Genomic DNA, 57,671 nt, shown 5'->3' with positions numbered 1-57,671 from the left:
CCGCGGTGGAAGCCGGGCTTGCCGTGGATGAGTTCGCCCCGCGCCTGTCGTTCTTCTTCAACGCCCACAACGACCTCTTCCAGGAGGCCGCCAAGTACCGCGCCGCGAGGAGGATGTGGGCGAAGATAATGAAGGACCGCTTCGGGGCCGAAGATGAACGGAGCCTCAAGCTCCGCTTCCACACCCAGACCGCCGGCTCCTCGCTCACGGCACAGCAGGCCGAAAACAACATCGCCCGCACCACGGTACAGGCCCTCTCCGCCGTGCTTGGTGGAACCCAGAGCCTGCACACCAACGCCTTCGACGAGGCGCTCGCACTCCCCACCGAGCATAGCGCCCGGATCGCGCTGCGCACGCAGCAGATCCTGGCCAGCGAGGCCAGCCTGACCGACACCGCCGACCCCCTCGCCGGCTCTTACTACGTCGAGTCACTGACCGATGCCGTCGAGGAGGAGGCCTGGCGCTACATCGAGCAGATCGACGAGATGGGCGGCTCGGTCGAGGCGGTGGAGAACCGTTTCATGCAGCGCGAGATCGAGGAAGCAGCATTCCGCTACCAGCGTGAGGTCGAGCGGGAGGAGCGGATCATAGTCGGCGTCAACCGCTACACCGGCGGCGGCGAGGACGCCGAGGAGATGGACCTGCACACCGTTGACGAATCCATCCGCGAGCGCCAGGTACAGCGCCTGGCCGAGCTGCGCGAGACCCGGGATAATTCCGCCGTGGAGAAGGCGCTGTCTCGACTCAAAGCTGCTGCGGAGACCGGGGACGAGAATCTCCTGTACCCGATGAAAGAGGCCCTCTCCGAATTCGCAACGGTCGGGGAAGTGTCGGACACTCTGCGCGCGGTGTTCGGCGAGTACAGGCCCTAGCCCCGCCGCACCGTCATCGGGGGCTGTACAAGATTGGTAAGCCAGATTACTTACGCGGCGTCGTTCTAAAGCTATAAAGCTCTCTATCCGATAAGTTTCTCGTAATGAAAGCAATGTTAACGCTGCGAAAAGGCGATCCCGTCGCGAGGCGGGTGCGCAAAGCGACGGGCCTCACGCAGGCAGCCGGGCCATCGAACAGCGGAGGGGCATCTGGCTTCTTCGTTAGAAGGAGACAAGGTGCGGAATTTTTACGTAACGCTTTTAATGTCCTTGATGCTGGCCTCGGGGCTCCTGGTGGCCGTAGCCGGCGACAAGGCTCGGGCACAGCCCGAACCCCGGGAAGGGCCCGTCGCCAAAGCTCCCACGGAGCCGGGGTTTGCAAAGGACGAGATACTGGTGAAGCCCGAAGACGATGCCCCCGGCCGCCGGCTAGGGCAGGTCAACCGCGCAAACAACGCCGAGGTAGAAGAGCGCCTCCCAGAGGCTGATATAACCGTGGTGGAGCTTCCGCGAGATCTTCCCGTGCAGGCGGCGGTCAACGCCTACGAGAACGCCCCCGGGATAGAGTACGCGGAGCCCAACTTCAAGCTCTTTCCGAGCGCCACCGAGCCGGATGACCCGAGGTACGACGACCTCTACGGCCTCAACAACACCGGCCAGACCGGCGGTACTCAGGATTCAGATATAGATGCCCCCGAGGCGTGGGATGTCGGCACCGGGAGCCAGAGAACCGTAACCGCGGTAATAGATACCGGGACGGATATAGACCACCCGGACCTCCGGGGCAACGTCTGGGTCAACCAGGATGAGATCCCGGACAACGGCAAGGACGACGACAACAACGGCTACGTGGACGACCGCAACGGCTGGGACTTTTTCAACGACGACAAGACCGTGTACGACTCCGGGAGCGTGGACGACCACGGCACCCACGTCTCGGGGACCATTGCGGCCCAGGGAGACAACGGCCGGGGCGTAACCGGCGTCAACTGGGATGGCCACATCATGCCACTAAAGTTTATAGGCCCGCGGACCGGGTATACCTCCGACGCGATCAAGGCCATAGACTACGCGGTGGATAACGGCGCCAACATCAGCAACAACAGCTGGGGCGGCGGTGGCCGCTCCCGGGCACTGAAAGACGCGATCACCCGGGCCGGGAATCAGGGGCACCTGCTCGTCGCGGCGGCCGGAAACGGCGGCTCGGACGGCGTGGGAGACGACAACGACCAGGACCCCTTCTACCCAGCCTCCTACGATAACAACAACATAATATCCGTAGCCGCCACCGACAGCTCGGATCGTCTCGCAAGGTTCTCCAACTTCGGCTCGGACACGGTGGACCTCGGCGCTCCAGGAGTAGGAATACTCAGCACGGTGCCCGGAAACGGATACGGCTACAAGAGCGGTACCTCGATGGCGAGCCCCCACGTAGCCGGGGCTGCGGCCCTGCTCGAAAGCCAGAACCCCGGCGCGGGCGCCGCCGAGCTAAAGCGTAGAATCCTCCGAAACGCGGACAGGGCCTCCGACCTCAATGGCAAGACGGTTACGGGTGACCGGCTAAACGCCGCCCGCATGCTCGGCGGTACCGATCTGACGCTCCGCGCCGGGCGCAGGGTGCTGGAGTTCCCGGGTAAAGCGGGATTCGGCGGAAAGTTGACTTCCGGCGGAGAGCCGGTGGCAAACCGAAAGGTGGAGCTTCTGCAGCGTCCGTTCGGCGCAAAGGGCTTCCGGCGCGTCCGGGATGGTGAGGCCACCACCAACCCGAAAGGCAGATTCGTCATCAGAGGGGTAAGACCTCGCAAGCACACCTACTACCGGGCAAGGTTCTCTGGTGAGGGCCAGAGTCTTGAGCGCGCGGTCAGTGGTCCCGAGCGCGTGAACGTGCGGGTAAAGGTGACGATCCGGGCCAAGGAGTCAAACGTGAAGCTGGGACGACGTCGTGGTGTAGTGGGCCGCGTAATACCCAAACATGCCGGTAAGGTCCGGCTCGTCGTCCGGCGCAACGGCAGGCTTATAGACCGGCAGTGGGATAGGCTAGACAGCAGGTCCAAGTACCGCTTCGTGTACAAGCCGCCGAGACCGGGTAACTACGCCGTGTCCGTAGTCCGCTACAAGGACGGGGATCACTTCGGCAATAGGAGTGCGCCCAAGAGATTCCGGGTGGTCCGCTAGCCGCCTCTGAGCCGGCCGGGACTCGGAGGGGCGTATGGTAAGATCCTGCGTGCAAAGAGTGGGATTTTGACGCGCCATTCTCCGTCGTAGGGCGGGGCTCGGAGGAGGTTTTTAAACAGTGGTTGATTGGTTTCGCAGACGCGGCGGTAACAAGGAGACTGGGGGTGAGAATGCCGGCGCGGAGCCCGCGGCCGGGTTCGACGCTTCCTCCGAGACCGCCGACAACCTCGTAGACCGCACGCCCGAGCCGGAGGAGCCTGTAGACGGGTTCTCGGAGGCTGGTGTCCGGGAGGCTCTGCGCGACGTGCGGGACCCCGAGATCGGGCGTGACCTCATCTCGCTGAACATGATCCGCAACGTCGAGATAGAGGGCTCCTCCGTAACCGTCGGCGTCGCGCTGACCACCGCCGGGTGCCCGATGAAGCACCGCATCACCACCGACGTCGAGGACCGTCTAAAGGAGATACACGGCGTCGAGAAGGTAGAGGTGGACTTCGGTGTGATGACCGACGAGGACCGCCAGAACCTCCTCACCTCGCTGCATGGCGGCCCGTCGGAACTCGCTCCCGCCTTCAAGGATGAGTCGGGGACCAGGATCATCGCCGTGGTCTCCGGTAAGGGCGGGGTCGGCAAGTCTACTGTCGCCGTGAACCTGGCCGCCGCGCTGGACCGCGCCGGTCACTCGGTGGAGGTGCTGGACGCCGACGTCCACGGCTCCTCGGTGCCGGTGATGCTCGGCTCCACCGAGAAGCCGAACGTGGTTGAGGGTGTGATCTTCCCGATAGAGTCCGAGTCGGGGCTGAAGTTCATCTCCATGGGCAACTTCGTCGAGGAGGGGCAGGCCATAATCTGGCGCGCCCCGATAGTGAACAAGGCCCTAACCCAGCTCATGCGCGACGTGTACTGGGACGAGCCGGACTTCATCATCGTGGACATGCCGCCCGGTACCGGCGACGTGGCGCTCACGGTGGCGCAGATGATCCCGAAGGCAGAGGCGCTCGTGGTCACCACGCCACAGGCGGACGCCGCCCGCGTCGCGGTCAAGGCGGGTAAGATGGCCGTGCAGGCTCATCTGAAGCTCGCCGGGGTGGTGGAGAACATGAGCTACGCCGAGTGCCCGGACTGCGGCAAGGAGATGAAGATCTTCGGCGGCAACGGCGGCGAGCAGGTCGCCGAAGAGCTCGGCGCGCACCTGATGAGCCGAATTCCCATACTGCCGGACGACTCCGGTGAGCCGGGCAACGCCCTCTATCCCGAGGACTCGGCCCCGACCCGCTCCTTCGACGAGGTCGCAGCCGGAATCGCACAGACAAAGTCCCGCAAGAGGATCAAGGTGGTTTAGAACGTTTTAGGGCGGTCAGTTTTCAGCGGTTAGCCGCTAGCTAGAAGCCCGGGAGCCTCCGTCGTTCACGATGGAGGCTCCCGGGCTTCTACAGGTTTTTCCGAGTGCTGATAGCCGAGCCGCTGATAGCCGCGTTTCGTCGGAGGTAAAACGCGGCTATCCGATCAGCCCGAGCTCCTTGACGGCGTCGCGCTCTTCCTTTAGCTCGTTTACGGTGATGTCGATCTTGGAGCGGGCGAAGTCGTTGATCTCCAGGCCCTCGACGACCTCATATCCGCCGCCGCTGTGCAGCCTGACCGGGAACGAGGAGATGAGCCCCTCCTCTATTCCGTACTGTCCCTCGGAGCGTACGGCCATCGAGTGGAGCCCTTCCGCGCCCAGCGCCCAGTCGTGTACGTGATCTATGGCCGCGTTCGCCGCCGAAGCCGCCGAGGACGCGCCGCGGGCCTCGATAACGGCGGCTCCACGCTTGCCGACTCGGGGCATGTACTCGTTCTCGTACCAGTCCAGATCTACCTGGTCCGCGGCCCGTTCGCCGTTTACCTTTGCATTGAAGAGGTCGGGGAACATCGTCGGAGAGTGGTTGCCCCAAACGACGAGGTCCTCGACGTCCTCCACACTAACGGAGAGCTTGCGGGCCAGCATGGAGACGGCGCGGTTCTCGTCCAGGCGCGTCATGGAGGTGAAGCGGTCGTGCGGCACGTCCGGAGCGTTGCTCATCGCTATGAGGGCGTTGGTATTGGCCGGGTTGCCGACCACGAGGATGCGCACGTCGTCGTCGGCGTGGGAGTTGATCGCCTCGCCCTGGGGCTTGAAGATCGCGCCGTTCGCCTCCAGCAGGTCTGCGCGCTCCATACCCTGCTTGCGCGGCTGCGCCCCGATCAGCATCCCCACGTCACAGCCGTCGAACGCCTCGTTTGCGTCCGAGGTGATGTCTATAGACTCGAGCAGCGGGAACGCGGAGTCCTCGAGCTCCATCGCCGTGCCCTCGGCGGCCTGCAGCGCCGGCTCTATCTCCAGCAGCTTGAGCTTGATCTTCTCGTTCTGTCCCAGCAACTGGCCCGAAGCTATCCTGAACAGGGCCGCGTACCCTATGGCGCCCGCGGCTCCGGTAAGAGTGATGGTCTTCGACATTGGCGAACTCCTTGTAAGATTGCTCTGCGCTACCCTGTGCTGCTCTGTGCTGCTCTGTTTTTCTCTGACTCTGTGGCCAATCATAGTGGAATACACGGCTCTATGCCGTCTTCCGTTACTTTCTGTTACCCCTTTGCGCAGTAAAATATTCGTGGCCGGTACGAGGCGATCATGGAGGTATGGTTGGAGGTTAGCGAGGCTATAGAGACCCGCCGGAGTGTGGGGCGGGTTACCCAGGATGCAGTGTCGGATGAGACTGTGGAGAGGATACTGCAGAGCGCCGTCCACGCCCCGAACCACAAGCTCACCGAGCCCTGGGAGTTCCACGTCTTTTCCGGCAAGGGCCGGGGGGAGCTGGCGAAGGCTCGCGCGGAGCTTGCCCGCATCCAGGCCGGGGAGGAGGGCGACGACGAGGAGATGGTGCCGGGCCGCGTGAGCCGCGAGCGCAAGAAAGCGTTCCGGGCTCCGGTGGTGATAGCGGTGATCTCGAAGGCCGGGCGTGGCGAGGTCGAGACGCTGGAGAACTACGCCGCCTGCTGCTGCGCCGTGCAGAACATGCAGCTGGCCGCCCACGGGATGGGGATAGCCTCGATCTGGCGCACCGGACCCGTGGCCTACCATCCCTACATGCGGGAGTTCTTCGGGCTTGACAAGGGCGATCACGTCGTGGCCTACCTCTACCTCGGACATCCGGACCTGGATCTCAGGCCGCGCCGCCGGGAGTCCGTTTTCCAGAAGACCACCTGGCACGGAGCCTAGCCGCCCGGCGTAGCTCTGTGTGGTTTCTATGTGGCTTCCGTACGGCCTTTGCACAGCCTTTTCGGGGAGGCGCGATGGTATGATCACCGGGATCCTGGAGTTCTCTCTAAAAGAGAGGTTATAGAGCTATGAGATGGCTGCTACGTCGGGCGCTTATCTTCTTGGTCCCGATTATCTGGCGCAAGGTCCGCCAGCGGATGAAAAGGCGCTAGAGAGTCTCGGCCAGAAACCGTACGAGGCTGTACTAGCCTTCGTACGGTGTACCTTCGAAGCCCTGGTCCGTGCGGCTCAGGCTTACCAGAGAGTCGTTGGGCTCGTGGTAGAGGATTACCGGGGCCTCCAGGTCCACGGCCTCTGTGAGCACCTCTATCCGGTTGCGGCGCGCGGCCTCGGGGTCGGTATCCACGCCGCTTATGGTATCCGGGTTGAGGAAGATCTTGCTCGGGGCCAGGTCCCCGGTGAAGAGCGCCGTCTCCCCGGCGCGTCCCGTACCGATCCAGGAGATCTGATGTCCCGCCGCGTGACCGGGCCTGAGCTCGACGCGGATGCCGGGCGCAATCTCACCTTCCCCGCTCACGAGCTCGCACCAGCCCTCCTCGATGCCGCGCTCGACGGCGGGCACGGACTCGCTCCTGCCGGGATGGTCGGGCAGGCTCCGCGCCTCCTCGAGCGCGTCCTCCTGGACGTAGACTCGGGCCCTCGGGAACCGGTCTCCGTTCAGCGCCCAGCCAACGTGGTCCGCGTCCAGGTGCGAGAGCACGACATGGGTGATGTCCTGCGGCGCGTGCCCGAGGTCCGAGAGGCGATCCATCAGCGTCCGCTCCCGCTGTAGCTCGTAGTCTTCCCGCAGGCTCTCCGGCAGCTCGGGGCCGAAGCCGGAGTCGAGCAGGGTTAGGCCGTCCGGCGTCTCCACCAGCGCGGGGTGCATGCCGCCCTTTATCTTCGCCTTGCTCCTGCCGCCGAGGATGCTGGCAGCGTTGGTTATGAATATCCCGTCGTCCAGTATGTGGACCTGCGTGCGGCCCAGGTCTAGGCTCTTTAGCGTCACGGGGCTCCTCCAAGCGTGAGATGTCGTGAGATGTAGGTAGCGGTAAGTTCTTGTAAACAGAGGATACCGGATACTCGCGCGTCGCGACCCGGCGGACGCGGTACGCTCTACCGGATGAGCCTGATACGGCGTGTGTGGAGTTGTGAAGATCGCGGAGGAGGATAGGTGATGGTGGACCGAGACCGGCCGGCGAGATACGAGGTGGGGGACCGGGCGGCGCTGAAGGCGACGCGGCAGCCGGTCGAGATACTGGAGGTGCGCCGCGCCGAGTTTATTCCGGACTTCGTCTACAAGGTGCGGGTGCTCGCCCAGAGACCGGCCCGGCCCTACAACTTATCGGTCCCCGAGCACGATCTCTCCGACCTCCCGGAGTAGGCAACGCCAGATACCAGATTTGGCCAGTGACCGCTTCTACGCGCTTCTACGGCCACTCGCCGGAGGCGACGCTCAGGTAGGCTACGTCCACCAGCGGGACCCCGCTTTCCAGAGCCCGGTCCACGGCGTGGGAGAGCGCCTCGGCCGCCACGCCGGCGTCCGGGAAGTGGCCGTCCAACAGGCGGGCGGCGCGGGCGATCTCGTAGAAGGAGAACCGGAGATGTCCGCCGGTTAGCCGGTGCACGGTTTGCAGCGCCTCCAAGCGCAGTGGGATCAACTGCTCTAGCCGCCAGCGGATCTCGTCCCTCGTAAGGGACATGGTCTGGTACAGACGCGCTATCTCGGCCATCTGCGTTAGCCTCTCGCCCTGCTTGGCGAGCCTGCCGATACAGCCCTCGTCCAAGTATCTCCGGACGGTGATGCGCGCCAGGACGAGCTCGCCTTCTCCGCCCCCCAAGCCTCCCAGAGCCGGTCTTCTACCCTCCTCGCCCGGCAGCCTGGTCTGGGTCCGCCCGATACCCAGCTCCAGACCATCGGCGAATACCCGGGGCAGGTGGCCACCGGCGTAGTAGGCCACGTGCCGGGCCATCACCCCGGCAAGCGGGGAGTCCCGGGCGGCGCGGATCTCGACCCACTTCCGAGCCGTGCCCGAGTACAGCCTTTCGAGCGCTCGCCAGGTGGCGTCTCCCCCGAGATCCAACTTCCCGGGCTCCTCTTCCACTACCGAGATGCCCACCCCCGGAAGCTCCGCTTCGTATGCCCTCCGCACCTCATCCAGAAATAGACCGAACTCCTCATCCACCTCACCGGAGAGGTAACGGCGACGTTCGGCGGGCAGCACGTACATCAGGCGGCTCTTGATCCTGCGCTCCTTGCCCTCCGCCGCCTTGAGGCCGTCTATGGCCTCGTACAGACCCCGCCGCCTCTCGAAGACCAGCGCCGAGAGCCGCTCCACCTCCGGGTCATCCGACGAGCCCTCTACCCAGGCCTCGTCTCGCGCGGCGCAGGCGGCTTCGTGGGCGTTCTCGGCTCTCGTCACGGCCCGCTGCTGAGCCTCGCGCTCTAGCTGAGCCTCTCCGAGCTCCCGTTCTAGCGTCTCGACGGTGGATGACATCGAAAAACCCCTGCGTCCTCCAGAAGCTCGCGTACTACGAGATGTAGACGCCCATATCTTAGCACTCGACCCCTGGACTAGCCCCCACCAAACCCCATGACTCTACCCGTTGCGGCGCCTGTGAATATTGTATAAAATGTTATTAGTCAAGTTCGTATACGGCTAGCAAGGGAGTCGTGATGGAGTTCGATACCGGATCTAGCAGGGAAGAGACCGGAAGCTCGTCACAGGGAGCAAGCCGCGGCGGAAACCCGGGAGGCGGAGGGTACTCACTCTCGGATCCCGTAGACAGCTTCGTCGCCACGGTTCGGGCTCTGATAGTGCAACCGGCGGAATTTTTCAGAGGCGTAGCTCTGCGAGACGGGCTGCTCAACCCCATAGGCTTCGCGGTGATCTGCGCCCTTATCGGGGCGTTTTTGGGTGGGCTCATCACCATCTTCGCGGCCGTGGTGGGCATCGGGGATCAGGGTATTGGCGGGGCCGTCGGGGGCTTCGTGGGTGGTCTTATCTTCACCCCGATACTGACGCCCATCGGGCTCTTTATCTGGGCCGGTATCTCTCACCTGTTCGTCATGCTGTTCGTGCGCCCGGACAACGCGGGCTACTGGTCTACTTTCCGGGTGGTCTCCTACGTGTCCGCGACCTCACTCGTAAGCTGGGTACCCATCCTCGGTGGGCTGGTCGCCCTCGTGTGGGGCGTGATCCTGGCCATCCTCGGTATCCGGGAGGTTCACTCCACCACCACGGGCCGGGCCGTGCTGGTCGTGCTGGTACCCGCCGCCGTGGTTCTCCTGCTTTTCGCGCTCGTGGCGTTCTCCGTACTCGTCGGGCTCCTTATCGGCGGACGCTAGCCCGGCGCGGGTCTCCGTGGGTAGCATGTGGGTAGTATGAGAGTCTGTTTCCTCTGGCCTTTTTGCGCTGCTCGGGCCACCGGCACGTTAGCCACCTTTGCCGACGACCGCTATACTAGGCGAGTTTTCTACGGCGTTTACAGACTTTGAAGGGAGCATCGGATAATGGCTCAGACGGTTACCTTGATACCCGGCGACGGCGTAGGCCCCGACCTCACGGATTCCGTACGGCGGGTGGTAGACGCTCTGGAGGTCGGGATAGAGTGGGAGGTCGCCGAGGCCGGCGAGGCCATGATGGAGAAGGAGGGGACCCCGCTACCGGAGTCCGTGCTGGAGTCCGTCCGGCGTAACAAGGTCGCCATCAAGGGACCGCTTACCACGCCGGTCGGCACGGGTTTCCGCTCGGTAAACGTGGCGCTGCGCAAGGAGCTCGACCTGTACGCAAACGTCCGGCCCTCGCTCTCCCTGCCCGGCATAGACCTGCCGTATAAGGACATAGACATCGTCCTGTACCGGGAGAACACGGAGGACCTGTACGCCGGCATCGAACACACCGTGGGCCGTCACGCCGCCGAGTCCATCAAGATCATTACCCGCGAGGGTACCGAGCGCCTGTGCCGCCTCGCCTTCGAGCGGTCCAAGGAGCAGGGCCGCAAGCGCATAACCGTCGTCCACAAGGCGAACATCATGAAGTACACCGACGGTCTCTTTAGGGACGTGTTCTACGAGGTCGCGGGGGAGTACGAGAACGACTTCGAGGAGATAGACGACCGCATCGTGGACAACATGGCGATGCAGCTCGTCACCAAGCCAAACGAGTACGACGTGCTCGTCTGCCCGAACCTCTACGGCGACATCCTCTCCGACGAGTGCGCCGGGCTTACCGGCGGGCTCGGGGTCGCCCCGGGCGCAAACATCGGCGACGGTCTCGCGCTCTTCGAGCCGGTCCACGGCTCCACCCCGAAGTACGTCGGCCAGAACCGGGTCAACCCGCTGGCGACGCTCCTGTCTGCCAAGAGCATGCTCACCTACCTGAGCATGAACGAGGCCGCCTACCGGATGCAGTCCGGCATCGAGAAGGCGCTCTCAAAGCCCGAGACTCGCACCAAGGACCTCGGCGGCACGGCCGGCACCAGCGAGTTCACGGAGGCCATCGTAGATAATTTGTAGCCCGGCTCCCGGAGTCTGCTGCTTACCCTGGTGGCGATCCGGGCACATATAGCACCCGTAGCGCCTGTAGCGCCTATAATCCCCGGATCGCCGGCGTCGCGCCTGAAAGGGCATGGAGCTGCATGAAGGGTGTGGCGTCCGGCGGATGAGGTCTGGAGTCCGGTGTCGAGGGGGGATGGTCTAGCGCGTTGCGCGTCGCGATCTTTACGGAGACTTTCCTGCCGGCCACGGACGGGGTGGTAACCCGTCTGCGGCACACCATAAGCGGGCTTACCCGGATGGGCGACGAGGTGATGGTCCTGGCTCCCCGTACGAAGGGGATGCCACGGAGCTACGCCGGGGCCGAGGTCGTGGGCTTCCCTGGCGTGGCCTTCCCGCCCTACCCGCAGATACGGCTCGCCCCGCCTCATCCCGGGGTAGGACGGGCGCTGCGGAGGTTCCGGCCGGACGTGATCCACGTCGTCAACCCCATACTCCTCGGGCTTGGAGGCATCTACCACGCCCGTCGTAACCGGATACCGCTGGTGGCCTCTTATCACACCAACGTCGCGGCCTACGCCCGGTACTACAACCTGGGCTTTTTGGAAGGGTTTACCCGCCGGACCACCCGGATGCTGCACAATCAGGCAGACGTCAACCTGTGTACCTCCGAGTCCGTGAGAGAGGATCTCGTCAAAGACGGGATAAAGCGCGTGAGGGTCTGGCCCCACGGGGTAGATTCCGCGCTCTTCCACCCGGACAAGGCCGGCGAGCGTTGGCGGCGGAAGCTCTCCGGGGGCGACCCGGAGAAGATGATCCTCGCCTTCGTCGGACGCGTCGCCCCGGAGAAGAACATCGGACAGGCGCGGGCCATTCTCGAAAGGGTGCCGGACACCAGGATGGCGATCATCGGCGACGGCCCGGCGCGGCGGGCCACCGAGCGCGAGTTCGCCGGGACGCCGACGGTCTTTACCGGGCTTCTCCAGGGAGAGGATCTGGCCGGGGCACTCGCCTCGGTGGACGTTTTCGTGCTGCCCTCCACCACCGAGACCCTCGGCATGGTCACGATAGAGGCCCTGGCCTCCGGCGTACCGGTGCTCGCCGCCCGCAGCGGGGCCTCCGAGGAGATACTGGACGAGGGTCACGACGGCCTGATCTTCGAGCCCGGCTCCGAGGAGAGCCTGGTGGGGCAGGCTCGGAGGCTCCTGGGCGACGCGGGGCTCAGGGAGAAGCTATCCCGCAACGCCCGCGCCACTGCCGAGAAGCGCGACTGGACCGTCGCCACCCGGAGGCTGCGCGATCTCTATGGCGAGGCGCGGGACGTCTCCGGCGGAGCCGGGTGAACCGCGCGAGCCGGGGCGATACGCCCGAGGCCGTCCCCGATAGTCCAAGGCCGGGTGAAGGGCAGCCGGCCAAAGGGCACTCTCTGCAACAGCGCATAAAAAACTTCGGGTTCCGCTTCTCCAAGTTTTCGATCGTCGGGGCAGCCAACGCCGTCGTGGACTTCGCCGTACTCAACCTGCTGCTATGGTTGTATCCGACCGATAGCACCACCAACGTGGTCCTGTATAACCTGATTGCGCTCGTCGCCGCCAACCTCAACAGCTATCTGGGCAACGCGTTCTGGACCTTCCGCGAGCACGCCGAGCCCAGCGGCCGCCAGAGGACGCTGTTCGCGCTCCAGGCTCTGCTCAACATCGGGGTTAGCAGCGGCCTATTCTGGATGTGCATACACCTGTTGTCCTGGTATACGACCCTGCCGCCGTTCGTCGGGGAGAACATCTCGAAAACCATCTCCGTGATAACCGCCTCGGTGATGAGCTTCTTTATAATGCGCTACCTGGTTTTCTCCCGGAAAAGGCGTTTCGGAGGCCGCTTGTAAGAGCCGGAGGGCCGTGCTACATTATCTCCGCTGACAGGCGGAAGTAGCTCAGTTGGTAGAGCATCACCTTGCCATGGTGAGGGTCGCGGGTTCGAATCCCGTCTTCCGCTCTTTCGCCGCTCGGTGATTCAGCGGCAGGGTCAGGCGGCGGGCTTGGCGGCATGGCCGAGTGGTTAGGCAAGGGTCTGCAAAACCCTGTACCCCGGTTCGATTCCGGGTGCCGCCTCTCGGAGCGAGACGATGCGGGGGCGATTAGCTCAGAGGGAGAGCGCTTCCTTGACATGGAAGAAGTCGCTGGTTCGAATCCAGCATCGCCCACTTCGTAAAGTCGGCAAGTAAAACGGGTAAAGGCTTTCTCCGGTTCTCTAAGTTACACCAACCACTCCATGATCTTTGAGCCGCGCCACGTTGCGCCAGGGCATAACAGTCAATTACAGTTATCCCGGCTCCGGTCGCAAGAGTGGTTGGAGCAAGTGCCCATACTGTTTTGGAGGCGTGCCGAGCCACGCGAATATGCGAGAGGCCCGGGTGAGAAGTCCGGGTATACAATCGAGAGGTAACAGAGAGGCAAGCCGGGAAGTTAAAGGCTAAGAGTAGCCGTTGGATCGGGAGGTGGTCTTGACCGAGAGAGTTCTAGAGCCGAAGACGTCGCAGGGGAGTGGGGACGACGATCGCCCGATACTGCACTTCTGGAACTACTTCCCGGAGGAGGACGTCTCCAAGAGCCTGTGTGGCGAGACCCGTCCGGGAAGGGTGGAGAGGACCGGCCGCAGCTTCAACGACGCCGACGTCTGCACGATGTGTGCCGAGATCAGACGTCAGGCCAAGGGCGGCTCCGGTGGTTGATTCCTACGGACGCAAAAGCGCCGCAAGAGATATAGAGAAGATGGCGGAGCATGGCAGAGGTTAGGCTTCCCGACGGCCGGGAGTTGGCCGTGGAGCCCGGTGAGAAAGCCGGGCAGGTCGCGGAGAAGATAGGAAAGCGCCTGGCGCGCGACGCGGTCGTGGCGAAGCTCGACGGCGAGGTGGTGGACCTGGGCTCGCCGGTGGACGGGGCAGGTAGCGGTGACGCGCCGCTATTCGAGGTGGTGACCGCCGACTCGCCCGACGGGCTTTACGTGTTGCGGCACTCCACGGCGCACGCGATGGCACAGGCCATAACCGAGCTGTATCCGGGGAGCAAGCTTTCCATCGGGCCGCCGATACAGGACGGCTTCTACTACGACATAGACGTGGCCGGGAGGCTCACCGACGACGACCTGCCAGGGATAGAGGAGCGGATGCGCGAGATCCTCTCCCGGGACCTGCCCATCGAGCGGCGCGAGACCAGCCGCGAGGAGGCCGAGGAGCTCTTCGGCGACAACCCGTACAAGATGGAGCTCATCCGGGAGCTGCCGGATGGTGGGATCTCCGTGTACAAACAGGGCGACTTCTACGACCTGTGCCGCGGTCCGCACGTGCCCTCGACCGGCCGCTTGGGCTCGTTCAAGCTCCTGAACCTGGCCGGGGCCTACTGGCGTGGCGACGAGAACAACCCGATGCTGACCCGCATCTACGGCACCGCCTGGCCTACCGAGAAGGAGCTCAAAGGGTATCTGAACCGCCTGGAGGAAGCGAGGGCCCGCGACCACCGCCAGATCGGCAAGGACCTCGACCTGTTTACCTTCTCGCCCGAGGTCGGCGCCGGGATACCGCTATTCTTGCCCAAGGGCGAGACTCTGCGGCACGAGATGGAGTCCTACGTGCGAGAGGTGCAGACCCGGCACGGCTACGATCACGTGTGGACCGGACATCTCGTAAACGAGCGGCTGTACGAGCGGTCGGGGCACCTGGAGCACTACCGCGACGCCATGTTCCCGCCCATGACCGACGGTGAGACGAGCTACCGGCTGAAGCCCATGAACTGCCCGTCTCACATGACGCTGTTCAACGCCCGGGCCCACTCCTACCGCGACCTACCGGTGCGCTACGCCGAGTTCGCCACGCTGTACCGCTACGAGAAGAGCGGCGAGCTCAACGGCCTCACGCGGGTACGCAGTCTCACCCAGGACGACGCCCACGTTTTCTGCACGGCGGAGCAGATCCAGGAAGAGTTCGCGCGGGCGTTAGAGATCATCCGCGAGGTTCTGGACACATACGGCCTCGCCGACTACTCCGTGCGGCTCTCCCTGCGCGACCCGGACGCCGCCAAGTACATCGCCGACGACGAGAAGTGGACCCGCGCCGAGGCCGCCCTGCGCGAGGCGCTCGACGCTGCCGGGATAAGCTACGAGGCCGTCGAGGGCGAGGCCGCGTTCTACGGCCCGAAGGCCGACTTCATGGCGAAGGACGTCCTGGGCCGGGAGTGGCAGCTCTCGACCATACAGGTGGACTTCATACAGCCGGGGCGTCTGGGCTGCGAGTACACCGGCGAGGACGGCGAGAAGCACACGCCGGTGCTGCTGCACCGGGCCGTTACCGGGACCACGGAGCGGTTCATGGCGGTGCTCATAGAGCAGTTCGGGGGCGCGTTCCCGACCTGGCTCTCGCCGGTGCAGGCGGTGGTCGTGCCGGTGTCGGACGAGCATCTGGAGTACGCCCGCCGGGTGGAAGGGGAGCTAGCCGGTCGCGGCGTGCGTGTCGAGGTGGACGACTCGGAGAACACGATGCAGAAGAAGATCCGCCTGAACGCTCGTCAGAAGGTGCCGTATCAGCTCATCGTGGGCGGCCGCGAGGCGGAGGAGGAGAAGGTCAACGTCCGGCGGCGGGGACAGAAGACCGGCGAGGACGCGAATCTCTCCGACTTTGCGGACGACGTGGTCGCGGAGATTGCAGCGCGTGATTCTTATGGACAGTAAGAGCGCCGAGGTTATATAATTTAGCCAGTGAAGGGGAACCGCACCCCTCTTGCGGCGCTCGGAACGATGCGCCGGAGAGTTTCGCGGACCCTAGAGATAGACTCTGGAAGGAGTGGTGTACAGTAGCTTCCGAAGAAGATTCCAGGATAAACGGCCAGATCCGCGCCCGCTCGGTGCGCCTGATCTCGCCCGACGGTGAGCAGCTCGGCATAAAGCACATCCGGGAAGCCACCGAGTATGCCGAGACCAGGAACCTGGACCTCGTCGAGGTGGCCCCGAACGCCGACCCGCCCGTGGTCCGGATCATGGACTACGGCAAGTACAAGTACCAGAAGGAGCAGGATCGCAAGGCGGCCCGCAAGAAGCAGGTCAACGTCAACGTGCGGGAGATCAAGCTCCGGCCCAAGATCGGTGACCACGACTTCGAGACCAAGAAGGGCCACGTCGAGCGTTTCCTCAAGGGCGGCGACAAGGTCAAGGTAACCATCATGTTCCGGGGCCGCGAGGTTCAGCACCCGGACCTGGGAGAGAAGCTCCTGCGCCGGCTCTCCGAGGACCTCGAGGATCTCGGCCGTATCGAGAGCCAGCCCAAGCTCGACGGGCGCAACATGGTTATGGTGCTGGTCCCCAAGAAAGAGGGCGCCAAGAAAGACCAGAAAGAGCAAAAAGAGCAGAACAAGGACCGGGAGAAAAGCCCGGCCAGCAACTAGCAGCACCTAGAAGCAGCTAGTAACAACCATGAGCAGCCGCATCTTTCGGTACGCTTCGGGACCGGCGCTAGAACGCGACGTTACGCTGGCTGTAACTCTTTGCTACAATAACGCGCTCGATACACGAGACGTAGAGTCTCGGGGGAGCGAAGCGGCTCACTCCCGTGCCGTTAGCCCTCGATGTCGGGCGACTGTAAGTAACCGGAAGTAAGCGGACAAAAACGCGGAGGAGAAGCAATGCCCAAGATGAAGACCCACAAGGGTGCCGCCGGGCGCTTCGAGAGTACCAAAAAGGGTAAGCTCAAGCGGCGGCGCAGCGGCCACAACCACATTCTGGAGAAGAAGAGCCCCAAGCGCAAGCGGCGTCTCTCCACGGAGACTACCGTCAACGCCGCCGACGAGGGGCGTATCCTGCGGTTGTTGAGGAGGCGATAGAGTGGCGCGCACGGCACGTAGCATCCACGCCCGCAAGAAGCGGCGTAAGACCCTGGATCAGGCCAAAGGCTACAAGGGCACGAAGCACACCTCGTACAAGAGGGCCAAGGAGCAGGTGTGGAAGAGCGGCGTCTATGCCTACGAGGGGCGTAAGCAGCGCAAGCGCGACTTCCGGCGGCTCTGGATCCAGCGCATCAACGCCGCCGCCCGGCAGAACGGGCTGTCCTACTCGCAGTTCATGAACGGCGTCCGGCTCGCTGAGGTAGACCTGGATCGCAAGGTTCTCGCCGATCTCGCCGCGACCGAGCCCGCCGCGTTCGCCGCCGTCGCCTCACAGGCCAAGGGTGCGCTCGGCGGTCAGTCTGCGGAGTAGTCCCCTGGAGGCGTAGGGAGAGTAACGTGAAGCCTGGGGTCTCCGGGTAGCAGGACCGTACTACGCCGTATCGCGGCCGGTGAAGCGGAGAAGGCTGCTCGGAAGGATTAGGAGAGACGAGGCGAGAAGAGACTTACAGACCGGCGGTCCGCCGGAGATGTCCGCCAAGCGCGCCGCCAAGCTCAGGCAAAAGAAGCACCGCGAGTCCGAACGCCTGTTCCTGGCTGAGGGCCGTAGCCTCTTCGAGGAGTCTCCGGTACCGGCGTACTCCACGTTTACCGGGCAGGATGACGTAAAGCGGATCTCGTCCCTGGAGACCCCGACCGGCCCGGTCGGGGTCTTCGCTTTTCTGGACGTCTCCGCGGAGGAGCTGCTGCAAGGCCGGGAGCGGCTTGTGCTGCTACACGGCGTACAGGATCCGGGCAACGTGGGGACCGTGATCCGGAGCGCCCACGCCTTCGGCGCCGGGGTCGCGCTATCAAAGGGCTGCGCCGATCTCTATAATCCCAAGACCGTCCGCGCCACCATGGGATCCATCTTCCACACGCCGGTCGCCCGGGAGGTGGACGGCGCCCGGTTCGTGGGGCTGGCCGGTGAGCTTGGCTTCTGTGCGGCGGCCGCCGTGCCGGGAGGTGGCGAGTCCCCTCGGACCGCGATCCAGGGCAAGACGCTCGTGGTCGTCGGTTCGGAGGGGAGCGGGCTGCCGGAAGAGGTGGAGGCCGCCTGCGATAGGCGGGTTAGCCTGCCGGCTCAGGCGCCCTCGCTGAACGCGGCGGTCGCGGCCTCTATTCTGCTCTACGAGGCGTATGCCGTGTGCTAACATTGCCCGGCATATGGCTTCCGAGGGGCGAATCGAGGAGATAAAAAGGGCGGCGCTGGGGGAGATCTCGGCCGCCACCACCACCGACGAGCTGGAGGCCGTGCGCGTCCGGTACCTGGGCCGCTCCGCCGAGCTTACCGAGATCAAGAAGAGCATAGGATCGCTGCCCGCCGAGGAGCGCAAGGTTGTCGGCAAGGGCGTCAACGTCGCCTCCGGCGAGATCGAGCGTGACCTGCAGTCCCGCCGCGAGGAGCTCGCCGCCGCCGAGCAGGAGGCCCGGCTGAGGGCGGAGGCCGTGGACGTCACGCTGCCGGGCGTCACCCGTGAGCGGGGTAGTCTGCACCCTTCCCTGCGCGTCGTGGACGACATAGTGGACTTCTTCGTCGGGCTCGGTTACGGCGTCGCGGAAGGGCCTGAGGTCGAGACCGACTACTACAACTTCACCGCGCTAAATATCCCGCCCGGCCATCCGGCGCGCGGCATGCAGGACACGTTCTTTTTGGACGAGGGGCTAGTACTCAGGACCCACACCTCGCCGGGGCAGATCCGCACGATGCTCACCCGGGAGCCGCCGGTGTACGTCGTCGTGCCCGGCAAGGTGTACCGCCGCGACTCCGACCCGACCCACACCCCGATGTTTCACCAGATCGAGGGCCTGGCCGTGGACCGCGGCCTCACGCTCGCCCACCTCAAGGGCACGCTCGCGGCGATGGCCCGCCACGTCTTCGGCGAGGAGGTCGGCATCCGCCTCAGGCCGAGCTACTTCCAGTTCACCGAGCCGTCCGTAGAGCTGGACGTGAGCTGCTTCGCCTGCGACGGGCGCGGCGATCCCGATTGCCGGGTGTGCAAGGGCGCGGGCTGGCTGGAGATGCTCGGCGCTGGGATGGTTGACCCCGCGGTGCTCTCGGAGGTCGGCTATGACCCCGAGGAGTTCACCGGCTTCGCCTTCGGCATGGGGCCGGACAGGATGGCGATGACCCGCTACGGCATCTCCGACCTGCGGCTCTTCTTTGAGGGCGATCTGCGTTTCCTCGAGCAGTTTTAGCTCCACGTAGTATCCGGGCAAAATTTAGAAAGGTAGGGCTTTGCGAGTTCCTCTGGGCTGGCTCCGCGATTACATAGACTTCGACTTGAGTACCGATGAGCTGGTGCGCCTGCTCTCGCTGCACAGCCAGGAGGTGGACGGCGTCGAGCGGTTCGGCGTCGAGAGTGGTGAGGTCGTCGTCGGCGAGGTCGTGGAGTTCGGACCTCACCCAGATGCGGACAAGCTGAACGTCGCGAAGGTGGACCTCGGCGGCAGCGAGGTCCAGATCGTGGCCGGAGCGCCGAACCCGTACCCGGGAGCGCGCATCCCCGTTGTCCTTCCCGGAAGCATCCTCGCCGGTGGCCAGAAGCTAAAGAAGGCGAAGCTCCGGGGCCTCGAGTCATACGGCATGATGATGAGCGAGCGCGAGCTCGGCGTCTCGGGCGACCACGAGGGCATCCTGCTGCTGGACGACTCGTACGAGGTGGGACGCCCCGTGGAGGACTACTTCCCGGTCGGGGAGACGGTGCTCGAGATAGACGTGATGCCCAACCGCCCGGACCTGTGGGGCGTGATCGGGGTCGCCCGCGAGCTTGCCGCCATCCTCGGGACGGACTTCCGCATCCCCGAAACCCGCTTCGAGACCGGCGGCTCGCCGACGGAGGATTACACGCTACGGGTGGAGGACCCGGAGCTCTGCCCCCGCTACGACCTGCGCCGCGTCTCCGGGATGCCCGCGGGGGAACGGTCGCCGCTCGGGATGCGCCGCCGCCTGCACGCCGCCGGGATGCGGCCGGTGAACCGCGTTGTGGATGCCACCAACTACACGATGCTGGAGACGGGACAGCCGATACACGCCTTCGACGCCGCGAAGGTGCGGGACGGCATCGTCGTCCGCCGGGCGCGCTCCGGCGAGAGGATGACCATGCTCGACGGCCACACCCGGGAGCTGGACGAGGAGATGCTCGTCATTGCCGACGAGGAGCGCGGGCTGGTGGTGGCGGGCGTGATGGGCGCCGAGGACGCCGAGGTGGACGACTCGACCACCGACGTGCTGGTGGAGGTCGCCACCTTCGTCGGGCGTAATATTTTGGAGACCTCCCAGCGCCTCGGCCTGCGCACGGACGCCTCCGGACGCTACGAGCGCGGTCTGGATCCGGAGGCGGTGAGCTACGCCCGCGACCGCGTGACGGCCCTGCTCGCCGATGCGGGGGGCGTAGTAGCAGCGGACGTTCTGAGCCACTATCCAGAGAAGCCCGAGCCCGCGCGCGTCAGGCTGCGCCCCGAGCGGGCCGGCCTGCTGCTCGGCACGGAGATCGGAGAGGAAGAGGCAGCCGATAAGCTCCGGCTCCTCGGCTGCGGCGTAAACGGGGAGGACGGTGCGCTCTCCGTAGAGGTGCCGACATTCCGCCGGGACCTCACGCGCGAGGCGGATCTCATCGAGGAGGTAGGCCGGCTCGTGGGCCTCGACCGCGTGCCCGAGGAGCTACCGGCGACCGCCACGCCCGGCGGGCTCACGCCGGATCAGGAGAAGCTGCGCGTCCTGCGGCGGGTGCTCGCGGACCTCGGGCTCGCGGAGGCGATCACCTACCCGTTCGGCCCCGACCGCTGGCACGAGAGCCTCGGAGTGGACCCCGCGAAGACCGTGCGTATAGCAAACCCCCTGAGCGAGGAGGCGGCCAACCTGCGCGGTCTACTGCTCCCGGGCCTGCTGGACGCCGCCGCCCGCAACCGGGCCCACGGCTCGCGCGGGGGCGCGATGTTCGAGGTCGGTCGCGGCTTCGAGCCCGACCCCGCGCCCGACAGAGAGGCGGCGATACGTTTCAGGATGACCGGCGAGGGCGGGCCAGAAGAGCCCGGCTCCCGGCGGCTAATGGGCGTCCTGGAATCTCACCGGGTCTGCGGTGTCATGTTCGGCGCGATAACCCCCGGCTCTTGGAACGAGCCCGCCCGTAACGCGGGCTTCTTCGAGGCAAAGGGCGTGGTCGAGCGGATTCTGCCCGGAGCCTCCTTCGCGCCGCAGGACCGGCCTAGACCCTTCCTGCACCCCGGCCGGGCCGCCGCAATCGGCACGCCGGATGGTCAGGAGGCCGGCTGGATCGGAGAGCTACACCCCGATACGGCCCGGAGCTTTGGTCTGCAGGGCATGGCCGTGGCCGCCTTCGAGCTCGAGGTGGAGCACTGCGAGCCGGATCCCGTGAGCGGCTTCGAGGCCTTCGCGAACGTGCCGGCGGTCGGGATGGATCTCGCGCTGGTGGTGGACGAGTCCGTGAGGGTGGGCGAGATGCTCGGGGCCGTGCGCTCGGACGGAGGACCGCTGCTCGAAGAGGCGCGTCTGTTCGACGTGTACGCCGGAGGCCAGGTGCCGGAGGGCCACAAGAGCGTCGCCCTAGGACTCACCTTCCGGGGCGGGGAGACACTCACCGACGCCTGGGTCAAGGAAGAGCTCGACCGCATCGCCCGGATGCTCGGGGAGAGGTTCGGGGCCCGCGTCCGGGAGGGCTAGCCCGTACCGTTTCGGCCGTTCCACTCGGATCTCAGCAGGCTCATTAGCAGCGCGTCGTAGAGTACCCCGTTACGCTCCACCGCCTGCCGCAGCCGGCCCTCCTTGCGGAAGCCCAGCCGCTCGTAGGCCGAGATAGCCGCCTCGTTGAACTCGAAGACCGAGAGCCCCACACGCCCGAGGCCGAGCCTCTCGAAGCCGTAGTCGAGCAGCAGGCCGATAGCTTCCGGTCCGTAACCCTGGCTGCGAGCCTCCTCGGGGCCAATTATCACGGAGAGGTCCGCGGAGCCGTTGGACTCGCTGATGTTCATCAGGCTTATGACTCCGAGCGGGGTGCGCTCCCCGATCCGGTGTATGGCGAACGAGTCGTCTGACATCGACATCTCCCGCTCGTCGAAGAGCCGATCCACCCCGGCGGGCTCCATGGGGGCCGCCATCCAGCTCGTCAGACGCCACACTTCACCGTCGCCGTACCACTCCCGGTAGAAAGAGTAGTTCTCCCGCCGGTGACGCCGGAGCTCGACGCGCTCTCCGGTGAGTTTCCTGGCTTTTCTCCCGAGCCGCACCGCCCAAATATACCGCTTTGGCAAACCGCATGCCCTGGTAAACTCTCTCCTATGAAGGCGATAACCGACCGCATCGTGTCTCTGGGGTTTGGCAAGTATGTGCGCGCCGACCGGGTGGTCGCGCTAGCCCCGATAGAGGAGGACCGGGGCAGCGGCCGCCGCACCCTGGTCTGGGTGGATGGGCTCGACGAGCCGCTCGTCGCGGGTCGCACCGAGTCCACCATACTCCGGGACATGGTCGGAGCCGAGAGCGGGGCGATAGAGCTCCTCTCCGAGCTGCAGCAGCAGATCGGGCAGGTCAGACCGCTACTCAAGTCCTCCATCCGCTCCGAGGCTGGGCTGGATCTGGACCAGTTCGCCCGCCGAATCTCCGAGCTCACCGGGGAGCGGTGAGCGGACCGGAGGCTCAGAACCAATCACAGCCCCTCGGAAGAGATTTCTACGATCGGGACTCCCGGGAAGTGGCGGTGGATCTTCTCGGCTGCGTGCTCGTATCCGAAAGCGCGGAGGGTTTAACCTCCGGCGTAGTCGTCGAGACTGAAGCATATCGTCCAGACGATCCAGCCTGTCACGCCTACGAGAACCGGGGCACGATGCGCAACCGCACCATCTTCAGCCCGCCCGGATTCGCCTACGTCTACCTCTCGTACGGCGTACACCGGCTACTCAACGTCGTCTGCGAGCCGGAAGGAGTCGGGAGCGCCATCCTGATAAGGGCGCTGCGTCCGGTCGAGGGGTTGGATCTCATGCAGAGCCGACGCGGCAAGAGCGACCTCTGTACCGGACCCGGGAAACTGACCCGGGCGCTCGGCGTCGACCTGGACCTCGACGGACACGACACCGAGCGCAGCCCGCTATACATACTGCGAGGCGCCCCGCCGGAAGCGGCGATTCTGGCGACGACCAGGATCGGGATCACTCGCGGCGCCGACCTCCCGTGGCGCTACATTCTGGAAGGAGAGCCAAACGTCTCCGTAAAGCCGGCCCCGGAGGCCGAGCCTCTGACACGCGGCGCGGGTAGGCTGTTCTAGGTGAACTAGGCGTTTTCCTACACCTTTTCTTATATCCTCTCTAACGCGGCAGATGTGGCAGATGCGGCGGGTGCCACGTCGCGGCGCGCCACATCCGCTGCGCAAACCCGGGCCCGGAATATTAAAAGGAGAGATCATGGATACACCGACTACCGCCGGCGAGCCTGATGCGATTCTGAAAAACGCCGTGGACGTGGTCCCGCGCGAGGAGTTGCAAGAGAGGCTGCACGGCGGTCCGCTGCGCATAAAGCTCGGCGTGGACCCTACTGCCCCCGACATTCACCTCGGACACGCCGTGGCGCTGAAGAAGCTGCGCCAGTTCCAGGATCTCGGTCACACCGTGGTGCTCATAATCGGGGACTACACCGCCCTAGTCGGCGACCCCTCGGGACGCTCGAAGACCCGCCCCGTGCTCGCCGAAAACGAGATAGAGTCCAACACCCGCACCTATCTGGAGCAGGCGTTCGTGATCCTGGACCGGGGGAAGACCGAGATCCGGCACAACTCCGAGTGGCTTGCCCCGCTCTCCATGGCCGACATCATCGAGATCACCCGCGCAACCACCGTGGCCCGCATACTGGAGCGCGACGACTTCCACAAACGCTACTCCGCGAACGAGCCCATAAGCCTCACCGAGCTTCTCTACCCCCTGATGCAGGGCTACGACTCGGTGGTCGTCGAGCCGGACGTGGAGCTCGGCGGCACCGACCAGCTCTATAACCTGCTCGTGGGCCGCCAGCTCATGGAGTTCTACGGTAAGAAGCCGCAGTGCGTCCTTACCATGCCCCTGCTCGTCGGCACGGACGGCTCACAGAAAATGAGCAAGTCCCTCGGCAACTACATAGGCGTCACCGAAAAGCCCGAGGACGTGTTCGGCAAGGCCATGACCGTCCCCGACGCCGCAATGCCCGCCTACTACAGGCTCTTGCTCGACCGTGAGCCGCCCGAGGGAGAGCCCCTGCAGCAGAAGCGGGAGCTCTCCCGCTCCCTCGTGCGGACCCTGCACGGAGAGGAGGCCGTCGCCGGTGCCGAGAGCGCCTTCGACGCCGTCTCCCGCCGCGAGACCCCGGAGGATCTCCCAGAGATACAGATTCCAGGGGATCCCGACGGCGGGGTCTGGGTGGTAGATCTCATAACCGCCGCCGGGTTCGCCGGCACCAACGGCGAGGCGAGACGCCTGATCCGGGGCGGAGCCGTGCGCCTCGGGGGCGAGCAGATACAGGACGAGAAGCTGTCCCTGCCTTACGGGGAGATAGACGGGATGGTCCTACAGGTTGGTAAGCGCCGCTACACCAGGCTCGTCGGATAGCGTGCCCGGTTCTCTATAGTTCAAACGCCTGAAGAGCCGGCTTAACGCCGATTTACGAGAAATTTTCCGGATTTCCTTGACGCTCCCGATCTCGGCTGTATAATCCTCGCTTGTTGACATTAGAGAGCTTAACGGCCCGCCAGCAGGCGGGCTTTCCAATCTCTGTAAAGCAGTGAAAGGGTAAGTTTCTCCAGGAGAGCGTTCCGCCGAGAGGCCAGGAACATGATCTTCCAGGTCAGCTTGAAAGTAGAGAGAAGAAAATCTCCAGAGTGTTTGACAAAGCTCTGGAAAGTGCTAGACTTCTTCTCGCGATGGTAGAGACTTCGTCTAAGACCACCAAGGGGCCACACAGCTAGCTTTCCCGCATATGGGATCGGCTACACGGCCCGCCCTAGAGGCGGGTTTTTGGTCTCCGGCCTTGGATTCTCTTCCAGAGCTCCGCCGAAAGGCGAGGAGCATGAAGCCTTGAAAACTGGATAGTAGCGAAAGCCAAAATACTTTTTGGTAAGCCCGTCTTGATAAATAAAAGTGTCGAGACTGACTCTCTGCGATCCGAGAGTGTAAAGCGGATCGCCGCGCAGGGACAGCCCTGCAACCCGGTCACTCGAAGTTTAACTTCAGAGTGGCTAGTTCGGAGAGTTTGATCTTGGCTCAGGACGAACGCTGACGGCGTGCTTTAGACATGCAAGTCGAACGAGAAAACCCTTTGGGGTTAGTAAAGTGGCGAACGGGTGAGTAACACGTGGGCAATCTGCCCTTCGTTGGGGGACAACCGGGGGAAACCCCGGCTAATACCCCGTAAGCTTGCTAGGTCACCTGACCTTGCAAGGAGAGGTAGCTTCGGCCATCCGGCGAAGGAGGAGCCCGCGGTACATTAGCTTGTTGGTGAGGTAACGGCTCACCAAGGCGACGATGTATAGCTGGTCTGAGAGGATGATCAGCCACACTGGGACTGAGACACGGCCCAGACTCCTACGGGAGGCAGCAGTCGGGAATCTTGCACAATGGGCGAAAGCCTGATGCAGCAACGCCGTGTGAGCGATGAAGGCCCTAGGGTCGTAAAGCTCTGTTGTTAGGGACGAAGGGCGAAGGGTTAATAGCCCTTAGCCTGACGGTACCTATCGAGGAAGCCCCGGCTAACTACGTGCCAGCAGCCGCGGTAATACGTAGGGGGCGAGCGTTGTCCGGAATTATTGGGCGTAAAGGGCGCGTAGGCGGCTTGGTAAGTCTGCTGTGAAACCTTGGGGCTCAACCCCAAGCGTGCAGTGGATACTGTCAAGCTAGAGGATGGTAGAGGCCAGTGGAATTCCCGGTGTAGCGGTGAAATGCGCAGATATCGGGAGGAACACCAGTAGCGAAGGCGGCTGGCTGGGCCATTCCTGACGCTGAGGCGCGAAAGCATGGGGAGCGAACAGGATTAGATACCCTGGTAGTCCATGCCGTAAACGATGAACACTAGGTGTGGGGGGAGTCGAATCCCTCCGTGCCGAAGCCAACGCGTTAAGTGTTCCGCCTGGGGAGTACGGCCGCAAGGCTAAAACTCAAAAGAATTGACGGGGGCCCGCACAAGCAGCGGAGCATGTTCTTTAATTCGATGCAACGCGAAGAACCTTACCTGGGCTTGACATGCAGCTGCAAGCGCACGGAAACGTGTGACTTTCGAAGGTGCTGCACAGGTGCTGCATGGCTGTCGTCAGCTCGTGTCGTGAGATGTTGGGTTAAGTCCCGCAACGAGCGCAACCCCTGTCGTGTGTTGCTAACATTAGGTTGAGGACTCACGCGAGACTGCCGGTGACAAACCGGAGGAAGGTGGGGACGACGTCAAGTCATCATGGCCCTTACGCCCAGGGCTAGAAACGTGCTACAATGGCGTACACAAAGGGCAGCAAGACCGCAAGGTGGAGCGAATCTCATCAAAGTACGTCTAAGTTCGGATCGGGGTCTGCAATTCGACCCCGTGAAGCTGGAGTTGCTAGTAATCGCGGATCAGAACGCCGCGGTGAATGCGTTCCCGGGCCTTGTACACACCGCCCGTCACACCACGGGAGTAGGCAATACCCGAAGTCGGCGCAGCCAACCCTTTTGCGGGAGGCGGTCGGCGAAGGTAGGGCTTGCGACTGGGGTGAAGTCGTAACAAGGTAGCCGTACCTGAAGGTGCGGCTGGATCACCTCCTTTCTAGGGAGAGTTAGGGCAGCAATGCCCAACCGATCGGACATCGGCTAAACGATGGCTTGAGCGACGGATCTAATTCCGTCAGCTCGCCATTACGGTGTACCGCTCTAGGATATTTCGACCAGTCGAGGCGCTTAGAGACGAGGATCTTGCCGGAAGTAGTTCAAGTAGGCGAGTAGCTACTATTCAGTTTTCAGGGCTTTTTAGCTCTGAAGCTCCTTTTGGAGTGAAGGTTAGCGCCCGCGAGAGCGTAGGCGCCTGGTCTTTGAAAACTGTATAAGCGTGACATACCGATACCAAAAAGAACCAAAGAACCACTAAGATAGTAAGGGCGTATGGTGGATGCCTTGGCACCGGAAGCCGATGAAGGACGTGGCAAGCTGCGATAAGCCTCGTTGAGCCGCAAGCGGGCTATGATACGAGGATTTCCGAATGGGGAAACCCGGCGGGGGTAATGCCCCGTCACCCGCATCTGAACACATAGGATGCGAGGAGGGAACCCGGGGAAATGAAACATCTGAGTACCCGGAGGAAAAGAAAGAAAGTTTCGATCTCCTGAGTAGTGGCGAGCGAAATGGAGACAGCCCAAACCGACTGCATGGAAGCCTGTGGGCGTTGTGCAGTCGGGGTTGTAGGATCTTGCGCGGTCACCCCACAGGGTGGCCGGAGAGTTACAAATCACGCGGGTAGTCGAATCGAACTGGATACGTTCAGCCGTAGAGGGTGAAAGCCCCGTAGACGAAACTCGCGTGGCTCTCTAGCTTGACTCCTGAGTAAGTCCGGGCACGGGAAACCCGGATTGAATCTGCGAGGACCACCTCGTAAGGCTAAACACTAACGGTGACCGATAGTGAACCAGTACCGTGAGGGAAAGGTGAAAAGTACCCCGCAAGGGGAGTTAAATAGCACCTGAAACCATACGCCTACAAGCGGTCGGAGCAGTGGTTTAACCACTGTGACGGCGTACTTTTTGCATAACGGGCCAGCGAGTTGCTGGTATCTGGCAAGGTTAAGCGAGAGCGAGCCGCAGCGAAAGCGAGTCTGATAAGGGCGCGCAGTCAGATGCCGCAGACCCGAAACCGGGTGAGCTATCCATGGACAGGTTGAAGCGTGGGTAAGACCACGTGGAGGACCGAACCGACCTAGGTTGAAAACTGGGCGGATGATCTGTGGATAGGAGTGAAAGGCTAATCAAACCCGGCGATATCTGGTTCTCCCCGAAATATATTTAGGTATAGCCTGGCACGTTTCGTCGCGGGTGTAGAGCACTGTTTGGGTGCGGGGCCCTACAAGGTTACCAAACTCAGATAAACTCCGAAGACCGTAGACGTTAGAGTGCTGGAGTCAGGGCGCGGGGGATAACCTCCGTGTCCGAAAGGGAAACAACCCAGCCCGTCGGCTAAGGTCCCTAAATGATGGCTAACAGGTAAAAAGGATGTGGCGCTGCACAGACAACCAGGATGTTGGCTTAGAAGCAGCCATCATTTAAAGAGTGCGTAATAGCTCACTGGTCAAGTGGTGTTGCGCCGAAAATTCATCGGGCCTAAAGTCATCTACCGAAGCCACGGACTTCAGCTTTGCTGGAGTGGTAGGGGAGCATCCCGTAGCGGCTGAAGCGGCGGCGTAAGCTTAAGCCGTGGACGCTGCGGGAGAGAGAATGCTGGCATGAGTAACGAGAGACGGGTGAGAAACCCGTCCGCCGAAAGCCTAAGGGTTCCTGGGTAAAGTTTTTCTTCCCAGGGTCAGTCGGGACCTAAGCTGAGAGCGAAAGCTGTAGGCGATGGACAGTAGGTCGATATTCCTACACCGCGTACATGGCGTTTGAGTGATGGAGTGACGGAGAAGGATCGGCCAACCACGGCGCTGGTAGACCGTGGGCTTTACCGTAGGGCGGGGACCAGGGAAATCCGGGCCCCATTAAGCCTGAGGGTTGAGCCGAATCCCGTTAATAGGGCAAGTGGCCTACTCCATGCTTCCTGGAAAAACTTCTAAACGAGTCATGTGCGTGCCCGTACCCCAAACCAACACAGGTAGGCAGGTAGAGAATACCAAGGCGCACGAGATAACTCTGGTTAAGGAATTCGGCAAATTGTCCCCGTAACTTCGGGAGAAGGGGAGCCTCTGCCGGTGATCGCCCTTGCGGCGTAAGCTGGCGGAGGTCGCAGAGAATGGGCGCGAGCGACTGTTTACCAAAAACACAGGTCTCTGCTAAGTCGAAAAGACGATGTATAGGGGCTGACGCCTGCCCAATGCCAGAACGTTAAGGAAGCCGGTTAGCCCTGCCCCTTCTGGGGCTTGGCGAAGCTGGCGACCGAAGCGCTGGTCAATGGCGGCCGTAACTATAACGGTCCTAAGGTAGCGAAATTCCTTGTCGGGTAAGTTCCGACCTGCACGAAAGGCGTAACGACTCGCGCACTGTCTCAACCAGAGACTCGGTGAAATTGTAGTATCGGTGAAGATGCCGATTACCCGCGGAAGGACGGAAAGACCCCGTGAACCTTTACTATAACTTGGCATTGGATGCTGACACGTTTTGTGCAGGATAGGAGGGAGGCTATGAAGCCGGGACGCTAGTCTCGGTGGAGCCATCCTTGAGATACCTCCCTAAACGTGTTGGTGTTCTAACCCCACACCGTTATCCGGGTGGGGAACAGTGTCAGGCGGGTAGTTTGACTGGGGCGGTCGCCTCCCAAAAAGTAACGGAGGCGCTCAAAGGTTCCCTCAGCACGGTCGGAAATCGTGCGTAGAGCGCAAAGGCAAAAGGGAGCTTGACTGCGAGACTGACAAGTCGAGCAGGGACGAAAGTCGGACTTAGTGATCCGGCGGTAACGCGTGGAAGTGCCGTCGCTCAACGGATAAAAGGTACTCCGGGGATAACAGGCTTATAGCCGCCAAGAGTTCATATCGACGCGGCTGTTTGGCACCTCGATGTCGGCTCGTCGCATCCTGGGGCTGGAGTAGGTCCCAAGGGTTGGGCTGTTCGCCCATTAAAGCGGCACGCGAGCTGGGTTCAGAACGTCGTGAGACAGTTCGGTCCCTATCCTCCGTGGGCGTTGGAGACTTGAGAGGAGCGGCTCCTAGTACGAGAGGACCGGAGTGGACGCACCTCTGGTGCACCGGTTGTCCTGCCAAGGGCATGGCCGGGTAGCTATGTGCGGAAGAGATAACCGCTGAAAGCATCTAAGCGGGAAGCTCGCCTCAAGATGAGGTCTCCCATCCCCTAGAGGGAGTAAGACCCCTGCTAGACGAGCAGGTTGATAGGCCACAGGTGTAAGCACGGCGACGTGTTCAGCCGAGTGGTACTAATAAGTCGAGGGCTTAGTGGTTTTTCTTTTTACTTCTTCGGTATGTCATGCTATACAGTTTTCAAAGATCAGGCCCGGCTCCGCTGGACGTTACCGGTAGATCTCACAACCGAATACGACCGTTTGAGTCTGGGTGACGATAGCGGCGGGGATACACCTCTTCCCATTCCGAACAGAGTAGTTAAGCCCGCCTGCGCCGATGGTACTGCGGGGGAGACCCCGTGGGAGAGTAGGTCGTCGCCCATTTTTTATGCCGTTTTATACGTGACGCAGCCGGGCAGTTGGCTACGGTTGGTTTTGTGGGGCGTCTACCTTCGGGTGGGCGCCCGTTTTGCTGCCGTCGTGTACACCGTATGGGGTAGGGTGGATGTTAAGCTCTATAGGTTGAGAGCCGTGCATTCGGGGTGCGTTCGACGAGCGCGCAGGTGAAGCGCACATGAAGCGGGTGTAAAGCGGGTGTGAAGCGGATGCGCGGCGACTAGAGCACTATAGAACACTGGGCTGGAGGTTCGGATGGCACACAGCGGGTTGGATGATGGTTTTATACAGGCGCAGCGCACGGCTCTGGAGCAGACCAGGGAGGAGCTTACGCGTTTAAGAGATGGGCTTACCGAGGATGATCAGGACCGCGGTGAGGATCAGGCGTACGAGACCTCTGATCGGGGGGATCTCGGGCGTGAGATTCACACCCGCCAGCTCGACGAGAGCGTGGGAGACCAGATAGAGAGCCGCCTGGAGAACGTTGAGCGCGCGCTGGAGAAGATCGAGGAAGGCTCTTATGGTATCTGCGACGATACCGGAGAAGAGATTCCCAAGGGCCGTCTGGAAGTCATGCCAGAGGCGACCACCACTGTGGAGGCGCAGCAGCGCCGGGACGAGCGCCGCAGCCCCGGCGCCGGAGGGGCGGGCGGCGGAAACCTCTGAGAGCTCTCTGGGCTCTTTCAACCCTCTTGAAAGCCGGAGTGTAGCCTCTTGAGAACCACACTGTATACGGGGAAGGGCGGGGTCGGTAAGACGAGTGTCGCTGCCGCCACCGCGCTAAAGGCTTCTCGTGCTGGCAAGAAGGTGCTCGTGATGAGTACCGACCCGGCGCATTCCCTGTCCGACGCCTTCGACACGGAGATAGGTGCTGAGCCGAAAGAGATGGCGGGCGGGCTCTGGGCCCAGGAGATAGATCATACGAGCATGATCGAGGAGCACTGGGCCGAGATCCAGGAGTACATGACCCGGCTCTTCGAGTGGCAGAGCGCCGAGGATCTGGCCGCCGAGGAGCTTGCGATGCTCCCGGGCATGGACGAGCTCTTCGGTCTCCTCATGGTGCGCCGCCACCACAACGAGGGTCTGTACGACGCGCTCATAGTGGATGCCGCCCCCACCGGCGAGACCCTGAAGCTGCTCTCCCTGCCGGACCAGATGGGCTGGTACGTGGAGAAGATCTTCCCCGTTCAGCGTAAGGCCGCGAACCTGGTGCGTCCCTTTGCCCGTAGGGCGAAGAGCTTGCCGCCGTTGCCGGAAGACAGCTTCTTCGGGGCGGCGCAGCGGTTCTACGAGGCGGTCATGGGCGTAGAGGACATCCTCACGGACCGGGAGAACGCCTCGGTGCGGCTGGTCGCGAACGCCGAGAAGATGGTGGTGGCCGAGGCACGCCGCGCCTACACCTACCTGAACCTCTACGATTACGGGGTAGACGCGGTCGTCGTCAACCGGCTGCTGCCCGAGAGCGTCACGGATCCGTACTTCGCGGCCTGGCGCGAGTCCCAGGAGCGACACCTGCGAACCATAGAGGAGTCTTTCTCTCCGACCCCGATACTCACCGCCCGCCTCTTCGGAAGAGAGATGTACGGCCTCGAGGCGCTCTCGGAGCTCGCGGAGGACGTGTTCGAGGAGCACGAGCCGCTCGACGTGCTATTTCGCGGATCCTCGCACGATATCCTGAAGGCCGAGGATGGAGGCTACGAGGTGGCGTTCAATCTGCCGCTGGCGGACAGGGGAGACATGGACCTCTCGAAGAAGGGGAACGAGCTGTACATTCGGGTCGGAGGCTACAAGCGGAACGTGCTATTGCCGGACTCCATGACCCGGCTCTCGGCGACCGGCGCCAGCTTCGAGGGTGATACGCTAAAGGTGAGGCTCGATGATGCCTGAAGACTCCAAAAACCCCACAAATCTCACAAACTCCACGAGCCCCACAAGCGCCGGTAAGCGTCGCTCTGCTCTCGGCGTGGCGGCATATCTGCTGGTCCCCGGGGAGCGTCGCCGCCGGGCCGCCGGGCACTTCGGGCGGGCTGCTATGGAGGCCGCGAGAGGCGTGCGGGCGTTGTCGGTTCCACGCCTCGACACGCGGGAAGAGTCCGAGGATGACGCCCCGGGCGGGGGGCGGCAACGCATAGAGATACGTTGACCGGCCTCTAACGTGGAGGGGGCATCCTTTAGATGATCAGAAACACGCTAAACCAGGCGAGTGAGTTTATACGCAAGGAGGCCCAGGTAGTGGTCCCCGCCGCGGGCCGGGCGGCGTTGCACGGCGCGAGGGAGTTCGCGAGAAAGCTTCCGCAGGAGTACTCCAGGGAGCGCAAGAAACGCAGAAAACGATAGAATGTAGGAAGTTACAAACCCCTTCGCGGGCGGCCGGCGCGCCGGGAACGCGCATCGGTAGTAACATATACAGTACAAGCACAATGCTAGAGAGCACGGCCAGAGAGGTGAGAATGGCAGACAACGGCGCGGGATCAGGCGCACAGACAACGGCGACCACGAACACGGGCACCTTCAGGGTAAAGAGCGGCATGGCCCACATGCTAAAAGGCGGCGTCATCATGGACGTCGTCGACGCGGAGCAGGCCCGGGTAGCCGAAGATTCCGGCGCCGTGGCGGTCATGGCCCTCGAAAGGGTCCCCTCAGACATCCGCTCCCAGGGCGGGGTCGCGAGGATGAGCGACCCCGAAATGATACAGGGCATCCAAGAGGCAGTCTCTATACCCGTAATGGCCAAGGCCCGCATAGGACACTTCGTAGAGGCCCAGGTCCTACAGGCCCTGGAGGTTGACTACATAGACGAGTCAGAGGTCCTTACCCCCGCAGACGAGGCAAACCACGTAGCCAAGGAAGAGTTCGGGGTGCCCTTCGTGTGCGGAGCGACGAACCTGGGTGAAGCCCTGAGGCGCATAGGCGAGGGTGCGGCCATGATCCGGTCCAAGGGAGAGGCCGGCACCGGAAACGTCGTAGAAGCCGTAAGGCACATGAGGGCGATAAACGGCGGTATCCGCCGCCTGCAGGGCCTCGCCCCCGAAGAGCTAATGGCAGAGGCAAAGAGCCTCGGCGCCCCATACGAGCAGGTGAGGTGGGTGGCCGAGAACGGGAAGCTTCCGGTGGTGCTCTTTACCGCAGGAGGTATAGCAACTCCGGCCGACGCGGCCTTGATGATGCAGCTAGGGGCGGATGGAGTGTTCGTGGGCAGCGGCATCTTCAAGAGCGACGACCCAATGAAGCGGGCGAACGCCATAGTGAGGGCGACGACGAACTACCAGGACGCCAAGGTAGTGGGAGAGGTAAGCCGGGGGCTCGGAGAGGCGATGGTAGGCCGGGGGATGGAGAGCCTACAAGACGGCGAGAAGATGGCCGCTCGCGGCTGGTAGATGCTGGTAGACGGCCGGGTAGCCGGAGGTAAGCAAGGGATGAGCAGAGGAGCTTGACCGGAGAGCGGCACAAGGACGGGTGCAGGATCGGGGTCGTGGCCGTACAGGGTGGCGTCCCCGAGCATCTCCGCATCCTGGAGGAGCTGGGGGCGGAAGCGGCCGAGGTAAGGAACGTCGAGGACCTGGAGGGGCTCGACGGTGTGATCGTACCCGGCGGCGAGTCCACGGCCATCGGTCGCATAATGGTGGAATCGGGCCTGCTGGACGGTATCAGGAGCTTCTTCTACAAGGGAGGCCCGGTGTGGGGGACGTGCGCCGGGATGGTGCTCGCCGCCTCGGCCACGAACGGCCCCCGGCAGCCGATGCTCGGCCTGATGAATGCTCTGGTGGAGCGCAACGGCTTCGGGCGGCAGGTTAGCTCCTTCGAGCGTGATCTCGACGTGGAAGGCTTCGAGGAGCCCTACACCGGGGTGTTTATCCGGGCGCCGTACTACGAGGACGTGGGGCCCGGCGTGGAGGTGCTGAGCAAGATAGACGACCGGGTCGTCGCCGCGAAGGGCGAGAATATCCTGGTCACGGCGTTCCACCCGGAGCTCACCGACGACACGCGGTTTCACGAGTATTTCATACAGGAGGTTTGCGGACTATGAGCGGACATTCCAAGTGGTCCACCATAAAGCGGAAGAAGGGCGCGCAGGACGCCAAGCGCGGGGCGCTCTTCGGAAAGCTTTCGAAGGTCATTACGGTCGCCGCGCGCGAGGGAGGCGGGGACCAGGAGATGAACCCCCAGCTTGCGATGGCCGTGCAGAAGGCCAAAGACAACAACATGCCCAACGACAATATCCAGCGCGCCATAGACAAGGGCACCGGCGCCGGCTCCGAGGGCGCGGACTACGAGCGCATCACCTACGAGGGCTACGCGCCCGGCGGCGTGGCGGTGCTCGTGGACGTGCTGACCGACAACAAGAACCGGGCCGCCTCCGACGTGCGCTACATCTTCTCTAAGAACAACGGCAAGCTCGGCACCAACGGCAGCGTATCGTACCTCTTCGACCGCAAGGGTGTGATCCTGGTCCCCGCCGAAGCTGCCGACGAGGACGAGCTGATGGAGCTGGCGCTGGAAGCCGGAGCCGAGGACGTGGAGCCCCAGGAAGAGGCCTTCCGCGTCCTGACCGACCCCAACGACTTCACCGACGTCCGCGCAAAGCTGGACGAAGCGGAGATAAGCTACGATAGCGCCGACGTTACCATGCTGCCGCAGAACACGGTGGAGCTGGATCAATCATCCGCAAGACAGACCCTCAAGCTAATAGACGCCCTCGAAGAGAATGACGACGTGCAGGAGGTCTACTCCAACTTCGATATATCTGAAGAGGTTATGGCCGAGGTTGCAGGGTAGGCGAAACGGCTAATACGTAGCTCTAGCGCTGTGCATGCTGTGATCCATGACGTCGAGAGAGTGTGCTTACCTTGGACGTGTAGCCGCCACCATGAAGCAAGACCCAGCTGTTTGCACCTGAGGATCATTCTCCAGTTTGTAGGTTGATAGCTAGGAAATGCACGAAGATTTTTTTCTATAAGCACGTAGAAGCTTTTTTTGTTTCCGGATCTTCGACGTCCCGACGGAGAATAAGAAAACCCCGACCAGCAGTATAGAAAGCTCTACTCCTTGGAAGAAATTGAACACAAGGGGTGCTACCTGCTGCGCCCACTGTGGATCTTGGTTTTGCGGGTCTATAGGTATGCCGTAAAGGGCGACATTACGCCCTAATGCAAATCGCATCAAAGCACTCACTAAACTACCCACCAAACCCACCGCTGTTCCCAATACGACTATTAGGAATCCGTATGCTACTAACCTGTGGGCATCCCAACGCCGCTTTACGCGTTTGAGACCAAGGATACGACTTTGAAATGCTGCCTTATACAGTGGACTGGTTGTAAGTCTTGAATTTGGCTCATGCGCTGGATTTTCCACTACGATTCTTAAACGCAACCAGTCACCCTTGTTCAAAACGGTTGGTTTTAATACCAATGTGTCAGGAGGGTAGTGGTAGGGAGCAACTACTGCCCCAATGTTAGGAGGTTGCTCCTTGACAATATCTGCTTCCAAGATGCGGGCATCCGGGCCAAATTCGACCGAAAGTCGCTGATCGTAATCGGCTTCCGATATATTCGATCCACCTGACCAAGATAGGATGCCCCAGGAAGGGTTGCGTAGATCAATTACATACAGTTTGACTGTAACGTCCTGATTGTTCTGCTCAGTCTGCGATCTATGTACCCTTTTTAGCCTACTAAGTAGGTCGCCTAGCCTACGTCTTACAGTTTTTTGTTCCTTAGCTTCAGCATTGTTTTTGTCCTGTGGCAGAACACTACTTGGGTGGTCTCCGCAAGCTACGTCGTAGGTTAGTGTCTTCGTGTTGCGATTGCTCAAGGTGGTGAATATGGGGACAAGGACAGTTAGTAACCCTGCGTAGAAGCTTGGGCTAGTTATAAACTGGAGGATATTATCTTCACCACCTTCCGCTTGGTGACTTTAATAGGTCACATCGTTCAGTAGCCTTACTGTCAATTGGGCCAGGATACATTGAATGATTAGACCGGGAGAATAGTGCTTACCACTGTCGTTACCCTTAGACTTCGAGTATAGATTACAAGCAAAGTGAGGAATCAACCGAAAATAGAAAGCACTCAACGTGGCGGCCTCGGCTTGTCGATATAAGTGCTTTGGTCGCAGTACCGTCTGTGGCGGCGTATGTTTTGGGTCTGATTGCTTTCTGGATGCAACTGTCCGGTGCTTACACCTTTTTTGAAGCCTGGACCACATGGTATGCGGCTACCTTAGCTTCAAAGCTACTGATATTCGACAAATGCGGGAGTGGAAAGAACCCTTCTGCACCAGCTAGTGAAGCCTACTTCCGAACACACTACAAGCATAGCTATCGCAGACGGTTCGCCATAACCAGCAGCCCGGTTGAGATGGTCCTGATCTCGGCCAGGCTATCGGGGGACTCGTAGACACGGTCTAGGGCGCGTTCTCGGATTCTTCTCTCGGCGAACTGCTCTCTTAGCTCTGCTACGCGGGGCAGGTAGTGGGTCTGGTACAGGATCTGGGCCTCCGGGTCCTCTTCGCTATCGTCGGAGTCGTGAAACTCGTGGCCGCCGACGGAGACGAGATCCGAGGCCCTGCTGGCCTCGCGCTCGGTGCAAAATGCCGAGAGGGAGCGGGAGAGTGCGATGGCGCGCTCTTCGAGGCCCGGCGTGGTCATCGCGGGGCGCTTTTTCGGGCGTCGCAGCAGCGCCCAGAGGAGGATGAGTGCGCCCGCGAGTAGTGGGAGACCTAGATAGTAGAGCGTCGTGGTGTCCATGCCCACTCCTTTCCTTCCGCAGGGTCTTCCGCGAAAGTATGTATCGGTCATTATAATACCTTGAGGCGCTTGCGCGGATGTTACGTGATGGTTCAGCTTCTTTAAGAGGGCGTGAAGCCTGGGGAGCGGCTATGGGTTTACGCTTACACGGTTATAGCCGGTTGTTTGTGCTCGCCTCGTCTCTGTAGCCGAGGTGCAGGTGGTCTTTGTGTAGTTGGAGTTGGTCCCGGGCGGGCACCCAGCCTGCTTCTCTCGGGTAGTTGAGTCGGTTGGTCCAGTCTGGCGGGCCGATGATCTGGTCCGGGCGGTTTTGCGGTGGAATGGCGCCGAGTGTCTGGCCGACTTCGAGGACGGCGGGTCTGGTGCCGTTGTCTTCTACGGGCTCGCCGTGTATCTGGTAGATGTCGGCGGCGCGCCCGAAGTAGTGGGTATTGGGGAGGCCGCCGGCGTCGCCGTAGCCCTCGGGGATGGTGGGGCCGTCCTCCACGCCGGGCAGGAAGCGGTGGCCTTCCTTGAACGTCTGGACGCAGATGCCGTGATCTTCTGAGACGGTGAGGAGCGTGGAGATCATACGCTCGTCCACGACTCCGGACTCCAGGTCCCGGGCGGCCTGGGGTGTGGCGCCGAAGTTTGGCCGCGACAGGAGTCTTTCCGCGCCTGTGGCTGCGGGGCCCCCGCCGGTTTCGAGCCAGCGGAGGTCCTGGAAGCCGTGACCGACGGTTCGCGGGCACGCGGGTTCCTCCCAGCGGATGTTCTCCAGACTCCAGAGGGCGACGGCCAGTGCGACACCGACGAAGAGCAGCAGGGCTACGAGGCTCTGGAGGGAGCGGATCAAGCGCGGAGCTTCGAAAATGGCTCCACGAGCCTATGGGAGTCACGTATCCGCACCCGGTTATTGTATGATGCCGGCCCGCCCCGTAAGAGACGCTGACGGAGGCCGCGTCAGGCTTCTTCCGCCAGCACCTCCTCGGCCCAGGAGAGGGCGGCGTTGGTGGCGGGGAAGCCGATGGTGGTCAGGGCTAGGACGATGGCGTGCAGGATCTCCTCCTGCGTCGCCCCGATGCCGAGCAGCTTGCGGACGTGGGAGCGCACCGCTCCCTCTGACTCCGCGCCGACGGCTATGCCCAGCTTCACGAGCCTGCGCTGCTTCTCGTCCAGCGGGCCGGCCTCGTGCTCGGCGGCGCCCAGGGCGTCGAAGGACTCCTTTACCCCGGGGAATCGCCGTTTGAACTGCTGGAACACCTCCGGCAGGTAGTCCATGATCCCTCCTATCCCGTTTGATGTACGGTCATGCTAGCAGCTATCCTCGTGGTGTAACGGGAGGTCGCGGCGCTACGGAGCACCACATGTGGTGCCTGCTGCACGCCGCCGCCGGAGCGGGTAACCTTGTAGCATGACCAGGGAAAAGCGAGGCACGGTACACACGACGCTCGGGATAGACCCCGGCACGGCCACGATGGGTTGGGGCGTGGTTAAGTGGGGATCACCGGGTAACAAGCTCTTGTACGTGCAGCACGGGGCCATAAAGACGTCCTCGGAGTGGGATATGCCCCGTAGGCTCGGGGCGCTCTTCGACGGGGTGACAGAGCTCGTACGGGGGTACCGGCCAGAGGTGGTCTCCATCGAGCAGCTCTTCTTCAACACCAACGTGACGACGGCGATGACCGTCGGGCAGGCGCGGGGGGTCGCGATTCTCGCGGCGTACCGGGAAGGGGTTGAGGTCGCGGAGTACACGCCGCTCCAGATCAAGCAGGCCATCACCTCCTATGGGCGGGCGGACAAGCGCCAGATGCAGGAAATGGTCAAGGCGCTTTTGAACCTGCGCGAGACGCCAAAGCCCGACGACGCCGCCGACGGGCTCGCAGCCGCCATCTGCCACGCGTTCTCGGCCAGGATGGAAGACGTGAAGAGCTCCGGTAGCGGCGGAAATTCTGGTGGTGGGCTCAGCAGGATCGGGGTGGGTAAATAGCCCGCTCTGGGGGATAATTAGCCTATGATCGAGCGTTTGCGCGGGATTCTGGTGGATAAAGACGCCGAGGGCGTCGTCGTGGACGTGTCGGGGGTCGGCTACCGGGCCGCCGTTCCGGTCGGGGCGATAGGGTCGCTGCCGCCGCTCGGGGAGGAGTGCGTATTGCACACCCGGATGGTGGTGCGGGAGGATGCGATCTCGCTCTTCGGTTTCGCGACGAAGGAAGAAAGGAGCGCGTTCGACGCGCTGACCGCCGTGAGCAAGATCGGGCCGAAGCTCGCCGTCGCCGTCCTCTCTATGCTGTCTCCGACGGAGATCTCGACCGCCGTCGCCCGCGACGACGCCGTAAAGCTCGCAACCGTGCCCGGTCTCGGCAAGAAGACGGCGGAGAGGGTGGTGCTGGAGCTCAAGGGCAAGGAGTTCGCCGTGTTCGCGCCGGTCGGCGTTACGGAGGACGGCTCCGCCGTGAACGAGCAGGGCGGCGGAGGAGCGGGCGCATACATGGAGGCGCGGGAGGCGCTTACGAGCCTCGGATACTCGCTGGAGGAGGCCGAGCAGGCGCTGCGCGAGGTGCCCGAGGACAAGGCCGTGTCGGTGGAAAGCTACGTCAGGGAGGCGCTACGCAGGATCGGGAGCAGGCGTTGAGCGGATACGAGGCCGAAGCACGCGACGAGTGGGAAGAGCCGCAGGAGCCAGGCGGCGCTGAGGGCGAGCGTCCACTGGACCCCGAGGAGTTTCTGGAGGACGACGAGCCGACGCTGCGCCCCCAGACGCTGGACGAGTTCGTCGGGCAGGAGGATCTCAAGAAGCAGCTCAGGATCTTCGTCGAGGCGGCCCGCAGGCGGCAGGAGGCCCTGGATCACGTCCTGCTCGCCGGTCCGCCCGGGCTCGGCAAGACCTCGTTGTGCCGCATCCTGGCCGGGGAGATGGGTGTGGACATCAAGATCACGAGCGGCCCCACTCTGGAGCGGGCCGGGGACATGGCCGCCATCCTCACCTCGCTCGAAGAGGGCGACTTCCTGTTCATAGACGAGATCCACCGCCTCAACCGCGCCATCGAGGAGGTCCTGTACCCGGCGATGGAGGACTTTGCGATGGACATCGTGCTAGGTCAGGGCCCTTCGGCGCGTACCATCCGCATGGACGTGCCGCGTTTTACCCTGGTCGGAGCGACGACCCGCACCGGCCTCATTACCTCGCCGCTGCGCGACCGCTTCGGCTTCTCAAGCCGCCTGGACTACTATGCGCCGGAGGACCTCAAGCAGCTCATAGAGCGCAACGCAAGGATACTCGGCATACAGACCGACGAGGCCGGTGCCCGGCAGCTCGCGGAGCGGAGCCGGGGTACGCCGCGTATCGCCAACCGGCTGCTGCGCCGCGTGCGGGACTACGCCGAGGTCGTCGCGGACGGCGTCATAGACGAAGAGACGGCCAACGCCGCGCTCCAGATGCAGGGCGTGGACACCCTGGGCCTCGACCGGGTGGACCGCGAGTATCTGGGGCTCGTTATAGATAAGTTCGACGGTGGGCCCGTGGGGCTCGGCACCATCTCCGTCGCGCTCGGTGAGGCCCGCGACACCGTCGAGGACGTGTACGAGCCGTACCTTTTGCAGAGCGGCCTGATCCAGCGCACCAGCCGCGGCCGTGTCGCCACCCGCCGCGCCTACACCCACCTCGGGCTGCCGGAGCCGGGTGGCGGGAGGGAGGGCTAGGGTACCTCTCGCAAGGCGGGCTATCCATCTATCCGGGATTCTTCGAGGTCGAGGTCACGCTCTACGCGCCGCATCGCCTCCTGGGAGATCTCACCCCGTTTGCGGAGCGAGATCAGGGCTTCCCTCTCGGCGGCGAGGAGCCTGCGCCTCCAACTCCGCCACGACTCGGAGCTCTCGGCGTACTCCGGAGTGGTCCCGCCGGCGCTGAGGCCGGACTCGTAACGGTGGAGGCGCTCCTCGTAGTACTCTCGCATCCTCTCGCGGCTCCGGGCGGAGACGTGATCCGGGGCGCTCTCCGCGTCCGCGGTGTGATCGAGCGTCTCCAGGGCCCGGTTGGTGGAGGCGAGCCTCGCGGTCAACTCGTCCACCTTGTCCGCGTTCGCGTCGCTCTTCAAGTTGAGGACGCTTACCAGGGGACCGAGCGTGAGGCCCTGGAACACGAGGGTGCCCAGGATCACGGCGAAGGTCAGAAAGAGTACGAGGTCGCGCCCGGGGAAAGGATCGCCCGCCGCCGTGGTGAGCGGTATCGCCAGGGCGGCCGCCAGGGATACCGCGCCCCGCATGCCGCTCCAGCCCATCACCAACCGCTCCCGCCGCGAGGCTCTGGGGTACTCCGTGCGCAGGAGCCGGTCTATAACGGGGTGTAGGTATGGCTCGAAAAAGAAAGCGGCGAGCCTGACGCCGACCAGCACTGCGTACAACAGCACCGCGTAGAGCATCACCTCTACCAGGGAGTACTCTCCTATGTTGTCCAGTATCGAGGGGAGTTGCTGCCCCAGGAGCACGAATAGCAGAACCTCCAGGAGAAAGACGAGAACCTGCCAGAAGGAGTAGGACTGGATGCGGGTGGAGGCCTGCGAGTAGAGGTTGGTGGACCTCCAGCTCCCGTAGAGCCCGTAGGCGACCACGGCCAGGATACCGGAGATCCCGAGCACGGTGTCCGCTACGACGTAGACCCCGTAGGGGATGAGTAGTGAGAGTGAGATCACTATGGAGGGGTCTCTTAGCCGGGACCACAGAGGGAGCAGCAGCCGGCCGACGGCGAGCCCGAACAGGAGGCCGCCCGCACTCACGAGCAGGAACTGAAAGCCCGCGTCCAGAACAGAGAACGTGCCGGTCACCACGGCCGCGACGGCGAGCTGGTAGATCACGAGCCCGGAGCCGTCGTTGACGAGGCTCTCGCCGCCCACAATGGTCGCGACCCGGTCCGGGACGCCCAGGCGTCTGAACACGGCCTCGGCGGCCACGGGGTCCGTGGGGGCCAGTATCCCGCCGAGCACGAAGGCCGCCGCCCAGGGCAGCCCGACGACGAAGTGCGCCACGAGCGCGATAGCCGCCGCCGTGACGAGCACGAGCCCCAGGGCGAGCAACAGTATAGGCCTGAGCTGGGCCCGCAGATCCAGCGGCGAAGAGGAGTACGCCGAGGCGTGCAGGAGGGGCGGCAGGAAGACCAGGAAGATGATCTCGGGCGGTATCGTCAGGGTCGGGAGCCCCGGGACGAAGCCGATAACCACGCCCCCGAGCACCAGAAACACGGGGTAGGGTACCCGCATTACCAGGGCGAGCTGCGAGAGCAGGGCCGCCGCGACCACGAGGAAGATCAGAGACTGTATCTCGCTCATCTGGTCATGGCTCGGGTAACGTCTGCTATGTGATTATTCCGTGGCTCCGAGTCTCCTCGCTCCTTCCCGGTGTTTGCCCGGGATCCGCTTTACGGCTGGGTGACCGCTCCTTCGGAAGCCGAGGAGACCAGCGCGGCGTACTTGGCCATGACGCCGGTCTCGTAGCGCGGCGCAGGCTCTGTCCAGCCGGAGAGGCGGGACTGTAGCTCCTCGTCCGAGAGGCTCACGCTCAGGGAGCGGTTCTCTATGTCCAGTGTGATCCCGTCCCCATCCCGCAGAGCGGCTATGGCTCCGCCGTGGGCGGCCTCGGGGGCGACGTGGCCGACCATGAGCCCGCGGGTGGCGCCGGAGAAGCGGCCGTCGGTTATCAGGGCGACGGACTCGCCGAGGCCCTGGCCGACCAGCGCGGCTGTGACGCCGAGCATCTCGCGCATTCCGGGACCTCCCTTCGGGCCCTCGTACCGGATCACGACCACGTCGCCGTCGTAGATGCCGCCGTGGGTCGCCGCGTCCATCGCCTCCTCCTCGGACTCGAAGACGCGGGCCGGGCCGCTGTGATGCAGGCGGGTGTGGCCGGAGAGCTTGACGACCGAGCCCTCGGGGGAGAGGTTGCCCTTGAGGATTACGAGGCCCCCGCTCTCGCGCAGCGGGTCATCTACGGCGACGATCACGTCCTGCCCCTCGGCCTCTTTCGCCTCCTCGCACTCCTCGGCGATGGTGCGGCCCGTCGGGGTGAGCTGCGTGCCGTCCATGAGGTTTGCGTCGAGCATCCTCTTTCCGAGCAGGCGACTGCCGCCGGCCCGGTCGAGATCCACGGCGGTGTAACGGCCGCCGGGCTTCAGGTCCGCGATGGTCGGGGTGCGCCCGGAGACGCGGTCGAAGTCGTCTATGTCGAGCTCTATGCCGGCCTCTCGGGCTATCGCCAGCAGGTGCAGCACGCCGTTGGTGGAGCCGCCGGTCGCGGCGACGGCGGCGATGGCGTTCTCGAATGAGGCGCGCGTGAGGATGTCACGGACGGAGAGACCATTTTCGAGCATCCGCATCACGAGCCTGCCGGCCTCGACCGAGACCTCGTCGCGGCGCGGGTCGGTGGCGGGCGGGCTCGCGGAGCCCATCGGGGAGAGGCCGAGAAACTCCAGGGCCATCGCCATCGTGTTCGCGGTGAACTGGCCGCCACAGGCGCCGGGTCCGGGGCAGGCCGAAGACTCTATCTCGTTCAGCTCCTTATCGTCTATCTGGCCGGCGGCATGGGAGCCCACGGCCTCGAAGACGTCCTGGATGGTGATGTCCCGGCCGTTGTGACGCCCGGGATGGATGGAGCCGCTGTAGATCACCACGCCCGGTATCCCGAGCCGGGCCAGCGCCAGCGCGCCGCCGGGGATGGTCTTGTCGCAGCCGACGATGGAGACCACGGCGTCGAACATGTGCCCGCGCCCGACGAGCTCTATGGAGTCCGCGATCAGGTCCCGCGAGACCAGCGAGGTCTTCATCCCCTCGGTGCCCATCGTCACGCCGTCGGAGATGGCGACGGTGTTGTACTCCATCGGCGTGCCGCCGGCCTCCCGGATGCCTTCTTTGACACGCTCGGCGAGGCGGCGCTGGTTGTAGGTGCAGGGCATGGTCTCGATCCAGGTGTGCGCCACGCCGATTATGGGTTTCGAGAGGTCCTCGTCGGTGTAGCCTATGGACTTGAGCATGGCCCTGGCGGCCGCGCGGTCCCTGCCTTCTACTATCTGTCGGCTGCGGCTCCTCGGGTCCGTCTGGCTTCCTGTCTGCATGGACTACACCCCCGATTTCAAAAGGTTTTACAGAGTTTATAGAGGATAATCGTACACCCGACAGCATAGAATATTCTGGAGTATGGCTCTACCTCCGTAGGCTCCGGCATGAGCCCCGGGTTCCGCCGGGTTCTCGGTAAAAAGGCGGTTACCCGCGCTGGGGCTCCACCCCCACGATGACCCGGCCGGTGCTGCCGCCTGCAAGCAGGGTCTCGAACGCCTCGGGGACTCTATCTATACCTTCGAAGACGCTGTGCAGGCTCTGGACCTTTCCTTCGCCTAACCAGTCGCCGACCTCGGACTCGAACTGTTCGCGCAGATCCTCGTGGGCCGTGACGGTGAAGCCGCGCATCGTCAGCTCCTTGTAGATCATGTTGCGGTAGTTATCCGGGCCGCCGGAGCTCTGAGATACGGCACCGCAAATCACCGCGCGCCCGCCCGTGTTGAGCACGTCGAGCGCGGCTTCCAGTTGCTCGCCGCCGACGTTGTCGTAGTACAGGTCGATGCCCTCCGGAGCGGCCTCGCGCAGCAGGTCCACCGCCGGGCCGTCGTGGCGATTGATGGCCCGGTCCGCGCCGAGCACGTCGGTGAGCAGCGAGACCTTCTCGTCCGAACCGGCCACCCCGATAACGGTCGCGCCGCGGGCCTTTGCGAACTGGACCGCGCAGCTACCGACGCCGCCGGCGGCGCCGGAGACGTAGACTACGTCCTCGGGGCCGACGCCTCCTACGTGGATCATCCCGGTGTACGCCGTGAAACCAACGTGCCCGAGAATCGTCAGGTGTGCGTCTAGCTCGTCGTCGGAGGCGGGAGGCCGAATCTTGCGGAGCCCGGAGCCTTCGACGACCGCCGCCGTGCTCCAGGGCACCTTGCCGACGGCTAATTCTCCCGTTTCGAAGTTTTTATCTTCTGAGCGGAGGACCTCGACGACTGCGTCGCTCTCGGGCACGTCACCGACACCGATTCCGGGCCCATACGCCGTGCCTCCGCCGCCGAGACGATGCGCGAGGCCGGCGTTCAGGCCGAGCCGGCGCAACCCGACCAGGACCTGTCCCTTATCCGGTCCGCCAACCTCGGCGTCGAACACGCCGAAGTTCTGCTCCGTGACGCTTTCTTCGGGTACCGTGGTCAGCTGTACTTCTTGAACTCTCATGCGGCTACGCTACCGCACGGGGCCACGCCGGGCAACGCCGCCATATCCCGCTGCAGCCTGACACGGCCCCCGTCCGGCTATCCCCGGCTGTGGGAGAGCTCCACGTTTTGCGAACTATCAGTAGCCCGGCGGAGCCCAGAGGTTACGCCTGTCGTACGCCTGGGGCGTGCAGGAGGATGAAAACGCCGCCGGATGCAGGCTCCGGAGTTTAGAATGGCGTGGTGAGGGGCGGAGCCGAGAGTACGGGAACCTGGCTTTTCCTGGCCGCGACCCTCGTTTTCTGGTCCTCGGCGTTCGCCGGCATCCGGGCCGGGCTCGAGGACTACAGCCCGGGTCATCTGGTGGTGTTGCGGCTGGTCTCGGCCTCTTCGGTCCTCCTGGTGTACGCACTGGTTACGAGGATGCGGCTCCCGCGTTTGCGGGACGTGCCGGCGATACTCCTCGCCGGTTTCCTGGCCCACACCGTATACCACTCCGGGCTCGCTTACGGTGAGTTGACCGTTAGCGCCGGTGGGGCCAGCCTGCTCATCGCGACCGCCCCGATATTCACCGCGATCCTGGCTACGGCTTTTCTCGGCGAGCGTGTAGAGCCCCTGGGCTGGGCCGGGATGGGCGTGAGCTTCGTGGGAGTTGCCCTGATCGCCCTCGGCGAGGGCGGCGGGCTCGGGCTCGCGCCGGGGGCGTTCCTGATTCTGCTTGCCGCGCTGTCGGCGAGCGGGTACTTCGTGATCCAGAAGTTCTATCTGAAGCGTTACCGGGCGCTGGACTTTACCGCGTACGCGGTGTGGGCCGGTACGGCTTTCTCTCTGGTATTCTCGCCAGGGTTGGCGGCGAATATCTCGGCGGCCTCCGTCGGGGCGACGGCCTCGGTGGTGTACCTCGGAGTATTTCCGACGGCGGTGGCCTACGTCACCTACGCCTACGCGCTCTCGCGGCTACCGGCCTCCAGGGCGACGAGCTTCCTGTACATCTCGCCCGCCGCGGCCATCGCCATCGCGTATGTCTGGCTGGGCGAGATCCCGACGCCGCTCTCCATAACCGGCGGCGTGATAGCCGTGGCCGGGGTCGTGCTGGTCAACGCGAAGAGAGGCTAGCCGGTCTTTGCCGAACCTTGCCGAACCTTGCCGAACCTTGCCGGCCCGTGCGTGACGAGGCAAAACCACCGGGGCGCCGAGGTGCGGTATTTCACCGCCGCCGAGCCGTTCTCTGATATAGATACGGGCTAGATGGGTGGAGCACGCGAGAGACCGGGCGGGTGGCGGAGATACCTTGCGAAAGCCGGGAAGGTGGAGGAGGGGAGAACGCTGAAGGTCGAGCGGGCGTCGAGCATAGAACACGTGGGCGCGGCGGCCTGGCGCGAGGTCGAGTCGCCGGACTTCCCGTTCTTCGACTTCGAGTTCCTGCGCGCGCTGGAGCGGTCCGGCAGCGTCGGGCGCGGCACCGGGTGGCAGCCGGTGTACCTGATCTGCCGCGACGCGGAGCGTGTAGAGGGCGCGCTGTGCCTGTACCTCAAGACCGACAGCTACGGTGAGTACATCTTCGACTGGGAGTGGGCGATGGCCTACCGGGAGCACGGCATGGCGTACTACCCGAAGCTCACCGCAGCCGTGCCGTTCACCCCGGCGACCGGCCCGAAGCTGCTCGTGAGACCCGGGCTGGACGAGACCGGGGCCGGGCGGGTAAAGACCGCCCTCCTGGATGAGGCGGAGAGGCTCGGGGACGAGCGGCGCGTCAGCTCCACGCACGCTTTGTTCGTACCCGGCGATGAGCTGCCCGAGTTCTCCGGACGCGGCTTCATGGAGCGGCATTCGCTCCAGTTCCACTGGCACAACCGGGGTTACGAGGAGTTCGACGACTACCTGGCCGCGCTCTCTAGTAAGCGGCGGCGGCAGATAGCGCGTGAGCGCCGCCAGCTCGACGAGGATCTGCGGATCGAGCGTCTGACCGGAGACGAGCTAAAGCCCGAGCACGCCGAGATCATGCACCTCCTCTATCTCAGCACCTCGGATAGAAAGTGGGGCGTGCCGTACCTACAGGACGGCTTCTTCGAGGAGGCGTTCGAGACCATGCGCGACCGCATCCTGCTCGTGCTGGTCCGGGACGGCTCCGGGGTTCCGGTAGCCGGGGCGCTCAACTTTTTCAAGGGCGACACGCTCTTCGGCCGGTACTGGGGCTCTTTCGAGGAGCGGCGAAACCTGCACTTCGAGCTCTGCTACTACCAGGCGATACAGTTCGCCATCGAGCGGGGGATGCGGCTCTTCGAGGCCGGGGCCCAGGGTCACCACAAACACGCCCGGGGCTTCGTCCCGGTGGTGACCTACAGCGCACACGAGATCCGGCACCCCGCCTTCAGGGACGCGATCGGGCGCTTTCTGGAGACCGAGCGCGAGCTCGTCGCCGAGACCGTGACCGAGTACGACCTCCACGACCCGTACAAGGGTTAGCGCCCGGCAGCGTCTTGTAAGTTTTGGTGCCTGATCCCCGCAAGCACTGCCCCGTATACCGGAGTATGGTTCTCGATAGGAGCCTAGAGAGCTCGGGTGCTGATTAGCACGCTGGCTTCTCTGGGTACGCTGTGTTGCTGGAGAGCCCGACGGTAAGAGTTTCGCCGGGAGGTTTCGGAGGAAAGGAGTACGGTCGTGGCGCAACCATCATCGTCCGCCGGAGGCACCGGAGATACCGGAGGCAACAGACGTTTCGTTTACGTAATAGCCTCTGTAGCCGCGCTTGGAGGGCTGCTCTTTGGCTATGACACCGGGGTCATCTCCGGGGCGCTGCTTTTTATTAATCAGGATTTTCAGCTCAACGCTTTTCTGGAAGGTTTTATAGTTAGCTCGCTCTTGCTCGGAGCGATGGTGGGGGCCGGGGTCAGCGGGGCACTGTCCGACCGGCTCGGCCGGCGGACGATCATACTCGTCGCGGCCATCATCTTTGGCGTGGGCGCGGTCGGGGCCGGGCTCGCCCCGACCATATGGGTGCTGATCGTGTTCCGCTTCATGCTCGGTCTCGGTGTGGGCGCGGCCTCGGCCCTGGTGCCGTCCTACATCTCGGAGTCCGCCCCGACCGACGTGCGCGGCTCGCTCTCCTCGCTTTTTCAGCTCGCGATCACGCTGGGCATCCTGCTGGCGTATCTCATCAACGGGGTATTCGCGACCGCGGATAGCTGGCGTTGGCCGCTCGGTCTCGCCCTTATCCCCGCGGTGGTGCTCTTCGTGGGTATGTACTTCTTGCCAGAGACGCCCCGCTGGCTCGTGAGCAAGAACCGGGAGGAAGAGGCCCGCCGGGTCCTGAGTCACAGCCGCTCCTCGGAAGAGGTGGAGCGTGAGATAGGGGAGATCCGGGCCGTGGAACAGGAGGAAGAGGATCAGGTCGGGTACCGGGAGCTGTTCGCGCCGTGGGTGAGGCCGATGATCGTGGTCGGGGTGGGGCTGGCCGTCTTCCAGCAGCTCGTCGGGATCAACACGGTCATCTACTACGCGCCCACTATCATCCAGTCCACCGGGCTAGAGAACGTGGCCTCCGTCCTCTCGACCATCGGCATCGGGGTGGTAAACGTGCTGATGACGGTCGTCGCGATCCTCATAGTGGACCGCGTCGGACGCAAGCCGCTACTACTGGTCGGTCTGGCGGGCATGGTGGTGTCGCTCTTGGTTATCGGGGGCGCATTCCTGCTGCCCGGTCTCTCCGGGATCATATCCTGGGTGACGCTCGTGGGACTTATGCTGTACGTTGCCTCGTTCGCGGTGAGCTTCGGCCCCCTGCTGTGGGTGATGCTGCCGGAGATCTTCCCGGTGAGGGCCCGCGGCGCCGGTACAGGCCTCTCTTCCCTGAGCAACTGGGGGGCCAACTTCGTGGTGGCCCAGGCCTTCCTGCCGCTAGTGGCGATCACTGGCCGGACCACCGTTTTCTGGGGGCTCGGCGTTATCTGTGTGCTGGCAGGCCTGTTCATATACTTCGTGGTGCCGGAGACCCGTGGCCGCAGCCTGGAGGACATAGAGTCGGACCTCCGGGAGGGCGCGACGACGGGATGACCGGATCTCTTACCCTTCCGTGCATCGCCCCGTCGCCGGAGTGATACGCGAAAGGTAGACCAGAGCAGTGGTCGCCTCGCGCCGGGAAAGCCGGAGAAAGCCGCGGGTTACGGAGGGGTTACGGAGGAGCGAGGGGTAGATAGGAGGCAGTAGATGAACGCCATAGGGGTAGACGTGGGCGGGACCAAGATCGCGGCGGCGGTCGTCTCGCCCGGGGGTGAGATCCTGAACGAGGTGAGGTATCCGACCCAGGCGGTGCCTCCGAACCGGCTTCTCGAATCTATCGGGTACGCCATAAACGAGGCTGGAGAGGGCTTCGAGACGGGCGGGGCGTGCGTCGCGGTCCCGGGTCTGGTGATGAGCCCGGAGAACAAGGTCATCTTCGCGCCCAACCTGCACGAGATAGAGGGTATCCGGCTGGACGAGGAGCTGGGCCGCAGCACCGGGCTCCCGGTGACCGTGGAGAACGACGCGAACGCCGCGGCCTGGGGCGAGTTCCATTACGGGGCCGGAAAGGACGTGGAGCATCTGGTCTTCGTGACCCTCGGCACGGGCGTCGGGGGCGGCGTCATTACCCACGGGGTGCTCCTGAGGGGCCTACAGGGGGCGGGCGGAGAGCTGGGACACATCGTGATGGAGCCCGGCGGTCCCCTGTGCGGCTGCGGTAACGAAGGATGCCTGGAGGCGCTGGCCTCGGGGACCGCGATCCAGCGCCGGGCGCGGGAGGTGGCGAACCGGCATCCGGGATCGGCTCTGGGGCGGCTCGCGATCGAGCGGCAGATACTCGGGGAGGACGTAACCAGGCTGGCTCAAGAGGAGGACGAGGCGGCCTTGCGGGTGCTGCGGGAGACCGGCACCTGGCTCGGCATCGGTCTGGCCGGTTTCGTGAACATCTTCAACCCCGAGATCGTGGCCGTCGGCGGCGGGGCGTCCCAGGCGGGAGAGATGCTCCTCGAACCCGCCCGCGAGGAGATGTACCGCAAGGCCCGCTCCCCTTCCCGCGACCTCGTAGAGATAATGGAGGCCACGCTGGGGCCGACGTCGGGCGTGCTCGGCGCGGCGGCCCTGGCCCAGGACGGCGAGGGGAGATACGTGCTGGAGCCCGCCGGGGAAGCCTCGTGAGCTGAAGGTAAACGAGGTAACCGCAAAAGGTTAGTATTCCGGAGGCGGTGCCTGACGGGTAAGAGAGGACGAGAGCGGGGGGCGTGGGGGAGTTATGGGGAAGATAGTCACCCTGGGCGAGGTGGTCGCGGACGTGTACCGGGAGGAATCGTCCTCCGAGGTCGAGATGCCGTTCACCGCCCGTCCCGGCGGCGCTCCGGCGAACGTGGCCGTTGCCGCCGCGAGGCTCGGGGCCGAGGCGGCGTTTATCGGGAGTCTCGGCGACGATCTCTTCGGGGACTTCGTCCGCCGCGCCCTGTCCGCGGCCGGGGTCGATACCTCGGCTGTGCTGCGCCGGCCGCCGCCCACGCGCACGACGCTGGCCTTCGTCGAGGTGGAGGACGACGGCGAGCGGGAGTTCACCTTCTATCGCTCGACGCCGGCGGCGGACGAGCTCCTCTCGCCGGATGACATCGGGCGCGACGCCGTCTCGGGGGCGTCCTTCGTAAACTTCGGGAGCATCCCGCTCATAAAGGACCCGGTGCGCCAGGCGGCCCACGAGCTTGCGCGGGCCGCCGGCGAGGCAGGGGTGCCGCTGGCCTTCGACGTGAACCTCCGCGAGCACCTGTGGGAGAGTCTTGAGAGCGCCCGGGAGGCCGTGGATCCCATCCTGGACCTCTCCGGGGTGGTCAAGCTCAGCGACGACGAGCTGCCGCTCGTGCTCGGCGTGGAAGACGTGGAAGAGGCCGCGAGAATCCTTTTGGATCGGGGCGTGTCGCTGGTGCTCGTGAGCCTGGGGAGCGACGGGGCCTTTTACGCCACCCGGGAGTATAGCGGTAGCCTGCCAGGCTTCGAGGTCGAGCAGGCCGTGGACGCTACCGGGGCCGGGGACGCCTTCCTGGCGGCTACTCTGACACACCTCTCCGAGAGCGGCGAGTGGCTCGCCGAAGACGCCGTGCGGGCGGCGGTGAGGCGGGGCACCGCCGCCGGGGCCCTGGCCTGCACCGCCTTCGGCGCGATGCGGGCCCTGCCGACCAGGGAAGAGCTGGAGCGGTTCATGCGGGCCCGGGGATAAAGCGGGGGTGGGATCAGGAACGCCCGGGAGGTAGACCCCGGCTTTGCCATCCGGCGGGCGGGACGTAGAATACGGTCATGGGTCTCGAAGGTCTCGGCAAGATACTTATTGGCGGGGCGGTGGTGCTGCTTGTCGCGGGCGTGCTGATGTTGCTCCTCAGCCGGTTCGGGCTCGAGAGGCTGCCGGGCAACCTCGTGTTCCGGCGCGGCAACGCGACCGTGTACTTGCCGGTTGGGCTGATGATCCTGATCTCCATCGTCGGCACCATCCTCCTCAACGTCTTTCTCCGGCGCTAGAGAGGTTGGAGGAGCTCCCCTAGCCTTTCGGGGCGGCGAGGGTAAGGCCGAATAGCTCGTCCGGGTCGGTGTAGAGGTCGAGCATGTGGAAGGCGGTATCCTCGAACATCCCGGCGGCGGACTCCCGGGTGAACTTGGCACTGATCTCGGTCCGCAGCCCCTCGCCCTTTTCGAAACGTACGTCCATCCCGAGGGCGGGCAGCTTTACCTCCTGGTCCTCCAGCGAGTCGAGCCACATCTCCACTCGCTGGTGGGGCTCGTCGTAGGCCGCCCGGTGGGCGAATAGCTCCGGGTCGAAGTTCGCCTCCAGGTTATGATTCAGGACGCTCAACAGGTTCTTGTTGAACCTGGCGGTGGCGCCCGCCGCGTCGTCGTAGGCCCTCTCCAGCGTCTCCCGGGGCTTGACGAGATCGACCCCGATCAGGAGATGATCGCCCTCGCCCATGCTCTCCCGGAGCGTCCTGAGGAAACCCCGGCGGCTCTCCGGCGAGAAGTTGCCGATGGTGCCGCCGAGCAACACCACCAGTCTCCCGCCGGAGCCGTTCTCCGCGCTTTTTAGCAGGCTGCGCAGCGACTTGTCGAAGTCTCCGACGTACCCCTGGATGTCCAGGTCGGGGTATCTGGAGGCCAGCTGCTCGCCGCTCTCTTCGAGCGCGCTCTCGCTCACGTCGAGCGGCGCGTAGCGGGCCGGTCCGCCGGATTCCAGGAGCGCGTCGAGCAGGGCTCGGGTCTTGCTCGAAGAGCCGGAGCCGAGCTCGACCAGGGTCCGGCACCCGGTACGCGAGACGATCTCCTCGGACCTCTGCCGCAGGATGGAGAACTCGGCGTCGGTCTGGTAGTACTCCGGCGTCTCGGTAATCTCCTCGAAGATCCTGGACCCTTCCGCGTCGTAGAGGTACTTCGGGGAGGTTGAGAGGTCCTTGGGCTCCCGCGAGAGACCGGCCTTCACGTCACGGATCATCTCTTCGAGCGTCACCCCTGGCTCGTCGAGCGTCGAGATTCTTATCCGGCTGTTTTCGCGGCTCATCGGCTCCTCGTGGTGGATCGCGGTGGCTCGTGGTGGCTCGTGGTGGAACATGGTTAAGGTGGATCCCGTCTCCGGGCGGCACGGGGGGTAGATTACCACCTTTCCGCTCACCCACCCGGCGGCTGCTCGACGACTGCCCGACCGGGGAGTCCTCCTGGACGCTGTGGCTCCACGCTCGACGGCTCCGCGGCTGGCGTCGCGCAACACGAGATGCGGGCCCTGGCATGGTAACGCCGTGTATGATGAGATAGTGGATTGTATGAGGCGCGGAGAGAGCACGGGGCCGGTGGGGGGATGCTGATCTCCGAGCTCGACTACGAGCTACCAGAGGAGTTGATCGCCCAGCGTCCGGCCTCTCCCCGCGACGCCTCGCGCCTAATGGTCGTGGACGTGGCATCCGGCGGGATCTCACACCACGGCTTCCGGGAGCTGCCGGGCTTCCTCTCCCCGGGTGATGCCCTGGTGCTGAACGAGACGAAGGTGATACCGGCCCGCCTCGCCGTCCGCAAGGAAACCGGTGGAGCGGTGGAGTTGCTCTTTTTGCGGGAGCTGGACCGCGCGAACGGCGTCGGTCGCTGGGAGGTCATGGCCCGGCCCGGTAGACGGCTCAGGCCCGGTATGCGGCTCCTGGCTGGCGGGGAGGAGGTGCGGCTCGCCGGGGAGCTGGACGGCGGCCACTGGGCCGTTGAAGCGCGGGACGTTCCCGGGCTCCTGGAGCGGCGGGGAAGGATGCCGTTGCCGCCGTACATCGAGCCGACGCCCGAGGCCGAACGGGAGTACCAGACCGTCTACGCCCGGGAAGAAGGCTCCGCCGCCGCGCCCACGGCCGGACTCCACTTCACCGAAGGGGTGCTCGCGGGCTGCCGGGAGGCGGGCGCGGAGATAGCGCGGGCTACGCTGCACGTCGGGGCCGGGACCTTCGCCCCCGTGCGCTCCGGGGTGCTCGAGGAGCACGAGATGCACGCCGAGCGTTACCGCGTGCCGGAGGCGACGGCGCGGATGGTCGAGTCGGCGGAGCGGGTCGTGGCCGTCGGGACAACCGTCGCCCGCACGCTCGAAACCTGGGCGGGAACCGGGGAGCGGGAGGGGGAGTCCGATCTCTTCGTGTATCCCGGATACCGCTGGCGGACCGTGGACGTCCTGCTAACCAACTTCCACCTGCCGCGCTCGACGCTGCTGGCGATGGTGATGAGCTTCGGCGGCACAGAGCTCGTACGCGAGGCGTACCGGCAGGCCGTCGAGCATCGCTACAGGTTCTACTCTTTCGGGGACGCGATGCTCCTCGTCGGCGGCGGCAGAGGGCGGGTGGCGTCGTAGGCGCGGCGGTGAGAATCGAGGTCGAAGAGACCAGCGGCGCGGCGCGGGCCGGCAAGCTCTACACGCCGCACGGGGCCGTCGAGACCCCGACGTTCATGCCGGTTGGCACCAAGGCTTCTGTCAAGGGACTCACCCCACGGGAGGTGCGCGAGACCGGGGCCGGAGTGGTGCTCGGGAACACCTACCATCTATATCTGCGGCCCGGGCCGGACCTGATACGGGAAGCCGGCGGCCTGCACTCTTTCTCCGGCTGGGACGGGCCGATGCTCACCGATTCGGGCGGATACCAGGTGTTCTCGTTGGCCGACACCCGCAAGCTGACCGAAGACGGGGCGGAGTTCGTCAGCGTGTACGACGGCTCGCGCCACGTGTTCACCCCGGAGCTCACGACCCGGGTGCAGGAGGACCTCGGCGCGGACGTGGCGATGGTGCTCGACGAGTGCCCGCCCGCCGACGCCGGATACGAGTATCAGGCGGAGTCGCTGCGGCGGACGGCCCGGTGGGCCGAGCGCTGCCAGGAGGCGCACACGAGGGAGGATCAGGCGCTGTTCGGCATCGTGCAGGGCGGGCTGTACGAGGACCTGCGGCGGGAGAGCCTGGAGCGGACGGTCTCCCTGGACTTTCCCGGGTACGCCGTCGGGGGGCTCTCGGTCGGGGAGTCGCGGGAGGAGATGCTCCGGGTGGTGGCGCTGACCGCCGCCGGGCTGCCGGAGGACAAGCCCCGGTACTTCATGGGCATCGGCGACCCGGTCGGGGTGCTGGGTGTGATCTCGCTCGGCGTGGACATGTTCGACTGCGTCTTGCCGACCCGGCTCGCCCGGCATGGCTCGGTGCTGACCGCCGACGGACGGCTGAACCTGAAGAACTCCCGGTTCCGCCGCGATCTCGGGCCGCTGGAGACCGGATGCGCCTGCGAGGCGTGCCGGGACTACAGCCAGGCGTATCTGGCGCATCTGGTGCGGGAGAACGAGCTGCTCGGGCACCGGCTGCTGACGCTGCACAATTTGACGTTCATGGGCGAGCTGTGCCGGAGGGCGCGGGAGGAGATCCGGGCCGGCAGCTTCGAGAGCTGGTCGCGGGGCTGGATCTCACGCTACCTCGCGGGCGCCCCCGCGTAGCGGTAAACAAACGGTAAACATGGTCTCCGGTGCCCGCCGGTTCGCCTGTAGAGAGCCGGTGTAGAGGCCACGGCTATGTAATAATCCGGGACGGTCTATGCCAAGTCGTCGCAACAGCCTCCTGATCCTCGGTCTCGTCGCCATCCTCTTGGCGGCGGCGGTGTACCTGATCTTCATCCGCCAGCCCGTGAGCCAGGCCACGCAGCTCGGCCTCGACCTGCAGGGCGGGGTGAGCGTACAGCTAGAGGGCTACCGCACCGACGGCTCCGAGGTCGAGCGCGACGAGATGGAGCGGGCCGTGCAGGTCATCCGCGAGCGCGTGGACAGCCTCGGCGTCACCGAGCCCGAGATCCAGATCCAGGGCCAGGATCAGGTTTCGGTGAACATCCCCGGTATCACGGACACCGAGCGGGCCGTAGAGGTTATCGGACGCACCGCCCAGCTCGGCTTGTACGAGGTGCTCGCCTACGAGCAGCAGGACAACGTCCCCGAAGGCGAGGTCCAGTCGGCCGAGGACGACCTCCGCCAGAGCCTCAAGGACGACTCCGAGTTCGAGGAGGGCGAGACCAAGATTCTCTTCGAGGAGAGCCCCGCTCTAGAGGGCGAGGGCACGTACGTCGCGGGCTACATAGTCTCCGAGCAACCGCAGATAACCGGCGGCGCGCTCGACTCCGCAACCGTCGGCGTGGACGACCAGAGCAACCGGATAGTCCAGATGAACTTTACCCGCGAGGGCGGGCAGCAGTTTACAGACCTCTCACAGGAGATCTCCCAGAGCACCCTGGGCGCCGGGGAGCCCGGCCGGCTGGCGATAGTCCTCGACGACGATGTGGAGAGCGCGCCCGTCGTGGAGCAGGCGATACCCGGCGGGCAGGTCTCGATCAGCAACGACAGCCTCCCCGGCGGGCTGCCCCAGGACGAGGCCGAGGAACTCCAGGTGGTGCTGGAGACCGGCGCGCTGCCCGTAAACATGAGAGTGCTCTCGGTCACGACCATCGGGGCGACGCTCGGGGCCGCCTCTCTGGCCGGGGGTTTGATCGCCGCGGCCGCCGGGTTCGCGCTCGTGTTGGCCTTCCTGACGTTTATCTACCGGGCGCTCGGGATGGTTGCGAGTGCCGCCCTGCTGATCTACGCGTTCCTCCTCTGGGGGGTGATAGTCGCGGTGCCGATCACGATCACCCTGCCGGGCATTGCGGGCGTGGTGCTGGCGCTCGGCGTGGCGGCGGACGCGAATATCGTGATCTTCGAGCGGGTCAAGGAGGAGGTGCGGCGCGGTAAGACGCCCCGCAGCGCCATAGCCCTCGGCTACCAGAAGGGCTTCCGGGCCATACTGGACGGCAACCTGACCACGATCATCGTTGCCATGATCCTGTTCGGGCTCTCCAGCGGCTCTGTAAGGGGCTTCGCGGTGCTGCTCTCCATCGGCGTGTTGCTCTCCATGTTCACGGCGGTCGTCGTGACCCGCGCTCTGCTCGGCCTGATCTCCAGCCGGGGCGGGCTCAATCTTACGCCCCGGATGCTCGGCGTCTCACCGGACAGCATCCGGCCGGCGGGCAGAGGCTCGGAGTCCGGGGAGAAGGCGAGGGTGCGCTAGTGGCGGTCGGCAGGGCGACCCGGAACATAGACTTCGTCGGCGGCTGGCGCAAGTGGTTCGCCGTCTCGCTGGCCGTGATCGTGCTCGGCCTGGCGGCCATCGGACTCGGGCGGCTGAACCTCGGCATAGACTTTACCGGCGGCACGGAGTTCACCCTGAACGACCCCGGGAGCGGCGTGACCGCGGATGGGGTCCAGAATGCGGTGCCCTCCGGGGTAGCCGGTGAGGTAACGGCCCAGCGCCTCGGAAATGGCAACTTCGAGGTAACGACGCCGCCGCTTTCGCAGTCCGAGAGTGCCGAGGTGAGGGACGCGCTGTCGAGCCAGTTCGACTCGGAGGTCAGCACGACTAACGTAAGCCCGACCTTCGGCGGTCAGGTGCGGGATCAGGCGCTACAGGCCGTCGGCGTGGCGCTCGCGGTCATCGTGGTGTTTATCAGCTACCGCTTCGAGTTCGCCTTCGCAACGGCGGCCATAGCGGCGGTCATCCACGACATTCTGGTAACGGCCGGCGTCTACGCGCTGGTCGGGCGGGAGGTGAACCTCGTAACCGTGGTCGCGGTGCTGACCGTGCTCGGCTACTCACTCTACGACACGGTTATAATCTTCGACCGTATCCGGGAGAACACGCCGGAGGGGGAGTACGAGAGGAGCCGCTTCGACCGGCTCATAAACGACTCCATCCGGCAGGTCATAACGCGTTCGATCTACACCTCGCTGTCTACCCTGATCCCGATCTCGGCCCTGCTCATCTTCGGCGGCTCCACGCTATCTGACTTCGCCTTCGCGCTGCTCGTCGGTATCCTGGCCGGCACCTACAGCTCTATCTTCATAGCCTCGCCGGTGCTCTCGCTTTACAAGGCCCGGCGCGGTGCCCGGCCCCAGCGCGAGGATGAGCCCCAGCCCGGTCAGGTATAGCGGACCTCAAATGGTGACTACTGAAGGGTTGCGAAGCTTCTCTTAAACGCTTGGTGTGAGTTAGGTGGTGAAGATTTGAGTGGAAGGTGTCCACGCCCTAGAGTCGGCTTGCCACCCGATCCCGTGGGAAAGGAACCGACTGCTCATGCTCGACGTGGACACCTTCCT

51 protein-coding genes, 3 tRNA genes, 3 rRNA genes, 1 pseudogene and 1 riboswitch (1 of these 59 running past the window's edge) are annotated in these 57,671 nt (G+C 64.1%); of the genes and pseudogenes, 46 read left to right on the top strand and 12 right to left on the bottom strand.

Annotated elements, in window-relative coordinates:
* The 3 genes from ABD53_RS09605 to ABD53_RS09595 form a co-directional block, all read left to right on the top strand.
* Positions 1-872 carry the 3' portion of an acyl-CoA mutase large subunit family protein gene (locus ABD53_RS09605; protein WP_047865570.1) on the top strand. The gene continues 763 nt to the left of window position 1, outside the view, so 872 of the gene's 1,635 nt are visible here — the last part of the coding sequence; the start codon falls outside the window, past its left edge; its stop codon occupies positions 870-872.
* A gap of 121 nt (positions 873-993) precedes the next feature.
* Positions 994-1,068: riboswitch (cyclic di-GMP riboswitch) on the top strand.
* Positions 1,069-1,109: 41 nt separating this feature from the next.
* The gene (locus ABD53_RS09600; protein ID WP_152670713.1) at positions 1,110-3,047 is read left to right on the top strand and encodes a S8 family peptidase; all 1,938 of its coding nucleotides are present in this window, start codon (positions 1,110-1,112) and stop codon (positions 3,045-3,047) included.
* 118 nt (positions 3,048-3,165) lie between these two features.
* On the top strand, positions 3,166-4,389 hold the full coding sequence (locus ABD53_RS09595) for an Mrp/NBP35 family ATP-binding protein (RefSeq protein ID WP_084709482.1): 1,224 nt from the start codon (positions 3,166-3,168) through the stop codon (positions 4,387-4,389).
* Between the two features lie 156 nt (positions 4,390-4,545).
* Here ABD53_RS09595 and ABD53_RS09590 read toward each other — a convergent pair whose 3' ends face one another.
* Positions 4,546-5,523 carry a malate dehydrogenase gene (locus tag ABD53_RS09590; RefSeq protein ID WP_047865569.1) on the bottom strand — a complete coding sequence of 326 codons (978 nt, stop codon included), beginning with the start codon at positions 5,521-5,523 and terminating at the stop codon, positions 4,546-4,548.
* A gap of 171 nt (positions 5,524-5,694) precedes the next feature.
* Between ABD53_RS09590 and ABD53_RS09585 the strand changes: the two genes are divergently transcribed.
* Positions 5,695-6,282 carry a nitroreductase family protein gene (locus ABD53_RS09585; protein WP_047865568.1) on the top strand — a complete coding sequence of 196 codons (588 nt, stop codon included), beginning with the start codon at positions 5,695-5,697 and terminating at the stop codon, positions 6,280-6,282.
* Between the two features lie 244 nt (positions 6,283-6,526).
* Here the strand turns inward: ABD53_RS09585 and ABD53_RS09580 are convergent, their stop codons facing one another.
* Positions 6,527-7,330 (bottom strand): MBL fold metallo-hydrolase, encoded by an 804-nt coding sequence (locus tag ABD53_RS09580; RefSeq protein WP_047865567.1) that lies wholly within the window; start codon positions 7,328-7,330, stop codon positions 6,527-6,529.
* Between the two features lie 165 nt (positions 7,331-7,495).
* Between ABD53_RS09580 and ABD53_RS09575 the strand changes: the two genes are divergently transcribed.
* The gene (locus tag ABD53_RS09575) at positions 7,496-7,705 is read left to right on the top strand and encodes a hypothetical protein (protein WP_152670712.1); all 210 of its coding nucleotides are present in this window, start codon (positions 7,496-7,498) and stop codon (positions 7,703-7,705) included.
* Positions 7,706-7,751: 46 nt separating this feature from the next.
* Here the strand turns inward: ABD53_RS09575 and ABD53_RS09570 are convergent, their stop codons facing one another.
* Entirely contained in the window at positions 7,752-8,819 is a 1,068-nt protein-coding gene (locus ABD53_RS09570; protein ID WP_047865565.1) for a hypothetical protein, read from the bottom strand.
* Between the two features lie 179 nt (positions 8,820-8,998).
* Between ABD53_RS09570 and ABD53_RS09565 the strand changes: the two genes are divergently transcribed.
* The 15 genes and pseudogenes from ABD53_RS09565 to pheT all read left to right on the top strand — a co-directional run bounded on the left by ABD53_RS09565 (position 8,999) and on the right by pheT (position 21,406).
* Positions 8,999-9,670, top strand: a complete 672-nt coding sequence (locus ABD53_RS09565) for a YIP1 family protein (RefSeq protein ID WP_047865564.1) — start codon at positions 8,999-9,001, stop codon at positions 9,668-9,670.
* Between the two features lie 165 nt (positions 9,671-9,835).
* Positions 9,836-10,840, top strand: a complete 1,005-nt coding sequence (locus tag ABD53_RS09560; protein ID WP_047865563.1) for an isocitrate/isopropylmalate dehydrogenase family protein — start codon at positions 9,836-9,838, stop codon at positions 10,838-10,840.
* Positions 10,841-11,028: 188 nt separating this feature from the next.
* Entirely contained in the window at positions 11,029-12,162 is a 1,134-nt protein-coding gene (locus tag ABD53_RS09555) for a glycosyltransferase family 4 protein (protein ID WP_047865562.1), read from the top strand.
* Positions 12,159-12,701 carry a GtrA family protein gene (locus tag ABD53_RS09550; protein WP_053057885.1) on the top strand — a complete coding sequence of 181 codons (543 nt, stop codon included), beginning with the start codon at positions 12,159-12,161 and terminating at the stop codon, positions 12,699-12,701. Before ABD53_RS09555 ends, ABD53_RS09550 begins: the two co-directional genes overlap by 4 nt.
* Before the next feature lie 37 nt (positions 12,702-12,738).
* Positions 12,739-12,811, top strand: a tRNA-Gly gene (locus tag ABD53_RS09545).
* Between the two features lie 45 nt (positions 12,812-12,856).
* Positions 12,857-12,927, top strand: a tRNA-Cys gene (locus ABD53_RS09540).
* Positions 12,928-12,947: 20 nt separating this feature from the next.
* A tRNA-Val gene (locus ABD53_RS09535) sits at positions 12,948-13,019 on the top strand.
* 300 nt (positions 13,020-13,319) lie between these two features.
* On the top strand, positions 13,320-13,547 hold the full coding sequence (locus ABD53_RS09530; RefSeq protein ID WP_152670711.1) for a hypothetical protein: 228 nt from the start codon (positions 13,320-13,322) through the stop codon (positions 13,545-13,547).
* A 50-nt stretch (positions 13,548-13,597) separates the two neighbouring features.
* Positions 13,598-15,538: a threonine--tRNA ligase gene (thrS, locus tag ABD53_RS09525; RefSeq protein WP_053057884.1), complete on the top strand. Its 1,941-nt coding sequence runs from the start codon at positions 13,598-13,600 to the stop codon at positions 15,536-15,538.
* Positions 15,539-15,681: 143 nt separating this feature from the next.
* A pseudogene (gene infC, locus ABD53_RS09520) lies at positions 15,682-16,248 on the top strand (translation initiation factor IF-3); the annotation flags it as partial.
* Between the two features lie 237 nt (positions 16,249-16,485).
* On the top strand, positions 16,486-16,683 hold the full coding sequence (gene rpmI, locus ABD53_RS09515; protein ID WP_047865559.1) for a 50S ribosomal protein L35: 198 nt from the start codon (positions 16,486-16,488) through the stop codon (positions 16,681-16,683).
* A 1-nt stretch (position 16,684) separates the two neighbouring features.
* The gene (gene rplT, locus ABD53_RS09510; RefSeq protein ID WP_047865558.1) at positions 16,685-17,056 is read left to right on the top strand and encodes a 50S ribosomal protein L20; all 372 of its coding nucleotides are present in this window, start codon (positions 16,685-16,687) and stop codon (positions 17,054-17,056) included.
* Between the two features lie 157 nt (positions 17,057-17,213).
* Positions 17,214-17,876: a TrmH family RNA methyltransferase gene (locus tag ABD53_RS09505; protein WP_047865557.1), complete on the top strand. Its 663-nt coding sequence runs from the start codon at positions 17,214-17,216 to the stop codon at positions 17,874-17,876.
* Between the two features lie 13 nt (positions 17,877-17,889).
* Positions 17,890-18,921, top strand: coding sequence for a phenylalanine--tRNA ligase subunit alpha (gene pheS / locus ABD53_RS09500; protein WP_047865556.1), 1,032 nt, complete (start codon positions 17,890-17,892; stop codon positions 18,919-18,921).
* A 40-nt stretch (positions 18,922-18,961) separates the two neighbouring features.
* A complete protein-coding gene (gene pheT, locus ABD53_RS09495) occupies positions 18,962-21,406 on the top strand; it encodes a phenylalanine--tRNA ligase subunit beta (RefSeq protein WP_047865555.1) in 2,445 nt (814 codons plus the stop codon).
* On the opposite strand, the gene ABD53_RS09490 is transcribed toward pheT, so the two are convergent.
* Positions 21,403-21,969, bottom strand: coding sequence for a GNAT family N-acetyltransferase (locus tag ABD53_RS09490; RefSeq protein WP_160309666.1), 567 nt, complete (start codon positions 21,967-21,969; stop codon positions 21,403-21,405). The genes pheT and ABD53_RS09490 overlap by 4 nt on opposite strands.
* Before the next feature lie 51 nt (positions 21,970-22,020).
* On the opposite strand from ABD53_RS09490, the gene ABD53_RS09485 reads away from it, so the two are divergent.
* The 13 genes from ABD53_RS09485 (at position 22,021) to ABD53_RS09435 (ending at position 34,821) form a co-directional block, all read left to right on the top strand.
* On the top strand, positions 22,021-22,362 hold the full coding sequence (locus tag ABD53_RS09485) for a hypothetical protein (RefSeq protein WP_047865554.1): 342 nt from the start codon (positions 22,021-22,023) through the stop codon (positions 22,360-22,362).
* Positions 22,359-23,000, top strand: coding sequence for a DNA-3-methyladenine glycosylase (locus ABD53_RS09480; protein WP_047865553.1), 642 nt, complete (start codon positions 22,359-22,361; stop codon positions 22,998-23,000). Before ABD53_RS09485 ends, ABD53_RS09480 begins: the two co-directional genes overlap by 4 nt.
* 136 nt (positions 23,001-23,136) lie before the next feature.
* Positions 23,137-24,309, top strand: coding sequence for a tyrosine--tRNA ligase (gene tyrS / locus ABD53_RS09475; protein ID WP_047865552.1), 1,173 nt, complete (start codon positions 23,137-23,139; stop codon positions 24,307-24,309).
* A 628-nt stretch (positions 24,310-24,937) separates the two neighbouring features.
* Positions 24,938-26,485: ribosomal RNA gene (locus tag ABD53_RS09470) — 16S ribosomal RNA — on the top strand.
* Between the two features lie 312 nt (positions 26,486-26,797).
* Positions 26,798-29,808: ribosomal RNA gene (locus ABD53_RS09465) — 23S ribosomal RNA — on the top strand.
* Between the two features lie 108 nt (positions 29,809-29,916).
* Positions 29,917-30,033: ribosomal RNA gene (gene rrf, locus ABD53_RS09460) — 5S ribosomal RNA — on the top strand.
* The 16S, 23S and 5S rRNA genes sit together here, the layout of an rRNA operon.
* Before the next feature lie 267 nt (positions 30,034-30,300).
* Positions 30,301-30,711, top strand: coding sequence for a TraR/DksA family transcriptional regulator (locus tag ABD53_RS09455; RefSeq protein ID WP_047865551.1), 411 nt, complete (start codon positions 30,301-30,303; stop codon positions 30,709-30,711).
* A gap of 48 nt (positions 30,712-30,759) precedes the next feature.
* Positions 30,760-31,932, top strand: coding sequence for an ArsA family ATPase (locus ABD53_RS09450; protein WP_047865550.1), 1,173 nt, complete (start codon positions 30,760-30,762; stop codon positions 31,930-31,932).
* Positions 31,922-32,188 (top strand): hypothetical protein, encoded by a 267-nt coding sequence (locus ABD53_RS16975; RefSeq protein WP_152670710.1) that lies wholly within the window; start codon positions 31,922-31,924, stop codon positions 32,186-32,188. The genes ABD53_RS09450 and ABD53_RS16975 overlap by 11 nt, the downstream gene beginning before the upstream one ends.
* 32 nt (positions 32,189-32,220) lie before the next feature.
* Complete coding sequence (locus tag ABD53_RS17285; protein ID WP_160309665.1) at positions 32,221-32,382, top strand: hypothetical protein; 162 nt, start codon at positions 32,221-32,223, stop codon at positions 32,380-32,382.
* A gap of 113 nt (positions 32,383-32,495) precedes the next feature.
* Positions 32,496-33,422 (top strand): pyridoxal 5'-phosphate synthase lyase subunit PdxS, encoded by a 927-nt coding sequence (gene pdxS / locus ABD53_RS09445; protein WP_047865549.1) that lies wholly within the window; start codon positions 32,496-32,498, stop codon positions 33,420-33,422.
* A 53-nt stretch (positions 33,423-33,475) separates the two neighbouring features.
* Positions 33,476-34,072, top strand: a complete 597-nt coding sequence (gene pdxT, locus ABD53_RS09440; RefSeq protein WP_047865548.1) for a pyridoxal 5'-phosphate synthase glutaminase subunit PdxT — start codon at positions 33,476-33,478, stop codon at positions 34,070-34,072.
* Entirely contained in the window at positions 34,069-34,821 is a 753-nt protein-coding gene (locus ABD53_RS09435; RefSeq protein ID WP_047865547.1) for a YebC/PmpR family DNA-binding transcriptional regulator, read from the top strand. The genes pdxT and ABD53_RS09435 overlap by 4 nt, the downstream gene beginning before the upstream one ends.
* 150 nt (positions 34,822-34,971) lie before the next feature.
* Here ABD53_RS09435 and ABD53_RS17280 read toward each other — a convergent pair whose 3' ends face one another.
* The 4 genes from ABD53_RS17280 to ABD53_RS09420 all read right to left on the bottom strand — a co-directional run bounded on the left by ABD53_RS17280 (position 34,972) and on the right by ABD53_RS09420 (position 38,053).
* On the bottom strand, positions 34,972-35,535 hold the full coding sequence (locus tag ABD53_RS17280) for a hypothetical protein (RefSeq protein ID WP_160309664.1): 564 nt from the start codon (positions 35,533-35,535) through the stop codon (positions 34,972-34,974).
* Positions 35,536-36,364: 829 nt separating this feature from the next.
* Complete coding sequence (locus ABD53_RS09430; RefSeq protein WP_047865546.1) at positions 36,365-36,793, bottom strand: hypothetical protein; 429 nt, start codon at positions 36,791-36,793, stop codon at positions 36,365-36,367.
* Positions 36,794-36,944: 151 nt separating this feature from the next.
* Entirely contained in the window at positions 36,945-37,628 is a 684-nt protein-coding gene (locus ABD53_RS09425) for a hypothetical protein (RefSeq protein WP_047865545.1), read from the bottom strand.
* Between the two features lie 107 nt (positions 37,629-37,735).
* The gene (locus tag ABD53_RS09420; protein ID WP_047865544.1) at positions 37,736-38,053 is read right to left on the bottom strand and encodes a carboxymuconolactone decarboxylase family protein; all 318 of its coding nucleotides are present in this window, start codon (positions 38,051-38,053) and stop codon (positions 37,736-37,738) included.
* 133 nt (positions 38,054-38,186) lie between these two features.
* Here ABD53_RS09420 and ruvC point away from each other — a divergent pair, with 133 nt between their 5' ends.
* The 3 genes from ruvC to ruvB all read left to right on the top strand — a co-directional run bounded on the left by ruvC (position 38,187) and on the right by ruvB (position 40,474).
* Positions 38,187-38,762, top strand: coding sequence for a crossover junction endodeoxyribonuclease RuvC (gene ruvC, locus ABD53_RS09415; protein WP_047865543.1), 576 nt, complete (start codon positions 38,187-38,189; stop codon positions 38,760-38,762).
* A gap of 24 nt (positions 38,763-38,786) precedes the next feature.
* A complete protein-coding gene (ruvA, locus tag ABD53_RS09410) occupies positions 38,787-39,407 on the top strand; it encodes a Holliday junction branch migration protein RuvA (RefSeq protein WP_047865542.1) in 621 nt (206 codons plus the stop codon).
* A 74-nt stretch (positions 39,408-39,481) separates the two neighbouring features.
* Complete coding sequence (gene ruvB / locus ABD53_RS09405; protein ID WP_047865630.1) at positions 39,482-40,474, top strand: Holliday junction branch migration DNA helicase RuvB; 993 nt, start codon at positions 39,482-39,484, stop codon at positions 40,472-40,474.
* 20 nt (positions 40,475-40,494) lie between these two features.
* On the opposite strand, the gene ABD53_RS09400 is transcribed toward ruvB, so the two are convergent.
* The 3 genes from ABD53_RS09400 to ABD53_RS09390 form a co-directional block, all read right to left on the bottom strand.
* The gene (locus tag ABD53_RS09400; RefSeq protein WP_047865541.1) at positions 40,495-42,096 is read right to left on the bottom strand and encodes a Na+/H+ antiporter; all 1,602 of its coding nucleotides are present in this window, start codon (positions 42,094-42,096) and stop codon (positions 40,495-40,497) included.
* Between the two features lie 89 nt (positions 42,097-42,185).
* Positions 42,186-43,874, bottom strand: coding sequence for a dihydroxy-acid dehydratase (gene ilvD / locus ABD53_RS09395; RefSeq protein WP_047865540.1), 1,689 nt, complete (start codon positions 43,872-43,874; stop codon positions 42,186-42,188).
* A 148-nt stretch (positions 43,875-44,022) separates the two neighbouring features.
* A complete protein-coding gene (locus ABD53_RS09390; protein WP_047865539.1) occupies positions 44,023-45,027 on the bottom strand; it encodes an MDR family NADP-dependent oxidoreductase in 1,005 nt (334 codons plus the stop codon).
* Between the two features lie 221 nt (positions 45,028-45,248).
* On the opposite strand from ABD53_RS09390, the gene ABD53_RS09385 reads away from it, so the two are divergent.
* From ABD53_RS09385 to ABD53_RS09360, 6 genes are all read left to right on the top strand, one after another.
* Positions 45,249-46,121 carry a DMT family transporter gene (locus ABD53_RS09385; protein WP_047865629.1) on the top strand — a complete coding sequence of 291 codons (873 nt, stop codon included), beginning with the start codon at positions 45,249-45,251 and terminating at the stop codon, positions 46,119-46,121.
* 192 nt (positions 46,122-46,313) lie between these two features.
* On the top strand, positions 46,314-47,471 hold the full coding sequence (locus ABD53_RS09380; protein ID WP_047865538.1) for a GNAT family N-acetyltransferase: 1,158 nt from the start codon (positions 46,314-46,316) through the stop codon (positions 47,469-47,471).
* 195 nt (positions 47,472-47,666) lie between these two features.
* Positions 47,667-49,058, top strand: a complete 1,392-nt coding sequence (locus ABD53_RS09375) for a sugar porter family MFS transporter (RefSeq protein ID WP_047865537.1) — start codon at positions 47,667-47,669, stop codon at positions 49,056-49,058.
* 153 nt (positions 49,059-49,211) lie between these two features.
* Complete coding sequence (locus tag ABD53_RS09370) at positions 49,212-50,180, top strand: ROK family protein (protein ID WP_047865536.1); 969 nt, start codon at positions 49,212-49,214, stop codon at positions 50,178-50,180.
* A gap of 94 nt (positions 50,181-50,274) precedes the next feature.
* Positions 50,275-51,234 (top strand): carbohydrate kinase family protein, encoded by a 960-nt coding sequence (locus tag ABD53_RS09365; RefSeq protein WP_047865535.1) that lies wholly within the window; start codon positions 50,275-50,277, stop codon positions 51,232-51,234.
* A 77-nt stretch (positions 51,235-51,311) separates the two neighbouring features.
* Positions 51,312-51,530 (top strand): DUF2905 domain-containing protein, encoded by a 219-nt coding sequence (locus ABD53_RS09360; protein WP_047865534.1) that lies wholly within the window; start codon positions 51,312-51,314, stop codon positions 51,528-51,530.
* Between the two features lie 19 nt (positions 51,531-51,549).
* Here the strand turns inward: ABD53_RS09360 and egtD are convergent, their stop codons facing one another.
* Positions 51,550-52,608 carry an L-histidine N(alpha)-methyltransferase gene (egtD, locus tag ABD53_RS09355; protein ID WP_200900352.1) on the bottom strand — a complete coding sequence of 353 codons (1,059 nt, stop codon included), beginning with the start codon at positions 52,606-52,608 and terminating at the stop codon, positions 51,550-51,552.
* A gap of 243 nt (positions 52,609-52,851) precedes the next feature.
* Between egtD and queA the strand changes: the two genes are divergently transcribed.
* From queA to secF, 4 genes are all read left to right on the top strand, one after another.
* A complete protein-coding gene (gene queA / locus ABD53_RS09350; RefSeq protein ID WP_047865532.1) occupies positions 52,852-53,874 on the top strand; it encodes a tRNA preQ1(34) S-adenosylmethionine ribosyltransferase-isomerase QueA in 1,023 nt (340 codons plus the stop codon).
* Positions 53,875-53,882: 8 nt separating this feature from the next.
* Positions 53,883-54,992 (top strand): tRNA guanosine(34) transglycosylase Tgt, encoded by a 1,110-nt coding sequence (gene tgt, locus ABD53_RS09345; protein ID WP_047865531.1) that lies wholly within the window; start codon positions 53,883-53,885, stop codon positions 54,990-54,992.
* A 97-nt stretch (positions 54,993-55,089) separates the two neighbouring features.
* On the top strand, positions 55,090-56,586 hold the full coding sequence (gene secD / locus ABD53_RS09340; protein WP_053057882.1) for a protein translocase subunit SecD: 1,497 nt from the start codon (positions 55,090-55,092) through the stop codon (positions 56,584-56,586).
* A complete protein-coding gene (gene secF, locus ABD53_RS09335) occupies positions 56,586-57,503 on the top strand; it encodes a protein translocase subunit SecF (protein WP_053057881.1) in 918 nt (305 codons plus the stop codon). The genes secD and secF overlap by 1 nt, the downstream gene beginning before the upstream one ends.
* The last annotated feature ends 168 nt before the right edge of the window (positions 57,504-57,671 follow it).

The organism is Rubrobacter aplysinae (assembly GCF_001029505.1).
Lineage (GTDB): Bacteria > Actinomycetota > Rubrobacteria > Rubrobacterales > Rubrobacteraceae > Rubrobacter_A > Rubrobacter_A aplysinae.
This window is presented reverse-complemented; position numbering and strand designations above follow the sequence as displayed.

Bases quoted from the DNA above. Each gene is read 5' to 3' on its own strand.
- secD (WP_053057882.1), top strand. From the start codon at position 55,090: ATGCCAAGTCGTCGCAACAGCCTCCTGATCCTCGGTCTCGTCGCCATC.
- ABD53_RS09390 (WP_047865539.1), bottom strand. From the start codon at position 45,027: ATGAGAGTTCAAGAAGTACAGCTGACCACGGTACCCGAAGAAAGCGTC.
- ABD53_RS09435 (WP_047865547.1), top strand. From the start codon at position 34,069: ATGAGCGGACATTCCAAGTGGTCCACCATAAAGCGGAAGAAGGGCGCG.
- ABD53_RS09455 (WP_047865551.1), top strand. From the start codon at position 30,301: ATGGCACACAGCGGGTTGGATGATGGTTTTATACAGGCGCAGCGCACG.
- tyrS (WP_047865552.1), top strand. From the start codon at position 23,137: ATGGATACACCGACTACCGCCGGCGAGCCTGATGCGATTCTGAAAAAC.
- ABD53_RS09360 (WP_047865534.1), top strand. From the start codon at position 51,312: ATGGGTCTCGAAGGTCTCGGCAAGATACTTATTGGCGGGGCGGTGGTG.
- ABD53_RS09570 (WP_047865565.1), bottom strand. From the start codon at position 8,819: ATGTCATCCACCGTCGAGACGCTAGAACGGGAGCTCGGAGAGGCTCAG.
- ABD53_RS09560 (WP_047865563.1), top strand. From the start codon at position 9,836: ATGGCTCAGACGGTTACCTTGATACCCGGCGACGGCGTAGGCCCCGAC.
- pdxS (WP_047865549.1), top strand. From the start codon at position 32,496: ATGGCAGACAACGGCGCGGGATCAGGCGCACAGACAACGGCGACCACG.
- ilvD (WP_047865540.1), bottom strand. From the start codon at position 43,874: ATGCAGACAGGAAGCCAGACGGACCCGAGGAGCCGCAGCCGACAGATA.
- ABD53_RS09420 (WP_047865544.1), bottom strand. From the start codon at position 38,053: ATGGACTACCTGCCGGAGGTGTTCCAGCAGTTCAAACGGCGATTCCCC.
- ABD53_RS09370 (WP_047865536.1), top strand. From the start codon at position 49,212: ATGAACGCCATAGGGGTAGACGTGGGCGGGACCAAGATCGCGGCGGCG.
- ruvC (WP_047865543.1), top strand. From the start codon at position 38,187: ATGACCAGGGAAAAGCGAGGCACGGTACACACGACGCTCGGGATAGAC.
- ABD53_RS09365 (WP_047865535.1), top strand. From the start codon at position 50,275: ATGGGGAAGATAGTCACCCTGGGCGAGGTGGTCGCGGACGTGTACCGG.
- queA (WP_047865532.1), top strand. From the start codon at position 52,852: ATGCTGATCTCCGAGCTCGACTACGAGCTACCAGAGGAGTTGATCGCC.
- ABD53_RS09565 (WP_047865564.1), top strand. From the start codon at position 8,999: ATGGAGTTCGATACCGGATCTAGCAGGGAAGAGACCGGAAGCTCGTCA.
- ABD53_RS09585 (WP_047865568.1), top strand. From the start codon at position 5,695: ATGGAGGTATGGTTGGAGGTTAGCGAGGCTATAGAGACCCGCCGGAGT.
- ABD53_RS16975 (WP_152670710.1), top strand. From the start codon at position 31,922: ATGATGCCTGAAGACTCCAAAAACCCCACAAATCTCACAAACTCCACG.
- ABD53_RS17285 (WP_160309665.1), top strand. From the start codon at position 32,221: ATGATCAGAAACACGCTAAACCAGGCGAGTGAGTTTATACGCAAGGAG.
- ruvA (WP_047865542.1), top strand. From the start codon at position 38,787: ATGATCGAGCGTTTGCGCGGGATTCTGGTGGATAAAGACGCCGAGGGC.
- ABD53_RS09400 (WP_047865541.1), bottom strand. From the start codon at position 42,096: ATGAGCGAGATACAGTCTCTGATCTTCCTCGTGGTCGCGGCGGCCCTG.
- pheS (WP_047865556.1), top strand. From the start codon at position 17,890: ATGGCTTCCGAGGGGCGAATCGAGGAGATAAAAAGGGCGGCGCTGGGG.
- ABD53_RS09430 (WP_047865546.1), bottom strand. From the start codon at position 36,793: ATGGACACCACGACGCTCTACTATCTAGGTCTCCCACTACTCGCGGGC.
- rpmI (WP_047865559.1), top strand. From the start codon at position 16,486: ATGCCCAAGATGAAGACCCACAAGGGTGCCGCCGGGCGCTTCGAGAGT.
- ABD53_RS09485 (WP_047865554.1), top strand. From the start codon at position 22,021: ATGAAGGCGATAACCGACCGCATCGTGTCTCTGGGGTTTGGCAAGTAT.
- thrS (WP_053057884.1), top strand. From the start codon at position 13,598: ATGGCAGAGGTTAGGCTTCCCGACGGCCGGGAGTTGGCCGTGGAGCCC.
- egtD (WP_200900352.1), bottom strand. From the start codon at position 52,608: ATGTTCCACCACGAGCCACCACGAGCCACCGCGATCCACCACGAGGAG.
- ABD53_RS09590 (WP_047865569.1), bottom strand. From the start codon at position 5,523: ATGTCGAAGACCATCACTCTTACCGGAGCCGCGGGCGCCATAGGGTAC.
- ABD53_RS09505 (WP_047865557.1), top strand. From the start codon at position 17,214: ATGTCCGCCAAGCGCGCCGCCAAGCTCAGGCAAAAGAAGCACCGCGAG.